At 54.0% G+C, this 57,671-nt stretch carries 54 protein-coding genes and 3 tRNA genes (1 of these 57 running past the window's edge); 37 read left to right on the forward strand and 20 right to left on the reverse strand.

Annotated elements, in window-relative coordinates; genetic code table 11:
- On the forward strand, positions 1–225 hold a 225-nt coding region (locus tag JHD74_RS12255; RefSeq protein WP_199062793.1), incomplete at its 5' end, for a hypothetical protein.
- 225 nt (positions 226–450) lie between these two features.
- Here the strand turns inward: JHD74_RS12255 and JHD74_RS12260 are convergent.
- Together JHD74_RS12260 and JHD74_RS12265 are read right to left on the reverse strand one after the other, a co-directional pair.
- Positions 451–1,554, reverse strand: coding sequence for a hypothetical protein (locus JHD74_RS12260; RefSeq protein WP_074031783.1), 1,104 nt, complete (start codon positions 1,552–1,554; stop codon positions 451–453).
- 400 nt (positions 1,555–1,954) lie between these two features.
- Complete coding sequence (locus JHD74_RS12265) at positions 1,955–2,881, reverse strand: LysR family transcriptional regulator (RefSeq protein WP_024531084.1); 927 nt, start codon at positions 2,879–2,881, stop codon at positions 1,955–1,957.
- 162 nt (positions 2,882–3,043) lie between these two features.
- Here JHD74_RS12265 and JHD74_RS12270 point away from each other — a divergent pair, with 162 nt between their 5' ends.
- The 12 genes from JHD74_RS12270 to JHD74_RS12325 all read left to right on the forward strand — a co-directional run bounded on the left by JHD74_RS12270 (position 3,044) and on the right by JHD74_RS12325 (position 16,554).
- Positions 3,044–4,135 carry a 4-oxalomesaconate tautomerase gene (locus tag JHD74_RS12270; protein WP_024531085.1) on the forward strand — a complete coding sequence of 364 codons (1,092 nt, stop codon included), beginning with the start codon at positions 3,044–3,046 and terminating at the stop codon, positions 4,133–4,135.
- 87 nt (positions 4,136–4,222) lie between these two features.
- A complete protein-coding gene (locus tag JHD74_RS12275; RefSeq protein WP_074031784.1) occupies positions 4,223–5,467 on the forward strand; it encodes an MFS transporter in 1,245 nt (414 codons plus the stop codon).
- An 81-nt stretch (positions 5,468–5,548) separates the two neighbouring features.
- The gene (locus JHD74_RS12280) at positions 5,549–6,409 is read left to right on the forward strand and encodes a fumarylacetoacetate hydrolase family protein (protein WP_074031785.1); all 861 of its coding nucleotides are present in this window, start codon (positions 5,549–5,551) and stop codon (positions 6,407–6,409) included.
- An 80-nt stretch (positions 6,410–6,489) separates the two neighbouring features.
- Positions 6,490–7,536 carry a [citrate (pro-3S)-lyase] ligase gene (gene citC / locus JHD74_RS12285; protein ID WP_199062794.1) on the forward strand — a complete coding sequence of 349 codons (1,047 nt, stop codon included), beginning with the start codon at positions 6,490–6,492 and terminating at the stop codon, positions 7,534–7,536.
- Positions 7,537–7,602: 66 nt separating this feature from the next.
- Positions 7,603–7,893: a citrate lyase acyl carrier protein gene (gene citD / locus JHD74_RS12290; protein WP_074031786.1), complete on the forward strand. Its 291-nt coding sequence runs from the start codon at positions 7,603–7,605 to the stop codon at positions 7,891–7,893.
- The gene (gene citE, locus JHD74_RS12295) at positions 7,893–8,768 is read left to right on the forward strand and encodes a citrate (pro-3S)-lyase subunit beta (protein ID WP_024531090.1); all 876 of its coding nucleotides are present in this window, start codon (positions 7,893–7,895) and stop codon (positions 8,766–8,768) included. Before citD ends, citE begins: the two co-directional genes overlap by 1 nt.
- Positions 8,769–8,797: 29 nt before the next feature.
- A complete protein-coding gene (gene citF / locus JHD74_RS12300; protein WP_074031829.1) occupies positions 8,798–10,321 on the forward strand; it encodes a citrate lyase subunit alpha in 1,524 nt (507 codons plus the stop codon).
- The gene (citX, locus tag JHD74_RS12305; protein ID WP_074031787.1) at positions 10,318–10,866 is read left to right on the forward strand and encodes a citrate lyase holo-[acyl-carrier protein] synthase; all 549 of its coding nucleotides are present in this window, start codon (positions 10,318–10,320) and stop codon (positions 10,864–10,866) included. Before citF ends, citX begins: the two co-directional genes overlap by 4 nt.
- Positions 10,838–11,710 (forward strand): triphosphoribosyl-dephospho-CoA synthase CitG, encoded by an 873-nt coding sequence (gene citG / locus JHD74_RS12310; RefSeq protein WP_074031788.1) that lies wholly within the window; start codon positions 10,838–10,840, stop codon positions 11,708–11,710. Before citX ends, citG begins: the two co-directional genes overlap by 29 nt.
- Positions 11,711–11,735: 25 nt before the next feature.
- Complete coding sequence (locus JHD74_RS12315; RefSeq protein ID WP_024531094.1) at positions 11,736–12,314, forward strand: alpha/beta hydrolase; 579 nt, start codon at positions 11,736–11,738, stop codon at positions 12,312–12,314.
- Positions 12,315–12,358: 44 nt separating this feature from the next.
- Positions 12,359–14,935 (forward strand): bifunctional aconitate hydratase 2/2-methylisocitrate dehydratase, encoded by a 2,577-nt coding sequence (gene acnB / locus JHD74_RS12320; RefSeq protein WP_199062795.1) that lies wholly within the window; start codon positions 12,359–12,361, stop codon positions 14,933–14,935.
- A gap of 185 nt (positions 14,936–15,120) precedes the next feature.
- Positions 15,121–16,554, forward strand: a complete 1,434-nt coding sequence (locus JHD74_RS12325; protein WP_024531096.1) for an anion permease — start codon at positions 15,121–15,123, stop codon at positions 16,552–16,554.
- Between the two features lie 83 nt (positions 16,555–16,637).
- Here the strand turns inward: JHD74_RS12325 and JHD74_RS12330 are convergent.
- The 6 genes from JHD74_RS12330 to aspA all read right to left on the reverse strand — a co-directional run bounded on the left by JHD74_RS12330 (position 16,638) and on the right by aspA (position 22,474).
- Positions 16,638–16,713: transfer RNA gene (locus tag JHD74_RS12330), tRNA-Phe, on the reverse strand.
- 143 nt (positions 16,714–16,856) lie between these two features.
- Positions 16,857–17,432 (reverse strand): transcriptional regulator, encoded by a 576-nt coding sequence (locus JHD74_RS12335; RefSeq protein WP_024530208.1) that lies wholly within the window; start codon positions 17,430–17,432, stop codon positions 16,857–16,859.
- 40 nt (positions 17,433–17,472) lie between these two features.
- Positions 17,473–19,188 carry a protein-disulfide reductase DsbD gene (locus JHD74_RS12340; RefSeq protein WP_199062796.1) on the reverse strand — a complete coding sequence of 572 codons (1,716 nt, stop codon included), beginning with the start codon at positions 19,186–19,188 and terminating at the stop codon, positions 17,473–17,475.
- Positions 19,164–19,487, reverse strand: a complete 324-nt coding sequence (gene cutA / locus JHD74_RS12345; protein WP_021807588.1) for a divalent cation tolerance protein CutA — start codon at positions 19,485–19,487, stop codon at positions 19,164–19,166. The genes JHD74_RS12340 and cutA overlap by 25 nt, the downstream gene beginning before the upstream one ends.
- A 126-nt stretch (positions 19,488–19,613) precedes the next feature.
- Entirely contained in the window at positions 19,614–20,915 is a 1,302-nt protein-coding gene (locus tag JHD74_RS12350) for an anaerobic C4-dicarboxylate transporter (protein WP_024484767.1), read from the reverse strand.
- A gap of 122 nt (positions 20,916–21,037) precedes the next feature.
- Positions 21,038–22,474 (reverse strand): aspartate ammonia-lyase, encoded by a 1,437-nt coding sequence (aspA, locus tag JHD74_RS12355; RefSeq protein ID WP_024530206.1) that lies wholly within the window; start codon positions 22,472–22,474, stop codon positions 21,038–21,040.
- A gap of 351 nt (positions 22,475–22,825) precedes the next feature.
- On the opposite strand from aspA, the gene JHD74_RS12360 reads away from it, so the two are divergent.
- The 4 genes from JHD74_RS12360 to JHD74_RS12375 all read left to right on the forward strand — a co-directional run bounded on the left by JHD74_RS12360 (position 22,826) and on the right by JHD74_RS12375 (position 26,150).
- Entirely contained in the window at positions 22,826–23,317 is a 492-nt protein-coding gene (locus JHD74_RS12360; RefSeq protein ID WP_074032280.1) for an FxsA family protein, read from the forward strand.
- A gap of 196 nt (positions 23,318–23,513) precedes the next feature.
- The gene (locus JHD74_RS12365; protein ID WP_004952634.1) at positions 23,514–23,807 is read left to right on the forward strand and encodes a co-chaperone GroES; all 294 of its coding nucleotides are present in this window, start codon (positions 23,514–23,516) and stop codon (positions 23,805–23,807) included.
- Between the two features lie 48 nt (positions 23,808–23,855).
- Positions 23,856–25,502, forward strand: coding sequence for a chaperonin GroEL (gene groL / locus JHD74_RS12370; protein ID WP_024484769.1), 1,647 nt, complete (start codon positions 23,856–23,858; stop codon positions 25,500–25,502).
- Between the two features lie 303 nt (positions 25,503–25,805).
- A complete protein-coding gene (locus JHD74_RS12375) occupies positions 25,806–26,150 on the forward strand; it encodes a DUF4156 domain-containing protein (RefSeq protein ID WP_039996283.1) in 345 nt (114 codons plus the stop codon).
- A 74-nt stretch (positions 26,151–26,224) separates the two neighbouring features.
- On the opposite strand, the gene epmB is transcribed toward JHD74_RS12375, so the two are convergent.
- The gene (gene epmB, locus JHD74_RS12380) at positions 26,225–27,253 is read right to left on the reverse strand and encodes an EF-P beta-lysylation protein EpmB (RefSeq protein ID WP_199062797.1); all 1,029 of its coding nucleotides are present in this window, start codon (positions 27,251–27,253) and stop codon (positions 26,225–26,227) included.
- A 42-nt stretch (positions 27,254–27,295) separates the two neighbouring features.
- Here epmB and efp point away from each other — a divergent pair, with 42 nt between their 5' ends.
- The 4 genes from efp to sugE all read left to right on the forward strand — a co-directional run bounded on the left by efp (position 27,296) and on the right by sugE (position 28,804).
- Positions 27,296–27,862, forward strand: a complete 567-nt coding sequence (gene efp / locus JHD74_RS12385) for an elongation factor P (RefSeq protein ID WP_024484772.1) — start codon at positions 27,296–27,298, stop codon at positions 27,860–27,862.
- Between the two features lie 70 nt (positions 27,863–27,932).
- Positions 27,933–28,064 (forward strand): entericidin A/B family lipoprotein, encoded by a 132-nt coding sequence (locus tag JHD74_RS12390; RefSeq protein ID WP_021807578.1) that lies wholly within the window; start codon positions 27,933–27,935, stop codon positions 28,062–28,064.
- 120 nt (positions 28,065–28,184) lie between these two features.
- The gene (locus JHD74_RS12395) at positions 28,185–28,316 is read left to right on the forward strand and encodes an entericidin A/B family lipoprotein (RefSeq protein WP_024530202.1); all 132 of its coding nucleotides are present in this window, start codon (positions 28,185–28,187) and stop codon (positions 28,314–28,316) included.
- A gap of 170 nt (positions 28,317–28,486) precedes the next feature.
- Positions 28,487–28,804: a quaternary ammonium compound efflux SMR transporter SugE gene (gene sugE, locus JHD74_RS12400; protein WP_021182101.1), complete on the forward strand. Its 318-nt coding sequence runs from the start codon at positions 28,487–28,489 to the stop codon at positions 28,802–28,804.
- On the opposite strand, the gene blc is transcribed toward sugE, so the two are convergent.
- From blc to frdA, 5 genes are all read right to left on the reverse strand, one after another.
- Positions 28,798–29,331, reverse strand: a complete 534-nt coding sequence (gene blc / locus JHD74_RS12405; protein WP_074032281.1) for an outer membrane lipoprotein Blc — start codon at positions 29,329–29,331, stop codon at positions 28,798–28,800. The genes sugE and blc overlap by 7 nt on opposite strands.
- A 94-nt stretch (positions 29,332–29,425) precedes the next feature.
- On the reverse strand, positions 29,426–29,785 hold the full coding sequence (frdD, locus tag JHD74_RS12410) for a fumarate reductase subunit FrdD (RefSeq protein ID WP_021182103.1): 360 nt from the start codon (positions 29,783–29,785) through the stop codon (positions 29,426–29,428).
- Between the two features lie 12 nt (positions 29,786–29,797).
- Positions 29,798–30,190 carry a fumarate reductase subunit FrdC gene (gene frdC, locus JHD74_RS12415; protein ID WP_021182104.1) on the reverse strand — a complete coding sequence of 131 codons (393 nt, stop codon included), beginning with the start codon at positions 30,188–30,190 and terminating at the stop codon, positions 29,798–29,800.
- Positions 30,191–30,206: 16 nt separating this feature from the next.
- Positions 30,207–30,941, reverse strand: a complete 735-nt coding sequence (locus JHD74_RS12420; protein WP_024484774.1) for a succinate dehydrogenase/fumarate reductase iron-sulfur subunit — start codon at positions 30,939–30,941, stop codon at positions 30,207–30,209.
- Positions 30,934–32,736: a fumarate reductase (quinol) flavoprotein subunit gene (gene frdA / locus JHD74_RS12425; protein WP_024530199.1), complete on the reverse strand. Its 1,803-nt coding sequence runs from the start codon at positions 32,734–32,736 to the stop codon at positions 30,934–30,936. Before frdA ends, JHD74_RS12420 begins: the two co-directional genes overlap by 8 nt.
- Before the next feature lie 403 nt (positions 32,737–33,139).
- Between frdA and epmA the strand changes: the two genes are divergently transcribed.
- Positions 33,140–34,117, forward strand: a complete 978-nt coding sequence (gene epmA, locus JHD74_RS12430; RefSeq protein ID WP_021807574.1) for an elongation factor P--(R)-beta-lysine ligase — start codon at positions 33,140–33,142, stop codon at positions 34,115–34,117.
- Positions 34,118–34,167: 50 nt separating this feature from the next.
- Here the strand turns inward: epmA and mscM are convergent, their stop codons facing one another.
- The 3 genes from mscM to rsgA all read right to left on the reverse strand — a co-directional run bounded on the left by mscM (position 34,168) and on the right by rsgA (position 39,533).
- Positions 34,168–37,521, reverse strand: a complete 3,354-nt coding sequence (gene mscM / locus JHD74_RS12435) for a miniconductance mechanosensitive channel MscM (protein ID WP_199062798.1) — start codon at positions 37,519–37,521, stop codon at positions 34,168–34,170.
- 4 nt (positions 37,522–37,525) lie between these two features.
- Entirely contained in the window at positions 37,526–38,419 is an 894-nt protein-coding gene (gene asd / locus JHD74_RS12440; RefSeq protein WP_199062799.1) for an archaetidylserine decarboxylase, read from the reverse strand.
- Between the two features lie 64 nt (positions 38,420–38,483).
- On the reverse strand, positions 38,484–39,533 hold the full coding sequence (rsgA, locus tag JHD74_RS12445) for a small ribosomal subunit biogenesis GTPase RsgA (protein WP_024530196.1): 1,050 nt from the start codon (positions 39,531–39,533) through the stop codon (positions 38,484–38,486).
- Between the two features lie 163 nt (positions 39,534–39,696).
- On the opposite strand from rsgA, the gene orn reads away from it, so the two are divergent.
- The gene (gene orn / locus JHD74_RS12450) at positions 39,697–40,242 is read left to right on the forward strand and encodes an oligoribonuclease (protein WP_024530195.1); all 546 of its coding nucleotides are present in this window, start codon (positions 39,697–39,699) and stop codon (positions 40,240–40,242) included.
- Between the two features lie 64 nt (positions 40,243–40,306).
- On the opposite strand, the gene JHD74_RS12455 is transcribed toward orn, so the two are convergent.
- Both JHD74_RS12455 and JHD74_RS12460 read right to left on the reverse strand, forming a co-directional pair.
- A complete protein-coding gene (locus JHD74_RS12455) occupies positions 40,307–41,833 on the reverse strand; it encodes a DHA2 family efflux MFS transporter permease subunit (RefSeq protein WP_024530194.1) in 1,527 nt (508 codons plus the stop codon).
- Positions 41,830–42,996 (reverse strand): efflux RND transporter periplasmic adaptor subunit, encoded by a 1,167-nt coding sequence (locus JHD74_RS12460; RefSeq protein ID WP_199062800.1) that lies wholly within the window; start codon positions 42,994–42,996, stop codon positions 41,830–41,832. Before JHD74_RS12460 ends, JHD74_RS12455 begins: the two co-directional genes overlap by 4 nt.
- A gap of 103 nt (positions 42,997–43,099) precedes the next feature.
- Here JHD74_RS12460 and JHD74_RS12465 point away from each other — a divergent pair, with 103 nt between their 5' ends.
- The 3 genes from JHD74_RS12465 (at position 43,100) to JHD74_RS12475 (ending at position 44,358) form a co-directional block, all read left to right on the forward strand.
- Complete coding sequence (locus JHD74_RS12465; RefSeq protein WP_074032079.1) at positions 43,100–43,918, forward strand: helix-turn-helix domain-containing protein; 819 nt, start codon at positions 43,100–43,102, stop codon at positions 43,916–43,918.
- Positions 43,919–44,151: 233 nt separating this feature from the next.
- Positions 44,152–44,227, forward strand: a tRNA-Gly gene (locus tag JHD74_RS12470).
- A gap of 55 nt (positions 44,228–44,282) precedes the next feature.
- Positions 44,283–44,358 (forward strand) — tRNA-Gly (locus tag JHD74_RS12475).
- Positions 44,359–44,646: 288 nt separating this feature from the next.
- On the opposite strand, the gene queG is transcribed toward JHD74_RS12475, so the two are convergent.
- Positions 44,647–45,786 carry a tRNA epoxyqueuosine(34) reductase QueG gene (queG, locus tag JHD74_RS12480; protein WP_024530191.1) on the reverse strand — a complete coding sequence of 380 codons (1,140 nt, stop codon included), beginning with the start codon at positions 45,784–45,786 and terminating at the stop codon, positions 44,647–44,649.
- Between queG and nnr the strand changes: the two genes are divergently transcribed.
- From nnr to JHD74_RS12535, 11 genes are all read left to right on the forward strand, one after another.
- Positions 45,785–47,299 carry a bifunctional ADP-dependent NAD(P)H-hydrate dehydratase/NAD(P)H-hydrate epimerase gene (gene nnr / locus JHD74_RS12485; protein ID WP_074032080.1) on the forward strand — a complete coding sequence of 505 codons (1,515 nt, stop codon included), beginning with the start codon at positions 45,785–45,787 and terminating at the stop codon, positions 47,297–47,299. The two genes, queG and nnr, sit on opposite strands and share 2 nt — an antisense overlap.
- Before the next feature lie 10 nt (positions 47,300–47,309).
- Positions 47,310–47,780: a tRNA (adenosine(37)-N6)-threonylcarbamoyltransferase complex ATPase subunit type 1 TsaE gene (gene tsaE / locus JHD74_RS12490; RefSeq protein ID WP_021178997.1), complete on the forward strand. Its 471-nt coding sequence runs from the start codon at positions 47,310–47,312 to the stop codon at positions 47,778–47,780.
- Positions 47,781–47,787: 7 nt separating this feature from the next.
- Positions 47,788–49,518 (forward strand): N-acetylmuramoyl-L-alanine amidase AmiB, encoded by a 1,731-nt coding sequence (gene amiB, locus JHD74_RS12495; protein WP_199062801.1) that lies wholly within the window; start codon positions 47,788–47,790, stop codon positions 49,516–49,518.
- Positions 49,519–49,546: 28 nt separating this feature from the next.
- The gene (mutL, locus tag JHD74_RS12500; protein WP_199062802.1) at positions 49,547–51,409 is read left to right on the forward strand and encodes a DNA mismatch repair endonuclease MutL; all 1,863 of its coding nucleotides are present in this window, start codon (positions 49,547–49,549) and stop codon (positions 51,407–51,409) included.
- Positions 51,402–52,343, forward strand: a complete 942-nt coding sequence (gene miaA / locus JHD74_RS12505; RefSeq protein WP_199062803.1) for a tRNA (adenosine(37)-N6)-dimethylallyltransferase MiaA — start codon at positions 51,402–51,404, stop codon at positions 52,341–52,343. Before mutL ends, miaA begins: the two co-directional genes overlap by 8 nt.
- Positions 52,344–52,456: 113 nt before the next feature.
- A complete protein-coding gene (gene hfq / locus JHD74_RS12510) occupies positions 52,457–52,768 on the forward strand; it encodes an RNA chaperone Hfq (RefSeq protein WP_021179001.1) in 312 nt (103 codons plus the stop codon).
- Positions 52,769–52,866: 98 nt separating this feature from the next.
- On the forward strand, positions 52,867–54,147 hold the full coding sequence (gene hflX, locus JHD74_RS12515) for a ribosome rescue GTPase HflX (protein ID WP_024483336.1): 1,281 nt from the start codon (positions 52,867–52,869) through the stop codon (positions 54,145–54,147).
- 92 nt (positions 54,148–54,239) lie between these two features.
- On the forward strand, positions 54,240–55,508 hold the full coding sequence (gene hflK, locus JHD74_RS12520; RefSeq protein WP_199062804.1) for an FtsH protease activity modulator HflK: 1,269 nt from the start codon (positions 54,240–54,242) through the stop codon (positions 55,506–55,508).
- 3 nt (positions 55,509–55,511) lie between these two features.
- Positions 55,512–56,522, forward strand: a complete 1,011-nt coding sequence (gene hflC, locus JHD74_RS12525) for a protease modulator HflC (RefSeq protein WP_024530186.1) — start codon at positions 55,512–55,514, stop codon at positions 56,520–56,522.
- A gap of 106 nt (positions 56,523–56,628) precedes the next feature.
- Complete coding sequence (locus JHD74_RS12530; protein ID WP_074032085.1) at positions 56,629–56,829, forward strand: DUF2065 domain-containing protein; 201 nt, start codon at positions 56,629–56,631, stop codon at positions 56,827–56,829.
- A gap of 97 nt (positions 56,830–56,926) precedes the next feature.
- Positions 56,927–57,671: the 5' portion of an adenylosuccinate synthase gene (locus JHD74_RS12535; RefSeq protein ID WP_065684083.1), read on the forward strand. It continues 554 nt past the right edge of the window; only the first 745 of its 1,299 coding nucleotides appear in the window; the start codon lies at positions 56,927–56,929; its stop codon lies off the right edge, out of view.

The following is a 57,671-nucleotide window of genomic DNA, read 5'->3' on the forward strand; positions in this document are numbered from 1 at the left end:
CCCCCCCCCCCCCCCCCCCCCCCCCCCCCCCCCCCCCCCCCCCCCCCCCCCCCCCCCCCCCCCCCCCCCCCCCCCCCCCCCCCCCCCCCCCCCCCCCCCCCCCCCCCCCCCCCCCCCCCCCCCCTTACTGATCCGGCGACCACCGAGATCTACACCCAGTTGGCATCGTCGGCAGCGTCAGATGTGTATAAGAGACAGAGGCGGTTCTCGATGTCTCTTATGTAAAAGATCTTATCACAGTTATACCTATAAAAGAAAAACTGCCTGATGCCCTATATGTTCTGATTCATAAACAACAACATGGGTTGACCCCGCTGGCTAAACAACTGATGGATGAAGTCAAAGCGGCATGTTTAAAACTTCTCTCTGAGGAGAATTGATACTACGGAAGATTGTTCCCAAGAAGATGCGACCTAATTTGATCGCACCTTCCTTAACCAGACAGAGTCCTTATAGTGGGAAACGTAATATGGCGTTAAGATCGGCACCGGAAGGTAAATCGTCGCTGCGTACTGCTAAAACTCTTGCACCGGTCGCCATCGCTCTTTTGGCAATCTCATCAATTAAATCGTAGGTGTCATCCTCATCGTGGTCACTGAAAGTGATTAATCCCTGCTCATCAATGGTGCCTTTCAGCTTGCAGTCGAGGTTAATCAGTAACAAATCAATGGCGCCGAATGTGGCTGCTCTTGCCGCATCTGAAAGATCCTGAGTGCCCCGGCGTTCTCCTAAGCGCGTTTCAAAGCGCGAGGCTAACGCGTTCAATTGCTCCTGATAATAGTTATCCATTAACGGCCGCACCAACGTTACCAATTCAGATGTACCAAGGTGCTCTGCATTTTTGAACAGCGTTTCATCTGCCAGGTTAGCCAACGAGTTTGTTGAACGGTAGATTGAGGCCAGCGGCTCGGTACTGACAAGGAGCAGCGGAGAATCATGTCTGGCAAACAGTGGACGTAACGCCTGGTCAATTTTGCGAGTATATTGCGCGAGTCGCACTTTATGATGTGTCGCTCCATGATGGTGGTCATTCAATGCTGCATCCCCCATAGCATCCTTCATGGAGGTGGGCATCTCTGGCACTGTCATCTCTTCTGCGGGAGCATCAGCAAAAAACTCGATCAGGCGCGTCTGGTTTTCAGAGAGTGCAAGGATGTAGGCCGAATGTGGGAAGGTTAACGCACGCAGTAGTGGTTTAAGGTAGAAACGTTTGCCCACCTCTAGTCGATTGGATAGCTCATTTGCCAGCCGGTAAGTTCGGATACTGTCTGGTGTTGCAAGCACCGCCAGGCTGCGTGCATGCAGGTCCCAAAATGACTCATCTTCCAACACAGAACAAAGCTGTTCTTCCAACAGGGCAACACGGCGTTTATCCAGGCCGCTGTCTGCAACCTGCAACAGCGCCTCCTTGATGAAGTTACCAAGTTGAATTTTACTGGCCTCTAAGTGCTGACGTAGAGGCGAGGTTTCAAGATAAATCGAGATACAAGCATCCGCATGAATATCAGCTAAATAGGCATATTCTTCACGGCTAGGGATATCAACATAAAGCATGTGCACCTCGCAGAATGACAATATTATTTAGGTGGTACGGCTTCCTTGGGGGCTTTCCGCTAACATTTTGGTGAGAGCCTTAAGCAGACAAACAGCCCGTACCTTAACAATAGTTGCTTCCTTGATGACCGGGGGACAATCAGGTGTTTTTTTATGCTGTTTTAATGAGGTACGCGTAAAGCGGATCACTTGATGTCATTTCTGTCACAACTCAGAAAAGTAGTTGGGAGGAACGAGGAAAAGCATGTTGCCGTCGTCTGCGAGCTTACAGGGCTTGTATTACGGTTTGGCTGCACGGATTTTTTTGCGTCAGTGAGATCCACTGACAGGCCTCCTGGGGCTGAGGTTCCGAGGCTGACGCAGTCGGCAGGGCACTAATGAGGTCCAACCAAACATAGAGTCACAGGTTAAATTTCCCGACCCAAGGGCTATTCCGGTCGTTTGACCACAGTTGTAACAGCATTTCCTTGAATCGTTCTGCTGCCGGGCTAAGTGAGGCCTCACGGCGTTGAATCAAACCGAGTGTTCTTCTCACCACCGGTTCAATCAAGGGGCGGCTCACCAAGGTAGGGTGGTCATCTTTGGGCATGGCCAGGCTGGGAAGTGCTGCAATCCCCAAGCCCGCCTCAACCAGCCCCAACGAGGTAGAAAGATGGCGAACTTCGTAAAACCAATTCGGATCCCACTTGGTATTCTCCAGGGCTTTCTCAATGAGAAGGCGATTACCGCTTGAGCGTCTCACACCAATAAGTGGATACCCATCCAATTCCTCCCACATCACCAATGGCTTTTGAGCCAAAGGATGGTCTCGTCGACAAGCCAGCACAAAGGGCTCATTAACTAACGGCATAAATTCAACGTTGGGATGTGTGACATTGATCATGTTAATGCCGAAGTCAGCATCGCCATTTAGCACCGCTTCTAGGCAATTATTTGTACCGTGCTCAAGGATCCGCACACGAATATTTGGATAAGAGGCATTGTAGTCACGAATAACGGTGGGCAGGAAATAGAATGCTGCAGTAGGCAGACAAGATAACGTGACTTTCCCAACCTGGTGCGAGGCCATCTCTTTAATATTCAACACTGAATTTTCAAATAAATTTAGCAAATTCCGTGCATTAGGTAAAAAGCTCTTTCCGACAGCGGTCAGACTGACCCGGCGAGTCGAACGTTCAAACAGCGGCGTACCCAGGCTCTCTTCCAGCTTTTTAATTCTGCGCGTCAGCGCGGGTTGAGTGACGTTCAGCACCTCAGCTGCCTTGGTAAAGCAACAAAATTCTGCAACTTTTACAAAAGCTTGGATCCCTTGTAGCTCATGCTGCATAGCGTAATCCTAAATGAAGAAAGAGGCCTGTTTAACCACAATGATAGCATCGGTATTAATGTCAAAATCGAATCAATCTCCCGATTTTCGGCATTAGAGTAATTGATCACCTTATGGGAATCTTGTGTCATCAAAAGTTGTTCACTGCCGAGATGATTAATTATGTTGCAGATCCCTTGTGTGCTCATGCGTGGAGGGACCTCTAAAGGTCCCGTATTATTGGCCAGTGATTTACCTCAGGAACGTGAAGCAAGAGATGAAATACTCTTGTCCTTGATGGGGGCCGGTCATGAACTTGAAATCGATGGTATCGGTGGTGGAAGCCCGCAAACCAGTAAGGTGGCGATAGTGAGCCCATCGACCAGCGCTGATGCTGATATCGATTATCTGTTTGCACAGGTGATGGTAAAAGAGCGGCATGTGGATACCACGCCAAACTGCGGCAATATGCTGTGTGCCGTTGGGCCTTTTGCTATTGAAAAGGGGTTGGTGGTTGCTACCGATCCCGTGACCCGGGTGCGAATTCGTAATCTCAATACCGGCACCCTGATCGATGCTGATATTCAGACCCCTGATAAGATTGTGACCTACGAAGGCGATACCACGATCGATGGCGTACCAGGTAGTGCGGCACCGGTTGGGCTGACTTTCTTGAATTCTGCTGGCTCCAAAACGGGTAAATTACTCCCGACAGGTAAGGTCATCGATGTTATTGAGGGTATCGGTGTGACTTGCATTGATATGGCTATGCCCATGGTATTAATCAACGCCTGCGATTTAGGTAAGCGTGGTGACGAATCGCCACAGGCTTTAGACGCGGATAAAAATTTTCTTCAGATGCTCGAAAGCATCAGATTAAAAGCCGGTTTGGCCATGGGGTTAGGCGATGTCAGTAAAAAGGTGATACCTAAGCCGGTATTAGTAAGCGAGGCCAGCGCGGGGGGTACCTTAAAAGTCCGTTATTTTATGCCCCATAATTGTCATAAATCATTAGCCATTACGGGATCAGTAGGCATTGCTACCGCTTGCCTAATGCCAGGGAGTATAGCCAATCAATTCGTTGACCAACCGGCGGGTGACTTTCTCGAACACGTCGTCATTGAGCACCCCAGCGGAAAAATTGATATCTCTTTAGTTAAAACAGGTAGTGAAATGGAAAGTGTTCGCGCCTCAGTGATAAGGACTGCCCGGAAATTATTTGTTGGCAATGTGTGTGTGGCTGAAGGGGATTTAGAAACGGAAGGCGTTTATTGATTTCGTATTACCTCAATGATTAGACATGTTTTATTTAACTGTGACTTATCTCTCTGTACCTACACTCAATATAACTATGAGGTCATAATGACTGTGTCCAAATCGGCTGATCTGCCAGGAAAAGGCAGTGGTGTTAGTGCCAGAAATTATTATCGCGTAATATTGGCCCTGGCTATCTCAGGGTTGGCTGAACTAGCCTCTTTATTTTTTATACAACCTCTGCTTCCTCGTTTAGCCATTGAGTATGACGTTGCCGTTAGCCATGTCAGTATTATTCTTTCCGCGGAGACCGCGTTACTGGCGATAGGCTTGCTATTTACCGGCACGCTCTCAGACCGATTTGGACGGAAACGGTTAATTATAGTATCGCTGTTTACCGGGGGCGTACTCACTCTCCTATGTCCCCTCGTTGAATCCTGGGCGTTGTTGGTGATGCTACGCGGTGTTATTGGGCTGGCGCTCAGCGGTATAGCGGCAGCGGCGACCGCTTATATCAGTGAGGAGGTCGCTCCGGTCGTGGCTGGGGTGGTCACCGGATACTTTGTATTTGGTAACTCGATAGGCGGTATGTCAGGACGTGTTTTGGCCAGCCAACTCATTGACTATGTCTCCATCGACATCATCTTCTACGGCTTTGCCGTGCTTTTGATGATGGTCTCGCTGATGGTATATTTTGTCTTGCCGGAGTCCCAAAAATTCCAGGCATCAAAAAATATTAATTTTACCCGTGTTCTGAAAGAAGGCGCACAGCACTTTAAAAATAAAAAATTGGCGCTAATGTTTGTCGTCAGTTTTATTATTTTCGGTGTGTTTACCTCTTTGTATAACTATCTTGCCTTCTTCTTGGCTAAAGAACCGTTTAATGTATCACATGCGCAAGCTGGATTGATTTCATTCAGTTTTGCTTTGAGTTTCTTCACCGCACCACAGGCAGGGCGTTTATCAGCGAAGTTCGGTGGAATGAAAGTATTGGCTGGCCTTTTCGTGATGATGATTGTCGGGATGTTGCTGACGTTGACACAAAATACCGCCGTATTCATTGTTGGCGCAGTCATTTTTACCGGATGCTTCTTCGGTTGTCACTCTATCGGCTTAAGCTGGGTGAGTAAAAATGCGACCCATTCTCGCGGGCAAGCAACGGGGTTATACTTGTTCTTCTACTATATGGGCGGCTCGGTAATCGGTTATTGCAATGGACAGGTTTTTGCCACATTCGGCTGGCCTGGGATGACCGGGTTCATTATCGCCTTGCTAGGGGTTGGGATTGTGGTGGCCAATTATTTAGGTGCGGTAGGTAACATCCTACTCGTCCCCGCCAAGAGTAATAAGTAGCCCCATATTTAAGCAGTGAATTACTATTGCCGGCAATGAGCATTTTTATTGCTGGCCCAGGAAAATCCAATAGGCCCTTTTATGAAACTCGCAAGCTATAGCCACGGTGGTCAAAAAAGTTACGGTATTTATACTCCCAACGGCATTATCGATCTGGGGGATAGAATTGGTGCGCGCTACCCCACTTTGAAATCATTATTGGAAGGTGATGCTCTTGCATTGGCTCGTGAATTTATCCGTTGCCAGCCTGATGTTTCGCTCGATGATCTTACCTTCCTACCGGTAATTGAACAGCCAGGTAAAATCCTTTGTGTCGGTATGAATTATGCGGAGAAGCGTAAAGAGTTTAATGAACAGAACCCTGCGCCCACGTTATTCGTCCGCTTTGCCGACTCTCAAACCGGCCACGATACCGATGTTATCAAACCTTGGTTAACCAAGGAGTTTGATTACGAAGGTGAGTTGGCTGTCATTATTGGTAAATCAGGTGAGAACATTGGACGTGAGCAGGCTTTTGAGTATGTCGCGGGTTACAGCTGTTATATGGACGGCTCGGTACGTGACTGGCAGCACAGTTGGTATACCGCCGGTAAGAACTGGCGTAAAACCGGCTCTTTTGGGCCTTTTCTCACCACGGTCGATGAAATTCCCGATCCCCATGCTTTATCTATCCGTACCTATCTGAATGGCCACTTGGTGCAAGACGACCATACCAGCAGCATGATCTACAAAGTCGCTGAATTAATTGAGTACATCAGTACTTTCACCTTCCTCCGTCCAGGTGACGTCATCATCACTGGTTCGCCGGGTGGGGTTGGGAAAAAACGTAATCCTCCACTGTTTATGAAACCGGGGGATTGTATCGAAGTAGAGATTGAAAACATTGGTCATTTACGTAACTCAATTGTTGAAGCCAGTTCACGATGCAACATTCCTGCGTAATAAAACGGGCTCCAGAACATCAGCAGAGATGTCAAAAAGGTGGGAGTGACGTTATGGACGGCAGTCTGGGAGTGCCCTTGATGGATATCATTGACTCTGTTGAATTTGAAGTGATTTCAGTTACTGATGATGTCGTTTGGATCGGAGAGATACACTCGTTTTTACAGCATTGCCATCTCGGGGTAGATCGGGACATTGAGCTGTTTGTCATTGCCCGCAAGGGCAAAAACATCATCGCCTGTGCCGGTTTGGCGGGTAACACCATCAAGTGTGTGGCCGTGGATATTGCCTGGCGTGGGGAAAAGCTCAGCGTACGGATTGTCGAAGAGGTGGCTAAGCTGGCAGCACAGCGTGGCAACCTACACCTTTTCTTGTATACCCGCCCTGAAAATAAGGTTTTCTTCCGCGGATGCGGTTTTTTCCCGATAGCCGAGGTTCCAGGTATCAGCGTGTTGCTGGAAAACACGCCAGTGGGTATAGCCCGGTATCGCGCCTCGCTCCAGCCGTTCAGGCAACCGGGCAAGCGTATCGGCTGTATCGTGATGAATGCCAACCCCTTCACTCTTGGCCACCGCTATTTGGTAGAACAGGCACTGCAAGCCTGTGATTGGTTGCATATCTTTGTCGTAAGTGAGGATGTTTCACTGTTCCCGTTCGCGCAACGGTTGGAAATGGTACGCCAAGGCGTGGCCGACCTCAGTGGTCTCACGGTCCACCCCGGCACTTGTTACCTGATTTCACGGGCAACATTCCCCAGTTATTTCCTCAAAGAACAGAAGGTGGTTAACGAAACCTATTCAGCGATGGATCTGCTTGTTTTCCGCTGCTATATCGCGCCTGCGTTAGGGATCACTCACCGTTTTGTCGGCACGGAACCCCATTGCGTAGTCACAGCACAATATAACGATGCTATGCATTACTGGCTGGAAGACTCAGACAACACAGCCTCACGGGCAGTAAGCGTGGTGGAGATCGACCGTAAAACCACCATGAATGGCCGGGCGATTTCTGCTTCCGATGTACGCCAGCTATTACGCCAACACCAGGCAGAGGCTATTGAGGACATTGTGCCCAAGACCACGTTGCCCTATCTGCAACCCTATTGCTTACCGGTCTGTACATCATGAAATGCGTTCATCAACCGTCAATAAGGTTATCCATTTTACAAATGACTCGAGGCAGGAATTCATACCATGAAAATAACTAAGGCGGCTCTGGCCGGCACCTTTGAGTCCAGCGATTTGTTGGTCAAGGTGAGTCCGTCAGAGGGAGGGTTGGACATCGTCATTAACAGTGAAGTGTTCAAGCAGTTTGGTGAGCAGATAGCGGCAGTCGTGCACCAAACCCTGAAGGCGCTAGATGTCACGGATGGGCTGGTGATCATTGATGACAAAGGTGCACTGGATTGTGTTATCCGAGCCAGGGTTCAGTGTGCGGTGTTACGCGGTACACAGGAAGAGACGCTCAACTGGGAGGTGCTGTGATGAAAAAGCTGCGGCGAAGCATGTTATTTCTCCCCGGTTCAAATGCGGCCATGTTGTCGACTGCATTTGTGTATAAACCGGATTCAATCATGTTTGACCTGGAAGATGCGGTGTCTCTGCGGGAAAAAGACAGCGCCCGCATTTTGGTCTTTCATGCACTGCAACTCCCGATGTATCGCGACATTGAAACGGTGGTACGCATCAATCCGCTAAATACGCCATTTGGTTTGAAAGATTTGCAGGCAGCGGTTCGCGGCGGTGCTGATGTAATTCGTCTGCCAAAAACCGACAGCCCGGATGATATTTACCAACTGGAAAATGAAGTTGCCCGCATTGAAGAGTCCTGCGGTCGCCCTGTGGGATCAACCCGTTTGATGGCGGCGATTGAATCGGCGGTTGGCGTAATCAATGCGGTGGCAATTGCCCGCTCTTCTCCACGTCTGATGGGGATTGCTTTGGCCGCGTTTGATTATGTGATGGATATGCAAACTGAACGGGGTGATGGAACCGAGCTGTTCTATGCGCGTAACGCGGTGCTGCATGCGGCACGGGCGGCAGGAATTGATGCATTTGATGTGGTGTATTCCGATATCAATGATGAAGCGGGTTTCCTACGTGAGGTGGACCTGATCCGCCGAATGGGCTTTAACGGCAAATCTCTGATTAATCCCCGCCAGATAGAGTTGTTGCACAACGCCTACGCGCCGACACAGGAAGATGTGGATTACGCAGTGCGGGTGATTGCCGCTGCAGAAGAAGGTGAGCGTGCAGGTCTTGGAGTCATCTCACTGAATGGGAAAATGATTGATGCCCCGATCATTAATCATGCCCGCATCGTACTCGATCGCGCCCATGCATCAGGTGTGCGCCAATGATGAATAAACGGAACCAACGGGAAAAGTCGATGATTAATGTAATTGATTCATTGCGCCAGCACTGTGCCGATGAGCATCACTGGACGCTATTCAGTGGTGCTAACGCCCATACTCCTTACCTGGCCGATGCCCGTCAAAAGCATGAGCGCAAACTGTGTACCAGCCTGGAAGACGCCATTACCCGCAGTGTTTTGCGAGACGGTATGACCATCTCCTTTCATCATGGATTTCGTGAGGGTGATAAAGTCATCAATACCGTGGTGGACGCTCTGGCCAGGCAGGGGCTGAAAAACATTACCTTGGCTTCCAGCTCTCTGATGACCTGCAATGCGCCGCTGATCGAACATATTCGCAACGGCGTTATCAGCAAAATTTATACCTCGGGCATGCGTGGCCCACTGGCAGAGGCGATCTCTAACGGGCTGATGAAGGAACCGGTGCAGATCCATTCTCATGGCGGGCGGGTGAAGCTGATCGAAAGTGGTGAAATCACCATTGATGTGGCCTTCCTCGGTGTGCCTTGCAGCGATGAGTATGGCAATGCCAACGGGACTGCAGGCCAGTCACGCTGTGGCTCACTGGGTTATGCGATGGTGGATGCACAGTATGCTCGCCACGTGGTGCTGCTGACCGAGGAAATCGTCCCATTCCCCAACCTGCCAGCCAGTATTCTGCAGACTCAGGTAGATAGCATAGTGCAGGTCACAGAGGTGGGTGACCCGGCGAAAATCAGCGTAGGGGCGGCGCGTGTGACCAGTAACCCACGCGAGCTGATGATTGCCCGAACAGCTGCCGATGTGATCGAGCATTCAGGCTATTTCAACAACGGTTTTTCGGTACAAACCGGCTCTGGTGCTGCATCAACGGCCTGCACCCGTTTTCTTGAAGCCCGCATGTTACGCCAAAACATTGTGGCGAGTTTTGCGTTGGGGGGGATCACCGGCAGCCTCGTCGATCTGCACGAGAAAGGCTTGATTGAAACCCTGCTGGATACGCAAAGCTTTGACAGTAGCGCAGCCTCCTCACTGGCAAAAAATCCGCGACATGTGGAAATTTCGACCAGCGTTTACGCCAACCCGGCGGCCAAAGCGGCCTGTTGTGACCAGTTGGATATCGTCATCCTCAGCGCGTTGGAGATTGACCTCGATTTCAACGTTAACGTGATAACCGGATCGGACGGTGTCATGCGCGGGGCTTCGGGGGGGCATTGTGATGTGGCTGCCGCCGCTAATCTGACCATCGTGGTCGCCCCCTTGATCCGCAGCCGTATTCCTACGGTGGTACGCCATGTGACGACCTGCGTCACCCCTGGCGAAAGCATTGATGTGTTGGTCACCGACCATGGTATTGCGGTGAATCCTGCACGTCCTGAGGTATACCAACGCCTGTTGGCCGCGGGTCTGCCGCTCATGAGCATTGAAACACTGCATCAGCGAACATTGGAAATTTGCGGTGAACCGAAACCCATCGAGTTTGAGGATCGCATTGTCGGAGTGATCCGTTACCGCGACGGTAGCGTTATAGACGTTGTCCGCCAGGTGAAACAGCCGTGAGTAGCGCACCTGCTGTTGCGGTCACCCCGGTGACGCTGGAGGCATTGCTGGCCGCCCGGGATCGACGGGCCGAGCGGCAAAGACTCTGGTTGGAGCGCTGGCAAGAGACCCTGGTTTCACTGACGTTGGTCTGGCCTGGCGAGGTTAAAGATAGCCCACAAGCTCGTCAGGTCATGCAGGTGGCACTAATGACGTTTGGGCAGTTGGTTCAGGGAGCCGGGTGGGGGATCAGTCAGCATCAGGTTTTCTGGTTGCCTGAAGGCGCGGAGGCTTTCTGGGCGGTAACGGCGCCAGCAGTGGCGGTAAAACGTGCCACGGTTGCGTTGGAAAACCATCACCCTCTAGGGCGGTTATGGGATATGGATGTTTTTAGCCCACAGGAGGGGTTATTGAGCCGCAGTCGTTTCGGGCAACCCGCTCGTACCTGTCTGGTTTGCGATGAACCTGCACATGCTTGTGCCCGTTCTGGCAAACACCCGCTATCGCGGTTGTTACAGAGTATAGAGGACAAGATTGATGACTACGTCAACAGCTTATCAGTGTGAGCCCATTACTGCTGGCACCATTGCGCAATGGGCCGTCGAAGCTTTACGACGTGAAGTGGAACTGACTCCCAAACCGGGATTGGTGGACCGGGAAAGTAATGGCGCTCACCGTGACATGGATTTGCCGTTGTTTCGCCGCAGCATCGCGGCGATAGCTCCCTGGTTCAGTCGTTTCGTCACGGTGGGTGAACTGTCGGCCAACGAGAAAGGCTACGTGGCCTTAAGTAAGGTGAGGCCGGTGGGGCTGGCGTGTGAGCAGGATATGTTCCGGGCTACTGGCGGAGTGAATACTCACAAGGGGGGCATTTTCTCGCTGGGTTTGTTGTGTACGGCGGCGGGGCGCCTGGCGGGGCAGCAGCAGGCGATTACCAGCACCACACTTTGCCAGGCAGTGTCGTCCCTGAGCGCTCATCTGGTGGAGCAGGAGCTGGTTCAGGGGTGTCGGGTTGCCACGGTTGGCGAGCGGTTGTATCAGCAATACGGCATGAAGGGGGCTAGGGGGGAAGCCGCCAGCGGGTTCATGACGGTACGGCAATACGCATTACCTGCGTGGCAGCAGGCTTGCAAAGCCGGCTACGCGGAAGAGCAGGTGTTATGGCATGTGCTGCTGACGCTGATGGCGCATAACTGCGATACCAATCTGGTGTCGCGTGGCGGGCTTGCTGGTTTGCGTTTTGTACAACGCCAGGCCCGGCAACTGTTAGAGATGCAGGACGCAGGGCTCGCCGAGCGTCGCAGGGCGTTGATTATGCTGGATCAACGGATGACCGCGGATAACCTCAGCCCCGGTGGCAGTGCCGATCTGCTGGCTGTGACCTGGCTATTGGCTCAGTACCCATGCTGACGGGTTTTAACAAGGATCGAGTCTGATGCACATGACAGAAGTGGACAGCGCCCTGGCCGAGGTGGCGGCACACCTGACCATGATACTGGTCCCTGGGGTGCGCGACAGCGGTGAGGAGCATTGGCAAAGCTACTGGTCCCGGCGTTTTCCATCGTGGCGCAGGATCCGCCAGCGGGACTGGTTTCAGGCAGATTTGGACAGTTGGGGATTAGCTATCCGGCGGGAGCTATTGGCCTGTAAGCAACCCGCTATTTTGATCGGACACAGCTTTGGTGCCTTGGCGTCATGTTATGTCGTCCAGAGTGGGATTTCGGGAGTGGCCGGAGTGGTATTGGTGGCACCGGCCGAGCCGCTACGTTTTGAATTAGAAGAGCGCATCAATAACCAGCCTTTGGCGGTACCGAGCCTGGCATTTGCCAGCCATAACGACCCGTTAATGCGTTTTACCCGCGCAGAATATTGGGCACGGGTATGGGGTAGTGAGCTGGTTGATGTCGGTGAGGCAGGGCATATCAATGCGGAATCCGGGTTTGGTGCCTGGGACTACGGCCTGACACGGGTGGGGCAGTTTGCTAAGCAAGTGATCAATAAATTCAATGAGTAAAATATTTTTAACATGAATTTTTAATGGGTTTTCAGGAGAAAGCAATGTTAGCCGACTATAAGCAACATAGCGCTGAGCGCGCCGAAAAAGGCATCCCACCCAAACCGTTAACGGCCGAACAAGTGGCCCAACTGGTTAAATTGCTGCAATCAGCGGTACCGGACGAAGGGGATTTCTTACTGCAATTATTAGCTCACCACGTGCCCTCCGGGGTGGACGATGCCGCAAAAATCAAGGCGGAATTTCTTGACCATATTGCGCAGCAAAAAGCTGACTCCCCGATGATAACCCGAGAAGAAGCGGTGCGCCTCTTAGGTACGATGCAGGGGGGATATAACGTACAGCCATTGATAGACTTGCTTGATGATGAGGTATTAGCCCCTTTGGCTGCCAAAGCGCTGGCTGCGACGTTACTGGTTTTCGACAAATTTGCCGAGGTTGAAAGCAAGGCCCGGCAAGGTAATGTACTGGCTCAGCAGGTTCTTCGTTCTTGGGCCGACGCGCAATGGTTTACCTCTCGCCCAGCGGTAGCAGAAAAAATCACCTTAACGGTGATGAGGGTGACGGGAGAAACTAATACTGACGATTTGTCTCCTGCGCCAGAAGCTTGGTCACGCCCTGATATTCCACTGCATGCGCTGGCGATGCTGAGTGTTCCCCGTGAGGGCATCACGCCCGATCTGCCAGGCATCATCGGGCCTGTCAGCCAGTTAGCGGCGTTAAGCCAGGTCGGTCATCCTTTAGCCTATGTGGGGGATGTTGTCGGCACCGGTTCATCGCGTAAATCGGCAACCAATTCGATCTTATGGTATATCGGCCAGGATATTCCTTTTGTACCCGGCAAACGCTGTGGCGGCATAGTGCTGGCGGGGAAAATTGCGCCGATCTTCTTCAATACGCTGGAGGACTCGGGGGCACTGCCGATTGAAGTAGACATCACCTCGCTGGAAATGGGCGATGTGATCGACCTTTATCCAGCCCAAGGCGAGATCCGTCGCCATGGCAGTGAAGATGTCGTGAGCCGGTTTGTGTTAAAAAGCCCGGTACTTTTGGATGAAGTCAGGGCGGGGGGACGCATTCCGCTGATTATTGGCCGTGATCTCACTGCTAAAGCGCGTACTTCATTGGGATTGCCGCCTAGTGACGTATTTCGGCAGGCTGCTGTTCCGGCAGAAAAGCACACCGGCTACACCTTGGCACAAAAAATAGTGGGTAAAGCCTGTGGCACCGTAGGGGTGCGCCCGGGGCAGTATTGTGAGCCAAAAATGAGCACGGTAGGCTCGCAGGATACTACCGGTGGCATGACGAGGGATGAGTTGAAAGATCTTGCCTGCCTGAGGTTTTCTGCCGATCTGGTGATGCAATCGTTTTGCCATACGTCGGCCTATCCCAAGCTAGTCGATGTTAATCTGCAACAGACATTACCTGACTTTATGACCCAACGAGGTGGGGTTTCACTGCGCCCCGGTGACGGCATCATCCATTCATGGTTAAACCGTATGCTAGTGCCGGACACTGTGGGGACTGGGGCTGACTCCCATACCCGATTCCCGATAGGCATTTCATTTCCTGCAGGTTCGGGGCTGGTGGCTTTTGCGGCGGCAACCGGGATTATGCCATTGGATATGCCCGAATCGGTCTTGATCCGTTTTCATGGTGAGAGGCAACCGGGGATCACACTGCGCGATTTAGTGCACGCCATTCCGTATTTCGCCATCAGAGAGGGCCTGCTGACGATTGCCAAGCAGGATAAAAAGAATGTGTTCTCAGGCCGTATCCTCGAAATTGAGGGATTGACGGGGCTGAAGGTTGAACAGGCATTTGAACTGGCCGACGCCTCGGCTGAACGTTCCGCGGCGGCGTGTACGGTTAAACTCGGGCAACCTGAAGTTGAAGAGTATCTAAGATCCAACGTGGTGTTACTCAATTGGATGATGACACAGGGTTATCAGGATCAGCCGACTCTCCGGCAACGAATCAAGGAGATGGAGGCCTGGCTGGCCAACCCTCAGTTATTGAGTGCAGACTCTGATGCCGAGTATGCCGCTGTTATCAATATCGATTTGTCTGAAATAACACAGCCGATCCTGTGTGTGCCAAACGATCCTGATGATGTTCATTTACTTTCTGAAGTGGCAGGCGAAAAAATTGACGAGGTGTTTATTGGCTCATGCATGACCAATATCGGTCACTTTCGTGCCGCCGGTAAGCTGTTGGCGCAGCACAAAGGTGAGGTTGCGACACGTTTCTGGCTAGCTCCGCCAACAAAAATGGATGCGGTACAATTGAGCAATGAAGGCTACTTCAGTCATTTTATCAAGTCAGGAGCCAGGATCGAGCCCTCAGGATGTTCACTTTGTATGGGGAATCAGGCCAGGGTTAAACCGGGAAGCCGTGTCGTTTCAACCTCAACCCGCAATTTCCCCAATCGGTTAGGTGTGGATGCCAAGGTTTATCTAGCCTCTGCTGAATTAAGTGCGATAACGGCCATGACGGGGCAACTTCCTGAGGTGGACGAATATCTTGGCTACATGGCGAATATAAGTGATACCGCTCAGGATACTTATCGCTATTTGTCATTTAACACCATGCCTTTTTATCTGGGGGGGAATGCCAGTTAAATTAATCGGTACGCGTTGCATTCTTGATTAAAAGGTCGTGCCTCTCAGGCTTTTATCGGGCAATGCCTGAGGGGCATTTGCGTCAATATTATCAAATATTATCTTAATCCGTTTGAGAGGAAATAGGGTGGTGAGTTCTATAGCCAATTATTTAAGCGATTAATATGATATCTAGGTGAATGATTATGATAAAAACCAATGTATGGAAAATGGGGGTGATCTTGGTAATCCCTCTGCTGGCATTTGCTATTCCCGCACCCGAAGGCCTTTCTCCGATGGCCTGGCAGCTTTTGGGGATTTATTTGGCAGCGATTATCGGATTGGTGATTAAGCCCTACCCCGAACCGGTGGTGTTATTGACTGCGGTTGCCGCATCCGCTGTGGTGATTGAAACGCTGGGTGACGGCAAACTCAAATTTAGTGCAGCGTTAAGTGGCTATGCATCAGGGACCACCTGGCTGGTTTTTGCCGCATTTACCCTAAGCGCTGCTTTCGTCACCACAGGGCTTGGAAAGCGTATTGCCTATAAACTGATTGGGCGGATAGGCAGTACCACGCTGGGGCTCGGCTATGTCACGGTATTGCTTGATTTGATCCTTGCCCCGGCGACGCCGTCAAACACCGCCCGAGCTGGTGGCATAATTTTTCCTATCATCAATAGTATCGCGGTGGCCTTAGGCTCCGATCCCGAGAAGAGTCCGTGTAAGGCCGGGCGTTTTCTTATGATCAATATCTATATGGTAACGAAAACCACCAGTTATATGTTCTTAACGGGCTTTGCTGGCAATGCGTTGGCATTGAGCCTGATGTCCGACATTTTTCATATCAAGATAAGTTGGCTGGGTTGGGCGTTGGCCGGAGGGATACCGGGGTTAATTATGCTGGCGGTTATTCCCTACATCACTTATAAGATCTCACCCCCAGAGTTGAAATGTATCGACAATAAAACCCTTTCTGCTGAAGGCTTGGCTACCTTAGGCCCTATGACGAAGAGGGAAAAAGGGTTGATGATTATATTTCTGTTGGCATTGCTAGGCTGGATATTCTCCGGTGAGTTAGGGATTGATGCGGCGACCGTTGCGATTATTGTGATGGTGCTTGCCTTGCTTTCTGGCGTGGTCAGTTGGGATGATATTCTAAAAAACAAAGGTGGATGGAGCACGCTGATTTGGTATGGCGGGATTATTGGTCTGAGCAGTACCTTATCCAAGACCGGTTTTTTCACCTGGTTAGCCGATTGGTTTTCTCATCACTTTACCTTTAGCGGTTCAGGTAATTATGTGGTGATTATACTGCTGTTGATCAGCATTTTTATCCGCTATCTGTTTGCTTCCGGCGGTGCTTATGTCGCCGCGATGGTACCGGTTTTTGCCACTGTCGGCATGGTGGCTGGGGCGCCGCCGATGATCCTGGCTTTAGCCATATTATTCTCCAACTCCTATGGCGGATGCATTACCCACTATGGTGGAGCCGCTGGGCCTATCGTTTTTTCTGCTGGCTATAATGATATCAAATCATGGTGGATCACCGGGACTGTGATTGCCTTACTCACGTTCGTTGTTCACGTGATGATTGGAATGCCGTGGTGGCAGTTTTTAATCAGTCAGGGTTTTTTGTAGAGGAAAACGTTTAGCGGGCTTATAGCGGGGGGAGTTTTAACCCAAAAGCAAAAAACCCGCCATAGGCGGGTTCTTCTAAATGATGGTGCCCGGACTCGGAATCGAACCAAGGACACGGGGATTTTCAATCCCCTGCTCTACCGACTGAGCTATCCGGGCAACGGGGCGCATTAAACCGTATTGGCCGTGCGGCGTCAACGGATTTGTGACGAAAAACGTGAAAACAGCGCCGATTGCTGGCTTTTCAGGCAAAGGCCGCGTAATTCTACCTCTGTTGCCACCAGGTCACAGCGTTGCGCGCTTTAGCTTAACGCACCGAACTTACGGCACTGGGCAATATGCAAGATATCTTCGGCCAGCCGTTTGGCTACGGCGACATCCTGCAACTGGCGTTTTATCAGTAACTTGCTCAAGCAACCCTCCTGCACCAACTCCATTTGTTGCGCTACCGAGTCGGCGTCGTCGGCATCCATCTCACGCAACAGATCGCGGGTGAAGTCCAGTGAGGTGAGCTTCTGCTGCTCGGCCAGTTGATGGATCGGATGGTCGCTCTCAGGGAAGAAGCTACAGGCGGCAATAAACAGGCAGCCAGGGTAACGTTCATTCTGTACGTGCTCTGCCAGCACGTCATAACGCGCCAGCAGCTTTTGCTGCGGGCTCAACGTCTCATCAAGCTGCAACTGGCGGCGCCAGGTATCAATTTGTTGGCCGTGGTAGCGCAGGCAGTCATACAGCAGTGCCTCACGGTCTGGCCAGAACGGTTTGAAATCACTGTATGGCACACCCAGTTTTTCTGCCAGCATTTCCAAGGTGGTGGTCGCCAGGCCCTGTTTTTCCAACAGCTCCAAGGCTGTATTTAAAACCTGTTCACGTTGCACTAGTGCTCCCTCCAAAAAATGTTCTGAAACTCAGTGTCGTTTACCGAGTGGTTTTCTGCAAATGTGCGTCGAAGGCTTCTGCGTTCATAAAGCCCGTCACGCGAGCTGCGGGTAACTCTTTGCCATCTCGGTCAAAGAACAAAATGGTCGGCAAGCCAAGCACCTGCAAGTGCCTGAGCAAGGCAGCCTGCTCGGCATTGTTGGCCGTTACGTCGGCCTGCAGCAACACCGTATCGGCCAATTGGGCCTGCACCGCCGGATCGCTGAAGGTGTACTTCTCAAACTCTTTGCAGGCGACACACCAGTCCGCATACAGATCCAGCATTACCGGCTTGCCCTGCGCCTGTTGCAGCGCCTGGTTAAGCTGCTCAACGTTACTGATACGGGTGAAGTTCAGATGTGGCTGGGCCGCCTGCTCAGAGGCGGCGTTGCCGAATGCCCAGTCTTGCAATGGGCGCGCCGAAATCACCAGCGCCGCCAGTAGCAGCACCTGGATGGCTCGCGTCCAGCCACGGGATGATTTCAGGCTCAGGACGAATGCCCAGCCGAAGAATGCCAGGCCGAGCAGGCTCCACAGGCGCAGCCCCCAGACGTCGCCGATCACCCGCTCAAGCAGGAACACCGGCAGCGCCAGGATCACAAAGCCAAAGGCTTCTTTGACGTACTGCATCCACGGGCCGCTGCGTGGCAGCAGGCGGTTGCCGAAGAGCGTCACGATCACCAGCGGGATACCCATCCCCAAGGCATACAGATAGAGCGTGCCACCACCGGCCCACATATTACCGCTTTGGGCGATGTACAACAGGATGGCGCTGAGTGGGGCGGTGGTGCATGGCGAGCAGATCAGGCCTGCCAGAGCGCCCATCACAAACACGCCCACCAGCGAGCCACCCTGCTGGGTGTTGCTCCAGTTGGCCAGCCGCGTTTGCAGTGAAGAGGGGAGCTGCAAGGAGTAGCAGCCGAACATGGACAGAGCCAGGGCGACAAACAGCACCGACAGACCGATCAGCACGTAAGGGTGTTGCAGCGCGGCCTGGAACTGCAACCCGGCGGCGGCAACCACCAGGCCGAGCAGGGTATAGGTCAGCGCCATGCCTTGCACATATACCACGGCCAGCACCAGAATGCGCCCGCTGCTGTGTGGCCGCTCACGGCCCAGAATAATGCCGGAAATCAGCGGATACATCGGCAACACGCAAGGGGTAAACGCAATACCGATACCAATCAACAAGGCCCACAGAGGGGAGAAGGGCAGATTGGCCGGTGCTGTTTCTGCTGGTGCTACGGTTACCGCTGCTGCGGGCTCTGCGGCAAGCGCCACTGCGCTCAGTGGGATCACGCGGGTTTCCGGTGGATAGCAGAAACCGGCCTCAGCACACCCTTGATAGGTGACGCTCAGGCTGGCATTGTCACCCGCCTGCAACAAGGGAATGCTCAGGGCCAATGGCTCCTTGAATATCGCCACTTCACCAAAGAATTCATCTTTATGCTTCAGCCCGGCGGGCAGCTCGAACTGGCCTAGCGTTGCCTGCTGTGGCACCAGCTTGATTTGCTGACGGTACAGGTAATAACCAGGGCGGATTTGCCAGCTTAGCGTCAGTTGGGGGCCCTGTTGTTTAAAATCAAAGGCAAATGCCTGATCGACGGGGACGAACTGGTTGCCCGCGTTTTGGCCGAACAGTGAAGCCTGAGCCGCAGCGGGCAGGAAGAACAGGCTGCACAGCAGCAATATCAGTTTAATGAGGCGTTGATCCATGACAGGTAATCTTTATCTCCAGCCATCACCGGCAGTACCAACAGTTCGGGTGTCTGGTACGGGTGATGTTGTTTCAGGTAGGTGAGTAGCGCTTGTTGATGCTGGCGATCGCTTTTAAACAGCATCTGCACTTCGTATTCCTGTTGCAGTTTCCCTTCCCAGTAATACAGCGATGTTGCCCCAGGCAGCAGCGTGGCGCAGGCCGCCAGTTTCTCCCCCAGGACGCGTGCCGCCAGCTCTTGCGCTGTGGCTTCATCGGGTGCGGTACAGAGTATGACGATAGCTTCGCAATCAGACATCTTCGGCCCTCTCAACCAGGTTTGGTAACAGGGCACTATACCCTGAAGCGGTGTTGGCTAGAAGGTTAGATTATCAGCAGCAGGGGAATGAGGCGGAGAAAGCGGGGCCGAAGCCCCGCTTGAGGATCACAGAATAACGCTGCCAATCAGGAAGCCGAAGATGACGGCAAACGCCACACCCAAGGTGCCAGGGATCAGGAACGGATGGTTAAACACGAAACGCCCGATGCGTGTCGTTCCGGTATCGTCCATCTGTACTGCCGCCACCAGGGTAGGGTAGGTTGGCAGAATGAACAGGCCAGAAACGGCAGCAAAGGAAGCGATCGCCGTCAGCGGGGTGACGTTCAGGGCCAGCGCCATCGGCATCAACGCCTTGGCAGTGGCGGCCTGAGAGTACAGCAGCGCCGAACAGAAGAAGAAGATCACCGCCAGCAACCAAGGATGGGATTGGATCACGGTACCTGCAGTCTCTTTAATCCAGTCAAGGTTGGCCTGCACAAAGGTGTCACCCAACCAGGCTACGCCCAGGATACAGATACAGGCGCTCATCCCGGCCTTAAAGGTGCTGGAGTTCAAAATCAGGTCGGTTTCGATGCGACACAGGATGGTGGTCAGGGTGGCCACGCTCAGCATGATGATCAGGATAGCATTGGTGGTGTTCATCAGCGGCGTCGTCACCAGACCCATGCTTGGGCTGTTGATGATGGCATAAGCCACTACGCTCAGTACGCCAGCCAGGAACAGCAGCACGGAGGTTTTTGCACGCGGTTTGATCACGATGACGTTCTCACCACGCAGGGCAACCAGACCTTCTTCGAAGCGCTTTTGATACACAGGATCGTCAGACAGCTTGGAGTCAAACAACCAAGTGACCAGCAGCGACATCAGTATCACAGCCAGGAAGGTGGAAGGGATCACCACCATCAGCAAGTGTAGGTAACTCACGCCGTGGCCTTCCATAACGGAAGACATATACACCACCGCTGCCGAGATAGGCGAAGCGGTTATGGCAATCTGTGCGGAAACTACGGCAGTAGACAGTGGGCGGCAAGGTTTGATGCCTTGCTCTTTAGCCACTTCTGCAATTACCGGCAGGGCCGAGAGGGAGATATTACCGGTACCGGCGAAGATGGTCAGGAAATAGGTGACGATTGGGGCCAGAATAGTGATGTATTTTGGATTTTTGCGCAGCAGTTTCTCGGTTTGCTGCACCAGATAGTCCATCCCGCCAGCGACCTGCATGGCGGCGATAGCGGCGATAACCGCCATAATGATTGAAATAACGTCGAAGGGAATGCTGCCTGGCTTAACGCCGATCATCGCCAGTACCAATACCCCAAGACCGCCTGCAAAGCCTATTCCGATACCGCCCAGTCTGGCCCCCAAAAAGATGGCCAGTAGAACGATCACCAATTCTACTACTAGCATAGTGTTTACCCCTTAAAATGGATTTTTATGAAAACCAAAGGTTGCAACTTTGTATTCTTAGAAAGAAAAAAGGCACGCTATCCAGAGGATTAGCGTGCCTTTCAGGCTACCGGATGAGTCTATTATTGTTCATTTTCATCTGTATAGCGTTTCGCCTTATAGGCCGGGTGCATCAGGTTCTCTACGGAGAAGATGTCATCCAGCTCAGCTTCGGTCAGTAAACCGCGTTCCAGCACGACTTCACGTACGCTCTTGCCGGTTTCAGCACAGATCTTGCCGACAATGTCACCGTTGTGGTGGCCAATGAACGGGTTCAGATAGGTGACGATACCGATAGAGTTAAATACGTAGTACTCGCACACTTCTTTGTTGGCGGTAATACCGTTAATGCATTTTTCCAGCAGGTTATAGCAGGCGTTGGTCAGAATGTGAATCGATTCAAACATCGCCTGGCCAATCACCGGCTCCATCACGTTCAACTGCAGCTGGCCTGCTTCGGCGGCCATGGTAACGCAAGTGTCGTTGCCGATCACCTTAAAGCAAACCTGGTTAACCACTTCTGGGATCACCGGGTTCACTTTGGCTGGCATGATTGAAGAACCGGCCTGCAGTTCAGGCAGGTTGATTTCGTTCAGGCCAGCGCGTGGGCCGGAAGACAGCAGACGCAGGTCGTTACAGATCTTGGACAGTTTGACCGCCAGGCGCTTGTGCGCACTGTGCACCATTACGTAGGCACCACAGTCGGAGGTGGCTTCGATCAGGTCTTCGGCAGGTACCACCGGCAGGCCACTGACTTCCGCCAGTTTTTTAACCGCCAGGTGTTGATAACCTTCCGGGGTATTCAGCGCGGTACCGATCGCCGTTGCGCCCAGGTTCACTTCCAGCAGCAACTCTGCGGTACGGTGCAGGTTACGGGTTTCTTCATTCAGCAACACGCTGAAGGCATGGAATTCCTGGCCCAGGGTCATTGGCACTGCGTCCTGCAACTGGGTACGACCCATTTTCAGGATGCTTTCGAACTCTTTGGCTTTACGGTCAAACCCTTCACGCAGTTGGTTGATAGCATCGATCAGTTTCTGGTTGGAGGCGTAAACCGCGATGCGGAACCCGGTTGGGTAAGCGTCGTTGGTAGACTGACACTTGTTGAGGTGATCGTTAGGGTTCAGGTATTGGTATTCACCCTTCTGGTGGCCCATCAGCTCCAAGCCGATGTTTGCCAGTACTTCGTTGGTGTTCATGTTCAGCGAGGTGCCAGCACCCCCCTGGAACACATCCACCGGGAATTGATCCATGCATTTGCCTTTATCCAGTACTTCATCACATGCCTGGATGATGACGTCGGCAATTTTACGTGGGATGGTTTGCAGCTCTTTGTTTGCCATGGCGGCGGCTTTTTTTACCATCACCATGCCGCGCACAAACTCAGGAACGTCGCTGATTTTACTGTTGCTGATATAGAAGTTTTCAATCGCACGCAGAGTATGAACACCGTAGTAGGCTTCTGCTGGGACTTCACGTGTTCCTAATAGGTCTTCTTCGATACGAATGTTGTTTGACATGAGAACCTTCTCTATGTTGCTGCCGAATATAATTATGTGCAGGATAACAAAATAATGTTGCCGAGCGGGTCAACTGCGGAAGTATTGACCGCAGCTATTGTCGCTGCCCAGATCATATGCTGGTTGGTAATAAATGAATGAACGTAGATCACTATCTGGTGCTTCAGCAAATGACAGCTTTTGATTTCTGTGAAGAGCTTCACGTTTGCAACATAGAGAATAAAAAAGATCGCCCGGTTGAAATGGCGGCCGGAAGCCCCCATTGTAGGAAGGTTGGCCGATTAGCGGCCCCATTTATCACGTATGCGCCATCGGGCGGGTACGCCGACTCTACCTAGAGGAGAGAACCAGGTGCGCTGGTTACCGTTATTGCTGATATTTCTACTGGCTTACATAGAGATATCCTTGTTTATTAAAGTTGCCGCCGTGTTCGGCGTGGCAATGACGCTGCTGCTGGTGGTGTTTACCTCCTGCGTCGGCGTTTCCCTGGTGCGTAATCAGGGCATGAAGACCTTTGTGCAGATGCAACAGAAGCTGGCGGCGGGCGAAAGCCCGGCAGCGGAGATGGTGAAAAGCGTTTCTCTGGTGCTGGCGGGGTTCCTGCTGGTGATACCGGGCTTCTTCACCGATTTCCTTGGCCTGTTGCTGCTGTTACCTCCGGTGCAGAAATCGCTGACGCTGAAGCTGATGCCGCATCTTGCCGTTTATCGCCCAGGCGGTTGGGGCCAGAATGGTGGAGCCGCCAACGGCAATACCTTCGACGGTGAATTCCAGCGCAAGCAAGACGACCGCTACACCTTGGATCATCAACCCGACGAGCACGACAAGCGTGACGATCGCTGATAATTCCCCCAAACGCGGCCAATCGGCCGCGTTTTTGCTGATGGCGTTCACTGCAGGCCATCAAATCGAAAATTTTTTTGCTGCTGCCCCTTGAAGGGGGATGGAACGCCCCCATTTCAAATCCCACGGAGCCGGTATCAATAATCCGGCGGACAACCCTAAATCTGATAGAAACCTTCTTACAGGAGAGCGTTCAATGAGTATTCGTCCATTGCATGACCGCGTTATCGTCAAGCGCAAAGAAGTTGAATCAAAATCTGCTGGCGGCATCGTTCTGACTGGCTCTGCAGCGGGTAAATCTACTCGTGGTGAAGTGGTAGCCGTTGGTAAAGGACGTGTTCTGGAAAGCGGCAACATCCAGCCGCTGGATGTGAAAGTAGGCGACATCGTGATTTTCAACGACGGTTACGGCGTGAAAGCAGAGAAGATCGACAATGAAGAAGTGTTGATCATGTCCGAAAGCGACATTCTGGCAATTGTTGAAGCGTAATAACGCTTTATAAATCTTCTGAACTGAACGAGTTGAAGGGAAATACCAATGGCAGCTAAAGACGTAAAATTCGGCAATGACGCTCGCGTGAAGATGCTCCGCGGTGTGAATGTTCTCGCTGATGCAGTAAAAGTGACTCTGGGCCCGAAAGGCCGCAACGTAGTGCTGGATAAATCCTTCGGCGCTCCTACCATCACCAAAGATGGCGTATCTGTTGCTCGTGAAATCGAACTGGAAGACAAGTTCGAGAACATGGGTGCACAAATGGTGAAAGAAGTTGCCTCTAAAGCGAACGACGCTGCGGGCGACGGTACCACCACTGCAACCGTACTGGCTCAATCCATCATCACCGAAGGCCTGAAAGCTGTGGCTGCCGGCATGAACCCGATGGACCTGAAGCGCGGTATCGACAAAGCGGTTATCGCTGCGGTTGAAGAACTGAAAAAACTTTCTGTACCTTGCTCTGACTCCAAAGCTATCGCTCAGGTTGGCACCATCTCTGCAAACTCCGACGAAACCGTGGGTAAACTGATTGCAGAAGCGATGGAGAAAGTGGGTAAAGAAGGCGTGATCACCGTTGAAGAAGGCACCGGTCTGCAAGACGAGCTGGACGTGGTTGAAGGTATGCAGTTCGATCGCGGCTACCTGTCTCCATACTTCATCAACAAGCCAGAAACCGGTTCTATCGAGCTGGAAAGCCCGTTCATCCTGCTGGCTGACAAGAAAATCTCCAACATCCGTGAAATGCTGCCAGTGCTGGAAGCCGTTGCGAAAGCGGGCAAACCACTGCTGATCATTGCTGAAGATGTTGAAGGCGAAGCATTGGCGACCCTGGTGGTTAACACCATGCGTGGCATCGTGAAAGTGGCTGCAGTTAAAGCACCTGGCTTCGGCGACCGTCGTAAAGCCATGCTGCAAGACATCGCTACCCTGACTGCCGGTACCGTGATCTCTGAAGAGATCGGTCTGGAGCTGGAAAAAGCTACCCTGGAAGATCTGGGTCAGGCAAAACGTATCGTGATCAACAAAGACACCACCATCATCATCGATGGTGTGGGCGACGAAACCACCATTCAGGGTCGCGTTTCCCAGATCCGTCAGCAGATCGAAGAAGCGACCTCTGACTACGATCGTGAAAAACTGCAAGAGCGTGTTGCTAAACTGGCTGGCGGCGTTGCCGTTATCAAAGTTGGCGCCGCAACTGAAGTTGAAATGAAAGAGAAGAAAGCCCGCGTTGAAGATGCCCTGCACGCTACCCGTGCTGCGGTAGAAGAAGGCGTGGTTGCTGGCGGTGGCGTAGCGCTGATCCGTGTAGCAGACAAAATTTCTGGCCTGAAAGGCGATAACGAAGACCAGAACGTGGGTATCAAAGTTGCCCTGCGTGCGATGGAATCTCCACTGCGTCAGATCGTGATCAACGCCGGTGAAGAAGCTTCTGTGATTGCCAACAAGGTGAAAGCAGGCGAAGGCAGCTTCGGCTACAACGCTTACACCGAAGAATACGGCGACATGATCGCGATGGGTATCCTGGATCCAACTAAAGTGACCCGTTCTGCTCTGCAGTACGCGGCCTCTGTAGCTGGCCTGATGATCACCACCGAGTGCATGATCACTGACTTGCCGAAAGAAGACAAGTTAGACATGGGTGGCGCTGGTGGTATGGGCGGCATGGGTGGTATGGGCGGAATGATGTAATTCCCCTCACCTCTGTGAGCTAACCACAAAACCCGGCTTTGGCCGGGTTTTTTTATTCCTTTCTTCTGTGCGGGGGCTGATTGTTGCGCCCATTTTTTCATCGTCAGCCGCTACCGATGCGTCAGTGCTGAATTTGATGATATTTTTGCAGACCGTATCTATTAAGCGTGTAAACTGATAGTTCATCAGCTGTCGCTCAAGACGTTGACCAGGCACCAGTGGCCGGTGGCAACGGATGCTTAAGAGATGGCAACGCTTTCTGATAAGCTTTTGCGTAATTCTCAACATCATATGGGGAACAAGATGCGGATTAAAGCCTTACTGGGTCTATCGGCAGCGGTGCTGCTGGCAGGGTGCAGCAGCACCAATGAACTGACCGCCGCAGGTCAACAGGTCAAATTTACCGACACCAAGCCTGCCGCAGAATGTCAGTTGGTAGGCGAAGTCACCGGCACTCAAAGCAACTGGCTGTCGGGGAGTGGTGGTGAGGGCAGCTCCATGCGTGGCGCGGCCAATGATCTGCGCAACAAGGCAGCGGCAATGGGTGGCAACGTGATTTACGGTGCGACTAGCCCAAGCCAGAACCTGCTTTCAAGTTTTGCGCCGCTGGACAGCAAAATGATCGGCCAGGTGTATAAGTGCCCGTAACGCTGGCATAAGCACCCGTATAAAACAAAAGAGGAATGCCAAGGCATTCCTCTTTTTGCATTCATGTCGGCCACTCAGCTTTGCGTGAGGCGCAGATCCAACGGCGTTTTGCTGGGTTCGCCGCCGACTTCACGGGTCAGGCGTGGTACCAGATAGCCGGAAACCTTGCTCAGCAAACTTTTCACGATCGCACGAGCCTCGTCATCGCTGACCATAAAGTGGGCCGCACCCTGCACCTTATCCAACACGTGGAGGTAATAGGGCAGGATCCCCGCATCAAACAGGGCGTTACTCAGCGTTGCCAGCGTATCCGCATTATCATTGATCCCTCGTAGCAGCACGCTTTGGTTCAGCAGCGTCACTCCGGCGCTACGCAACTGTGCCATACTGGCGCGCAGCGGTGGGTCAATCTCGTTGGCATGATTGATATGGGTAACCATCAGCACCTGCAGGCGCGATGCCGAGAAGCGTTGGCATAGCGTAGCGGTGATGCGGGCGGGGATCACCACTGGCAAGCGGGTATGAATACGCAGGCGTTTGAGGTGTGGGAGGGCCTCCAGTTCCCCGATAAGCCAATCCAGTTCATGGTCTTTGGCCATCAGCGGATCGCCTCCGGAGAAAATAATTTCATCCAGTTCCGGGTGTTGACGGATATACTCCAACGCTTGAAGCCAGTTTGCCTTGTTGCCCTGGTTCTCCTGATAGGGGAAATGACGGCGGAAACAGTAGCGGCAGTTAACCGCACAGCCGCCTTTTACCAACAGCAGGGCACGGTTGCGATACTTGTGCAGCAACCCCGGCACCACGCTGCGCTGTTCATCCAGCGGATCGGTCGTGAAGCCTGGGGCATCGATGAATTCTGCGCTGGCGGTGAGTACCTGGCGCAGCAGTGGGTCATTGGCATCACCAGGTTGCATACGCGCGGCAAAGGCTCGCGGTACGCGTAACGCAAACAGTCGGCGTGCATCGCGCCCCTGTGGCAGTTCCGGGTGCGTATTTAGTGACAAAAGCTGCAGTAATTCATCGGGGTCGGTAATAACATCGGCGAGTTGATGCAACCAATCTTCTCTATGCGCCGTGTTTTGGGTTATAATGTGTGCCATTTTTTTGGCTAAGCTACCAGTTTAAATTTTCAGAGGGCCATCATGGCGACTTATTCTAGCAACGATTTCCGTCCGGGTCTTAAAATCATGTTCGAAGGCGAACCTTACGCTGTCGAATCCAGCGAGTTCGTCAAACCAGGTAAAGGTCAGGCTTTTGCGCGTGTAAAAATGCGCCGTCTGCTGACCGGCACCCGCGTTGAAAAAACCTTTAAGTCTACCGACTCTTGTGAAGGCGCGGACGTGGTAGATACCAACATGAACTACCTGTACAACGACGGTGAGTTCTACCACTTCATGCACCCTGAGACTTTTGAACAGCATCAGGTTGAAGAGAAAACCGTTTCTGACGTGGCTAAGTGGCTGCAGGACAATGCGGAATGTATCGTCACCCTGTGGGATGGCCGTCCTATCGCTGTGCTGCCACCGAACTTTATCGAAGCAGAGATCACTGATACCGATCCAGGCCTGAAAGGCGATACCGCAGGTACCGGCGGCAAGCCAGCAACCCTGAGCACCGGCGCAGTGGTTAAAGTGCCATTGTTCGTGCAGATTGGCGAAGTGATCAAGGTTGACACCCGCTCTGGCGAATATGTCTCCCGCGTTAAATAAGTTTCAACAAAGAGGAACCCCCCGTGGTTCCTCTTTGTTATCCCTTCCCGTCACACGTTGGCAGATCCACATGATGAAGAAAACGCTGTTAGCCGTGGTCTCTTTGTTGTTGTTGATGTCCCTCAGCGGCTGTAATACCTTCCGTGGTTTTGGTGAAGACGTTCAACACCTCGGCGGCGCGATTTCCCGCAGCGCTAGCTGATATCAATTAGCGCCATTAATCGGATGATACAGAAAAGTCCGTTTATTCCTGCAACCCCCCTGATTTTTACTACGCTTAGAGAGCCATACTTTTTCACTAATAACGAATAAGGGTAATCTTATGCTGAAGAAAAGTATTATCGCCATTTTCTCTTTGTTGATCCTGTCATCGCTGGTGGGCTGCAATACCACTGCTGGCGTGGGCAAAGATGTTGAGGCCGGTGGCAAGGCGATCCAGCGTAGCGCACAGTAAATTCCTTTGGGTTCAACGGTATTCCACGGCAGCGCTTGATTTTCCCTTCCGTGGAATACCCATTTAATTCTCTTGTTTGCTATAATCCACGTCTTCAATCAGCCAAGTGGGACGACCCGCCTGCGCTTCTGTTGTCTGGGGACGACCCCACCCGTTCTGGAGCCAGTTCCATGGCATGGATCATTTTACTTTTTGCCGGCCTGTTAGAGGTCGTCTGGGCTATTGGCCTGAAATATACCCACGGTTTTACCCGTTTGACCCCCAGCCTGATTACCGTCGCCGCGATGGTGGTGAGCATGGTGTTGCTGGCGCACGCCATGAAAACGTTGCCTGCGGGCACGGCTTACGCCGTGTGGACCGGAATTGGGGCGGTGGGTGCAGCGGTAATGGGCATGGTGCTGCTCGGTGAGTCGACCAACATCATGCGCATTCTCAGCCTGTGCCTGATCGTGGCCGGGATCCTGGGGCTAAAATTCAGCAGTCAATGAGTGGGCTGCTGATTGACCCAGATTAACGCTTCGGTATCAAAGCCGTAGCCCTTGGCAATTTGCACCAGTCTGTCGCGCGTGGCGGCGTCCAACGTCGGCGTGCGCGACAATATCCACAGATAGTCGCGGTTTGGGCCACAAACCAGCGCATAACGGTACTCCGGATCGAGTTCGATGACGTTATAGCCGCCATAGAAAGGGCCGAAGAATGAGACTTTCAGCGAGGCCGTCTGCGGCGAGCCGATAAAGTACGCCTTGCCTTCGCTCTCCTGCCACTGCTGTTTTTTGCTATCGAAACCCCGGTTAATCACCTTCAGACCGCCGTCTGTGCGCGGGCTATAATTGGCTGTAACCTGCTCCAGGCCTCTTTCAAAGCGATGATCCAGACGCGCGATTTCATACCAGGTACCCAGATAGCGTTTGCTATCGAAGTTATCTACGACCTTGACGTCCTTCGGGGGTGTCACGCTGCAGGCAACGGAAACGAGGGCGGATAATATGACGCAAAGTTTTGACCAAAAACGCATGAGTGACTCCTGTTTACCGGTATCAGATAGACAGTGTAGTCGACAGGGGGGGATAGCGGAATAGGCGGCCAACGGGAGTTGGCCGCCAGAGGTTTTACAGCGTGACGACCCCGATCAGGGTAACGACGCTCAGGATAGCTGCCAAGCCGTAGAATACCCATTTGCCAGCAGGCACGTGGATTTTCAGATCGTGCATGGCATGGTGGATACGGTGAAGCCCGCACCACAATGGCAAAATAATCATCAGCAGCAGGAACAAGCGGCCGATCCAGCTTTGGCAAAACGCCAGGACGCGCTCATAACCTAAAGCTTCGCCGGGGAACAGGCCGAGTGGCAGCAGGATGCCGACCAGCAGCACGATAGCCGGAGCAACGATCGCTCCCCACATACCGCCAGCACCAAATAATCCCCAGAAAACCGGCTCGTCAGAGCGCTTAGGTGATTGATTTATCATGTTTCCTCCGGATTACAGTAACGCTACGGCGAGAATGATCACGGTGACGACGATCGTCACTGCCCACAGCGCCTTAACGATTGGCTCCGGCCCCATTTTCTCGCTGTTGACGACGATATTGGCGGCTTTCGGTGCCAGATCGAACCAGGTTTTGGTATGCAGCGCGGCGGCCAGCAGGGCGATGATGTTAATCAGCAACACCAGCGGGTTTTGCAGGAAGCCGACAAACCCGGCCCAGCTTTCAGGGCCGCCCTTCAGGGCAAAGACGCCGTAGATCAGCACGATGCTGAACCACACCGCCAGCACGGAAGTGCCTTCACGTAGCATGTAGAAACGATAGAAACCCAGTTTTTGCCACCAGGTTGGCGTCATGGTACGCACATAGGGCTTACGTTGTGTTGTCATTGCTGTCTCCCCTCCCTTATTGCGGTTTCAGCATTGCGATCATGAAGTCTTTGGCACTCTCTACCTTGCCCTGCTGGATCGCAGCGGCCGGGTCGACGTGTTTTGGACAGACTTCAGAGCAGTAGCCAACAAACGTACAGGACCAGACACCGTTCTGGCCGTTAAGCAGCGGCATACGCTGTTTCTTGCCGTGGTCGCGGTTATCCAGGTTGTAACGGTGCGCCAGCGTAATCGCCGCCGGGCCGATGAACTCCTGATTCAGGCCGAACTGTGGGCAAGCGGCATAGCACAGGCCACAGTTGATGCAGCCGGAGAACTGGTGATACTTCGCCATTTGCGCCGGGGTCTGCACGTTCGGGCCATCTTCCGGTTTGCGATCGTTGCCGATGATATAAGGCTTAATCGCTTCCAGACTCTCGATAAAGTGGGTCATATCCACCACCAGATCGCGCTCGATCGGGAAGTTGCCCAACGCCTCAACCTTCATGCCATCGGTATATTCACGCAGGAAGGTTTTACAGGCCAGCTTAGGCACGCGGTTGACCATCATGCCGCAAGAGCCACAGATGGCCATACGGCACGACCAGCGGTAGGACAGGTCTGGCGCCAGGTTATCTTTGATATAACCCAGTGCGTCCAGCAGCGAAGTCTGCTCATCGTAAGGCACGCTGAAGGTCTCGAAATGCGGCTCGGCGTCGCGTTCCGGGTTATAGCGCATGACCTCGATTTTCAGGGTTTTCAGCTCAGCCATTCGCCTGCTCCTTATCCTTTCTCTCTTTGTCCTGCGCTTCGGCTGCGGCGCCATAAACACGCTTGGCCGGTGGCAGTTTGGTAATTTTCACGTCGCTGTACTCCAGGCGTGGTACACCGTTCGGGTTATGGAACGCCAGCGTATGTTTCAGGAAGTTCACGTCGTCACGCTCGGTGCAACCTTCGTCGAGACGCTGGTGTGCGCCGCGCGATTCTTTACGGTTGAAGGCCGAGTGCGCCATACATTCGGCAACGTCCAGGCCATAGCCCAGCTCGATGGTGTACAGCAGATCGGTGTTGAACACGCTGGAGTTGTCGGTAATTTTGACGCGCTTGAAGCGCTCTTTCAGCTCCGCCAGCTTATCGATGGTTTTCTGCATCAGCTCCGGCGTACGGTAGATACCACAGCCTTCTTCCATCGACAGACCCATTTCATCGCGGATCTTCGACCAGTTCTCGCTACCTTCCTGCTTCATCAGGTTGCTGAGGCGGGTTTCCACGTCGCGGCCTTGTGCTTCCAAAGCGCTGCCGTTGGCCGGGCCACTTTCCAGCGCGCGGCGGGCTGCGTGTTCACCTGCCACACGCCCAAACACCACCAGCTCAGCCAGCGAGTTGGAACCCAGGCGGTTCGCGCCGTGCAGGCCAACCGAGGAACATTCGCCGACGGCGAACAGGCCTTTGATGCGGGTTTCACAGTTCTGATCGGTTTCGATACCGCCCATGGTGTAGTGCGCGGTTGGGCGGACCGGGATTGGATCTTTAACGGGATCGACCCCCACGTAAGCTTTCGACAGTTCACAGATGAACGGCAGACGCTCCAGTAGTTTCTTCTCGCCCAGGTGGCGCAGATCCAGATAGACCACGTCGCCGCGTGGGGTGGCGATGGTGCGGCCAGCACGCCATTCATGCCAGAAAGCCTGCGACACTTTGTCACGTGGGCCCAGTTCCATATATTTGTTTCTTGGCTCGCCCAGCGGGGTTTCCGGGCCCATGCCGTAGTCTTGCAGATAACGGTAGCCGTCTTTGTTAACCAGAATACCGCCTTCACCGCGGCAGCCTTCGGTCATCAGGATGCCTGAGCCTGGCAGGCCGGTTGGGTGATATTGCACGAACTCCATGTCGCGCAGTGGCACGCCGTGGTGGAACGCCATCCCCATACCGTCACCGGTGACGATGCCGCCGTTGGTGTTATAGCGATAAACACGGCCTGCACCGCCGGTGGCCATGATGACCGCGTTGGCACGGATCTGCACGCGGGTGCCTTCCATCATGTTCATGGCAACCACGCCGCGCGCCTGGCCATCATCTACCAGTACGTCCAGCACGAAGTGCTCATCGAACCGTTGGATTTGCGGGTACTTCAGCGAAGTCTGGAACAAGGTGTGCAGCATGTGGAAGCCGGTTTTATCGGCGGCAAACCAGGTACGTTCAATCTTCATGCCGCCAAAGCGGCGCACGTTGATCGAACCGTCTGGCTTACGGCTCCATGGGCAGCCCCATTGCTCCAGCTGAGCCATTTCACGTGGGCAGCTGTGAACAAAGTGATCGACCACATCCTGCTCACACAGCCAGTCGCCACCGGCTACGGTGTCCTGGAAGTGATAGTCGTAGCTGTCGTGATCCTGAGTGACTGCGGCGGAGCCCCCCTCGGCGGCTACCGTGTGGCTACGCATCGGATAGACTTTAGATATCAGCGCGATTTTCAGTTGGGGATTGGCTTCCGCGGCGGCTATAGCGGCCCGTAAACCAGCTCCCCCGGCACCAATGATGGCTAGGTCGGCGTTAAAGGTTTGCACTGCACTCCTCCAATGTTCTCGTTAAAACGACAATTTAATTAATCTATGCTTAATATTTATAAAGGTGCTTCGGGTGCTAAGCTAAATTCAGTGACTTTTTAAACTAAACACTAAGGATAGATAACTGCTACCGAATATAGGGTTATCACTATACCTAAAGTTAAGTAGTAGAAATTTGATGTGATCGATTGTTTTGCCTTTTAACCGTTACGCAAGAGGCATTCCTGCAAAAATAAGGTGTTGCCTCGCCTTTGTCTTTGATTAGCGTGATTGTCGGTGGTTTATATGGCTTATATGTTTTTTATGATTTTAATGTAGACCAGCGCACACAATAGCCAAGAATTTGTTTGCATGAGAGGATGCGAGTAGACTGCACCCCCTGTTTGATTTCGGAGTAATTACCATGAGCGAAACGGCAAGCTGGCAGCCAAGTGCACCCATCGCCAATTTGTTGAAACGCGCAGCGATACTGGCTGAGATCCGGCGTTTCTTTGCCGATCGTGGCGTATTGGAGGTTGAGACCCCGGCGATGAGCCAGGCGACAGTCACCGACATCCACCTGGTCCCGTTCCAGACGCGCTTCGTCGGCCCAGGCGCGGCAGATGGCCTGACGCTGTACATGATGACCAGCCCGGAATACCACATGAAGCGTCTGCTGGCGGCAGGGAGTGGCCCGATCTATCAGCTGGGACGCAGCTTCCGTAATGAAGAAGCGGGGCGGCATCACAACCCTGAATTCACCATGCTGGAATGGTATCGCCCGCACTATGATATGTATCGCCTGATGAACGAGGTGGACGATCTGCTGCAACAGGTACTGGACTGCGACAGTGCCGAAACCCTGTCCTATCAGCAGGCGTTTCTGCGCCATCTGGATCTCGATCCGCTGTCGGCGGAGAAGGCGCAGCTGCGCGAGGCTGCGGCCAAGCTCGATCTGAGCAACATTGCCGATACGGAAGAAGATCGCGATACCTTGCTGCAACTGCTGTTTACCGTGGGTGTCGAACCCCATATCGGCCGTGATAAACCGGCATTCGTTTACCACTTCCCGGCATCACAGGCCTCGTTGGCAGAGATCAGCACCGAAGATCACCGTGTCGCAGAGCGGTTTGAGGTTTATTTCAAAGGCCTTGAGTTGGCGAATGGTTTTCGCGAGTTGACCGACGGCGATGAGCAGCGCCAGCGCTTTACCCAGGACAATCGCAAACGCGTGGCGCGTGGCTTGCCGGAGCACCCGATTGATAACAACCTGCTGGATGCTTTGAAGCATGGCATGCCGGAGTGTGCTGGCGTGGCATTGGGCGTCGATCGTTTGGTGATGCTGGCGTTGGGAGCCGAAAGCCTGAGCGAAGTGATCGCGTTTCCGGTCAGCCGGGCATAACGTTTTCGCCTCCATGAAAAAGGGTTCGGCTTGCCGAACCCTTTTTGCTTTTATAGCCCGCCTGACTCGCGGCGTGTATTGCGCGGTGGGGTTGAAGGCGGCGTGCGGCCATTACTGGTCATGCGCGACAGCGTCTCGGTGCGAACCTGGAACGGTGGGTATGGCAGCGTGATGCCGTGTTCACGGTAACCCGCCAGGATCAACTGGTGGATCTCATGGCGTAACGGCATGCGGTGGCCCATTTCGGCAGCATAGATACGCAGTTCGAAGATCTGAATACCCTGTTGCAGATCGACCAGATAGGCTTCCGGTGTGGGGTTATCCAGCACCAGTGAGCAACGTTCGGCCGAGTCGATCAGGATCTTGGTCACTTCTTCCGTATTCGCCTCTGCCGGTGCCGGGACGGTCAGCACCACACGGGTCAGCGTGTCCGACAGCGACCAGTTGATAAACTGTTCGGTGATAAAGGCCTTGTTAGGCACGATAATCTCTTTGCGATCCCAGTCTGAAATGGTAGTGGCACGAGTATTGATCTTGGTGACGGTGCCCGTCAGGTTACGGATCGTCACCGTATCGCCGATGCGGATCGGTTTTTCAAACAGAATGATCAGGCCTGAAATAAAGTTGGAGAAGATCTCCTGCATACCAAAGCCCAAGCCCACGCTGAGCGCGGTGACCACCCATTGCAGTTTCGACCACTCGATACCGATCCAGGAAAAGCTGAGGATCGCCCCGAACAGCAGTAACAGGTATTTGGTGATGGTGGTAATGGCGTAGCCGGTGCCGGGCGTCAGATCCAGGTGCTGCAACACCGCCAACTCGAGCAACGCTGGCAGGTTACGCACTAGCTGCATGGTGACGATCAGTACCAGAATGGCGATCAGCAGTGCCCCCAAGGTGATTGGCTGAGCGATATCAATGCCATTCACCGTGGAGTTGACATCCCAGAGCTTGATATTTTCCAGGAAGCCGAAGGCCGAGTGGATCTCTGACCACAGGACGATCACCGAGACCAGTGCCACCATCGTCAGGATCGAACGCACCAACCTCAGCGACTGGGCGCTGATGGCATCCAGATCGATTTCCGTCTCATCCACCTCAATCGCACCTTCGATGCTGTTCGGGGTATGTGAGGATTCTTCTTCGCCTTTGGCACGTTGCGCCAGGATATCGGCACGGCGCTGTTTGGCACGGTCAAAGGCGATGCGGCGGCGTTGGATCAGCATCCAGCGGCGGATAATGTGGTAAATCACCAACAGCAGGAACCAGATGGCAACCGAGGTCTCCAGGCGTGCCAGCAGTTTCTGTGCGGTGGTCAGATAGCCGACGGCGGAAGCCAGCGCAGCAATCAGCGGTGCAGAAAGCAACAGCCCCCACAACGCGGTGTTGATCAGGTTTTCGCCGGAGCCTTTGTTATCCAGATACAGTGGAATACCGGCCCGCTTCAAGCTGTTGGTGACCAGCGCCAGCGCCAGACAGAGCAGAATGAAGCACAGGCGGCCAAGGGTATTGGCGAATTCGCGATCGTTGAGATTGTCGAAGGTGATCAGCGCCATAATCAACGGCACGATCAGCCAGATCGACATCTGGTAATAACGCATGGCGCGGGAAACCTGTTTCACCGGCCAGCGAAAATGCACGATGAACAACCCTTGCGGATGGGCGAAGGCGGCGCTGATCATACAGATCCACAGCACTGGCAGCGTGGCGGTGACGCCCTCACCGATGGCGACAGCAACCGGATACGGCCAGGCATTTTGCAAGCCGAAGCCCAGCGCTGCCCACAATACCGGCAGCGGTAAGGCCACCAGGATCGACCAAAATACGGTACGCAACGTCAGCAGGAATTCATCTTGCGTGACCTTGCCTACTCTGCTGCTGGCCCGTGCCAGAAACGCATGGTAATGCTTACGCGAACTGATGCTGAAAATCACCAACAGCACCGCGCCAAACAGCGGGATCAAGGTTTCCCGGCTAGTGACCATCATCACGAAGGCGCCACTGAGCTGCGTCAGGGTATCCAGTGACAATACACGGGTCAGATCCTGTGCCACATTGAGCGGATACGACAGGGTGATAGGGCTGATGTCTGGCACCCAGAACAGGTAACGGTGCGCTGCATCCTGAATTTCGTTCAGCGCATCAACCAACTGGGTGTTGGCCACCTTCAGCTTGGTCAGCTCAAGGATCTGGGTATCGCAGCCGGACAGCAGCGAATTCAACAGATCACGCTGGGTGCGTAGCTGGGCATCGACGATACGCTGCTGGGCGCTGGTCAGCGGGCTACCGTCATCTTGTTTAAACTCTTTGGCTCGCTGTGGCAGGCTTTCCAGTTGGTTTTCAAAATTCAGGCGTTGAACGCGCAAATCGGCCATGGCGCTGTCCAACTGCCGGGGTTTTGGCATTTCTGGCAAGATGGCGACCTGGGCGCGCAGGGTTTCCCCCAGCGCAGTAGAGGCGCTCAACCATTGGGACTGCTCAATGATGGTGCTCAACGCCTGGCGTACCTGCAGCGTTTGTGCGGCGGCCTGGCGCTGTTGGGAAGAGATCAGATCCATCTGTTGCGCCTGATCGTTCAGCGCAGCAGAAAGTTCACGGTTGATTTGCAACTGCTTGCGCAGGCTGGCGGGTAAATCGCCATTCTGCTCGGCCAATTGCTCGGTTTTTTCCAGCGCCCGTTCCGCTTCTCGCTGGCGTTGGCTGTTGAGGTTGTTACGTAGCGCCTGTAACTGGACATCAATTTTTTCATGCCGCGTTTTGTAGACATCGGCACGCATCCGCGCCAGTTCCTGGCGGTTATTGGCCGAGAGTTGAGCCAGGTCCAGCTCATCCACTTTCGCTTTACGTGCCGCTGCCTCTGCCTGTAACAGGGCAAGCTGCGCCAGTGCCAATGGCGTGGTTTGGTTATTGCCTTGAGCCTGTAGGCGGCGCTGAACTTCCGTTAACGCTCGCCGGGCTTCGGTTTGTTGCTGTGGCAGTTGGCTGAGAGAGTCGCCGATCTCGCGTGTCCGGTCCTGCTCCTGTTGCAACAGGCGGGCCTGTTCCAGCAGTTGACTGCTGGTTTGCAGAATTAACTGTTCCAGATCGCTGGCGGGCAGGTTTTCGCCGTTGGGCAGGATTTTGGTTTCTTCGAGGGTGAGCTGGCGGCGCAGCTCCTGCGTCATCTTCGGGAAATCGTCAATAACCCGCTGATACTGCTGTGAATTTTCCTGCGACTCTTTGCGTTCGGTGAGCCAGTTGATGGCGCTTTGCAGCGCCTCAACCACTTCCGCCTGATTAGGCGCGTTTTTATTGCCCTCGGCCAGCTTCAGTTCTTGCCGTAACTGGGATTCGTTGGGGATCGCGGCGGCGAGAACCGGCTGGATCAGTAGCAGGCTGAGCAATAAAGCGATAATCAGGCGCACAGCATTAATTCCCTTCGAAGGTGGCGTCTGGTGCAGCTGTGGCTTCAGCAAAAGCCTGGCCCATCCGGGTTACGGTGCCGTTGTTCAGGTGCGGAGCGAACTGCACGCTGCCAGGTGTGAACAGGTTGATGACCGTGGAACCGAGTTTGAAGCGGCCCATCTCTTCACCTTTAACCAGTTGGATCGCGCCTTCCATGCCTTCGGCTGGATAGGTCCAGCGGCGGATGATGCCTTCGCGGGGTGGCGTGACGGTACCGGCCCAGACGGTTTCGATGCTGCCCACAATAGTCGCCCCGACCAGGATCTGCACCATCGGCCCAAAGGCGGTATCGAATACGCAGATCACGCGCTCATTGCGCGCAAACAGATTCGGCACGTTGGCGGCGGTCAGCGGGTTAACCGAGAACAAATCGCCCGGCACGTAGATCATTTCGCGCAGTACGCCGTCACATGGCATATGGACACGGTGATAGTCGCTTGGCGCCAGATAGGTGGTGGCGAACAGGCCGTTACGGAAAGGCTCCGCTAACAGGTAGTTGCCAGCCAACAGGGCTTCCAGCGTGTAATTATGGCCTTTGGCCTGGAAAATTTGATCGTCGCGGATCGCCCCGAGCTGGCTGATGGCACCATCTGCTGGCAGTGTCAGCACGTGAGGCTCCGCTACGATCGGGCGTGCGCCATCACGTAATGGGCGAACGAAGAATTCATTGAACGTGGCATAGGAGGCTAAATCCGGGTTCTGTGCTTCCTGCATCTGTACGCGGTAATAGCGGGCAAACGCTTTTACCACCAGCTTCGTCAGCCAACCGGCTTTTTTATCTGCGCCCCAGCCCGCCAGGCGGGTTAACGCCAGCTTTGGCAGCCAATACTGTAATTTAATCTTGATGCTATCCAGCACATTAACCTCTTGAAAGGGGGTATAAGGGCGGGGATGGCGATTAGCGCAACCCCCGCACTGTGGATCAGTTATCTGCGTCCGAGAAGTTTTTGCGGGTTTTAACCTGCGCCATGCTTTCCAGGATGCGGTGATAGTTGTCGAAACGCTCTTTGGCTATGGCACCACTTTCCATCGCGGCGCGAATGGCGCAGCCCGGATCGGTATCGTGGCGGCAGTCGCGGAATTTACAACCGCCTAAATAGTCGCGGAATTCGACATAGGCCTGGGTGACCTGCTCTGGCTCCAGATGCCACAGACCAAATTCACGCACGCCAGGGGAGTCGATAACATCACCGCCATGTTGGAAGTGATACAACCGCGCCGCCGTGGTGGTATGTTGCCCCAGGCCGGAGACGTCGGAAACCTGATTTACCAGAATTTGCTTTTCCGTCTGCGGCAGCAGAGCGTTCAACAGGCTGGATTTGCCCACGCCGGACTGCCCGGCAAAGATGCTGATACGGTCGACCAGTGCCTGTTCAAAGGCTTCCATCCCTTCGCGGGTCTGGCTGGACACTTCGAGAACGCGATAGCCAATATGGCGATAGATGTCCATCATTCCGTCGACCACCTTACGCGCTTCGGCGTCCAGCAGGTCGATCTTGTTGAGCACGATCAGCGGCTCGACTTGCAGCGTTTCGCAGGCGACCAGGTAGCGATCGATCATGTTGAGTGAAAGTTCGGGCAAAATGGCCGACACGATGACGATCTGATCGATATTGGCGGCGATGGGTTTAACGCCGTCGTAGAAATCAGGGCGGTTCAGCACCGAGGTTCGTTCATGCACCGCTTCTACGATGCCTTTGACCCCCGCATGAGTGCCTACGCCAGGGCGCCAGACCACGCGATCGCCGGTAACCAGCGAACGTAGGGTGCGGCGAATGTTGCAGCGATGCTGGACGCCGTCTGCGGCTTCCACGTCTGCATGCATGCCAAAGCGGCTGATGACGATCCCGTCCTGCGGTTCGCCCAATTGGGAATCATCCAGCTCCGGCTTGTTGTCAGTACGCTTCAGGCGACGCTGATGGTTGGCCTGTACGCGGCGTTCTTGACCTTTGGACAGTTTGTTCTTACTCACTGAGCCTCACTTGAATCGGCATTTATCGCTCGGGGCGAGCAAAAAGGCTATGATACACGCTATTTTATATTAAATAACCGTTCTTGGCCGCCACGCACGCTGGCATTAGCCGCGGGCTTGCCCGTGGTTTGTTTATCTTTCGGCTTTATACGCAGGAAAAATCATGACAGGAAACGAAAACAACCTGATTTGGATCGATCTGGAGATGACCGGGTTGGACCCTGAACGCGATCGTATTATCGAGATCGCGACGTTGGTGACCGATGCCAATTTGAATATCCTTGCCGAAGGACCGGTGATCGCAGTGCATCAATCAGATGAGCAACTGGCGCTGATGGATGACTGGAATGTGCGCACGCATACTGGCAGTGGGCTGGTGGAGCGTGTGAAAGCCAGCCAGCATGACGATCGTGCCGCCGAACTGGCCACTATTGCTTTCCTGCAAGCGTGGGTGCCAGCAGGTAAATCACCAATCTGTGGCAACAGCGTTGGCCAGGATCGCCGTTTCCTGTTCCGCTATATGCCGCTGCTGGAAGCCTACTTCCACTATCGCTATCTGGATGTCAGCACTTTGAAAGAGCTGGCGCGCCGCTGGAAACCGGAGATCCTGCCAGGTTTCAAGAAGCAGGGCACCCATCAGGCGTTGGATGATATCCGCGAATCCGTTGCGGAACTGGCGTACTACCGCGAGCATTTTATTCAGCTGTAGTCGGCATCAATTTCATAAAAGGGGGCGGAGGATTAATCCACGCCCCCTTTTCTATTGCGTGGATCTAGGGTTTGGCTTTAGGGACGAAGGGGGGTTTGGCAAACCAGACCAGCACGATGGCTAGCAGAAACACGCCAGCCAGCGCATAAGAAATATCATTGAAGGCGATCTGTGCGGCCTGTTCGGAGACCAGGTTATTCAGCCGTTCATAGCCTGACTGCGCCTGGCCCAGCCCTAAAGTTGTGACCGCCTGACGAGTCTCTTGATCGTAAACGGTCAGGGATTCGCCTAATTGGGCGTGATGGGAAACCGCACGGCGATCCCACATCAAGGTCGTAATGGAGACCGCCAGGCTGGCCCCTAACGTACGCATAAAGGTGGCAAGCCCTGAGCCAGCCGCGATCTCGTTCGGTTTGAGGTCGGAGAGCAAGATGGCGTTGATCGGCATGATAAACAGTGCCAGCCCTAACCCCTGCAACAGTTGGATCAGTGCGATATGCTGGAAATCAATCTCAATGACAAAGCCTGAACGTAGGAAAGAGGCTGTGGCCAGCAGTAAGAAAGCCCCGCACACCAGCCAGCGCATGTTGAAACGCGACGCATATTTGCCCATAAAGGGCATCAGCAGCAGCGGCAAAATCCCCATGGGGGCTACGGCCAACCCTGCCCAGATAGGGGGGTAGCCCAAGGTTCGCTGTAGCCAAAGTGGCATGATGACGTTAGTGGCGTAAAAAGCGGAATAGGCACCGATCAGTGCAAGCGTACCCACCCGGAAATTGCGATGACGGAATAGCTGCAGATTGACGATCGGCTGTGAGTCGGTCAGTTCCCAGATAACAAAAAACAGCAAGCTGACTACGGCGACGATAGCCAGCACGACGATCTGGGATGAATTGAACCAATCCTCTTCGTTGCCTTTATCCAGCAAGATCTGCAGTGCGCCCACCCCCAGGATCAACGCGACTAGCCCAACGCGATCCACCTTGGCACGCATGGTGCTCTCGGGGCGGCCATGCATTTGGCTGGCAACCAGAGTACAGGCAAAAATGCCGACCGGAATATTGATCAGGAAGGTCCAGCGCCATGAATAAAAATCGGTGATCCACCCACCGAGCAAGGGGCCCGCAACCGGAGCGACTACGGTGACCATGGCGATCATGGACAGGGCATAACCTCGTTTTTCTGGCGGGTAAATCGACAACATCAGCGCTTGGGTTGTCGGGATCAGTGGCCCCGCCACGGCCCCTTGAAACACGCGGCAGAGAATTAACATTTCCATATTGATGGCCATTCCGCACGCTAATGAGGCGGCAGTGAACAATCCCATTGACCAGAGAAACAGCCGCAACTGGCCAATGCGACGCACCAGAAAACCCGTGAGTGGCAAGGCAATCGCGTTGCTGGCGGCAAAACTGGTAATCACCCAGGCGCTTTGGCTACTGCTGGCTCCCAGATTACCGGCGATGGTCGGCAAGGAGACATTGGCGATAGTGCCATCAAGCACATACATAAAGACCGCCAAAGCCAGGCCAAAGGTGGTCCAGTTGACGCTGGGGGGACGGAAACCCTGGGCGGGGGTCGTGGAGCTCATAAATGCCCCCCATTAGCCTTAACGATCCGTTCGATCAAGGCGTCTGACTGACTCAGTTGATCGCGGTAGACATCGGTCGCCAACAAGGGCTCTGGCGATCGTTGGGCTAATAACGCACCGTTACGATCATGCAGATCCACATTGACCTGCATGGACAACCCAATGCGTAGCGGATGGCTAATGAGCTGCTCGGGCTGAGTTAGGGAGATCCGTACCGGTACACGCTGAACGATTTTGATCCAGTTCCCCGTGGCATTCTGTGCTGGCAGCAGCGCGAATGCGGCACCGGTGCCAATACCCAAATTCTGTACCTGGCCGTTATAGCGTATGGTTTTGCCATAGACATCGGCATAGATCTCTACCGGTTGTTCGATGCGAATATCACGCAGTTGAGCCTCAGTGAAATTAGCCTCGATCCAGACTTTATCCAGTGGCACGACGGCCATCAGCGCTTCGCCTGGCTGTACTCTCTGGCCCAACTGCACCTTACGTTTGGCGACATACCCCGTGACTGGGGCGACGATGGTGGTGCGTGAGCGATCGAGGAAAGCGATACGCAATGCCGCTATTGCTGCCAGCACTTCGGGGTGTGAAGTCAGGCTGGTGTTATCAACTAATGAGAGATTTTGCTGGTACTGTTGCTCGATAGCGTCGAGCGCGCTCTGTGCTTCCAGAAAGGCGTTGTTGGCATGGGCTAATTCCTCTTTAGATATGGCACCAGAAAGGGTAAGGGCACGGCGTCGTTGGTAATCGGCGCGAGCTTTGTCCCGCGTGGCTTGGCGGACAGCGATTTCGGCCTTGGCACCGGTGACCGCGCTATACAAACCACGTACTTTTCGCACCACGTTAGCCAGGTGGGCCTCGGCATTGTCCAGTGCCAGTTGGCTGTCACCAGGATCAAGCTTAATCAGCGTATCGCCAGCGAACACCAATTCGCCATCATCGACGTTGATGGAGACCACGGTGCCATGAAACTGTGGCGTGATCTGTACGACATCCCCCTGAACATAGGCGTTATCGGTGCTGGCATACCAGCGACCATACGCACCATACCATCCTCCCCAGAGGATAGCGGTAAGCAGACAGGCTGCCCCCAGTAAATACAGTAGCCAAGGGCGTTTACTGCTCGCAGGGGTGGGGGGAGTGGTCTTAACATCGTTCATTAGGGGGCCTCTGGTTGGTCAAAGAGCGGAGAAAGTATGAATAATGGACAACTGTCGAAAAGTTGGATAACGTTATTTATGCTAAAAATAATGAGAAACAATCATGACGGTAGCATTGCTTGCCAATCATCCATCCGACCTCAGTGAACGTGCCGATGGCCCTTCACTGATCGCTATGTGGGGTGAAGACGATCCGGGTCTTGAGTTTCGTCTGGGGACGCGTGAATACGATTGGCACCAGCATTTGCGGGGGCAGCTGTTCTGCGTGGAGAACGGCTTGTTGCATGTTCGCACCAGGCAAGGCTCCTGGCTGTTACCACCGAATCGTGCCGGCTGGATACCTTCACACGAGCCGCACAAAGTCAGCATCAGCGGCGTCATGAGCGGCTGGACGGTGCTGATTACGCCTGATGCGAGCAAAGACTTGCCCGATCAACCCTGTGTGATTGGCATCAGTGAGTTGATGAATGCGTTAGTACGCCGCGCGGTGTCTTGGTCGTTTGAAGAGACTTTGCAAGTTGAACAGGAGCGAATGATTGCGGTGCTGTTGGATGAAATCCGGCGTTCGCCTCATCAGCCGCTGCATTTGAGAATGCCTACCGACCGGCGCTTATTGCGGATCACCAATGCGATCCTTGCCGCGCCTGATGACACCAGGACCTTGCAAGCCTGGGCGGCTTGGGGAGGGCTTTCGCCTAGCACCCTGTCGCGTTTGTTTATGGCCGAGACGGGCAACAGCTTTGCACAATGGCGTCAACAGGCAAGGTTGTCCCACGCGTTGGAAATGCTGGCTAATGGTATGGCTGTGAGCAGTATTGCTGATGCTCTGGGGTATGCGACCCCCAGCAACTTTATCGCGATGTTCAGACGGTGTTTTGGCGATTCACCCGCCCATTATTTTTCCAAGCGAAAGTCGCTGTGATTCGATCTATTGGTCGTTCACCGTGATGAGGGACCAAATCCTGACCTTGGTTGCCCGCAAAGCAGGTTTTTACCTATCCCGGCATGAAAATTCACCATTTCGGTGCTTAAAGCAGCAATCAGACAAAATTCGCGTTTTTTTGCTTTCAGGGGCTTGCGGCGAAAAGGATTTCTCGTATAATGCGCACCCCGTACCGATGAAGAATTTCGTTCCATTCACCATCGTTACGCCGGGCGGGAATAGCTCAGTTGGTAGAGCACGACCTTGCCAAGGTCGGGGTCGCGAGTTCGAGTCTCGTTTCCCGCTCCAAAAATTTCAAAGGCCATGTTGTTCATTGTTGGCCGAATGCTTCAAGCATATCAATGCGGGAATAGCTCAGTTGGTAGAGCACGACCTTGCCAAGGTCGGGGTCGCGAGTTCGAGTCTCGTTTCCCGCTCCAATTTTATCTCCAGTTTACATTCAATCCTACGCCGCTTCCGGTGTGACTTTCGCTCGGTTATACATACTCAGAAAATATGTTGTGAACAGAGTTATCCACAGTTTCTGTACATAATACCTTCTGTGCAAAATTGCAACGTTGCACAAATGAAATTTATATCTCATTGATAATCATAAATATTTATTTCTTATAAAACGTTATCTCGATCACTTGCTCTTTTTGTGACGCTTGAAAGACAACGCATTTTTATTTTTATGCACAAATCCACAGGGAGAGTCTGAGGGTTTTCTAAGCATCCCTCGGTAATCCTTTCTCGACCGCCCGAATTAAACGTTTTTTCTGCGTAGTCTGCACCTCAACCGCCAGGGCTTCACGGCGTGCAAGCTGTTGAGCCAGTGCCCAATTGATGTGTTCGTCCAGCATCGGATCCTGACCTTGCCGAGTCTGCAAGCTGATAACGATCTGATCCAGATAAGGGGCGTTGCCGAGTGCTACCGCGATATTGCGTAACCAGCGCAAATGGCCGATACGTCGGATGGCAGAGCCTTCGGTGATACGGAGAAACTTCTCCTCATTCCAGCCAAACAGCTCGATCAGTTGCGGAGCATGCAGCGCAGCGCGGGGGCTGAAATCGTCTTCATCCGTCAACTGCGAGAAGCGGTTCCAAGGGCAAATGAGCTGGCAATCGTCGCAGCCGTAGATTCTATTGCCCATCAGAGGGCGGAATTCTTCTGGAATAGCGCCTTCCAGCTCGATGGTCAGGTAGGAGATGCAGCGCCGGGCATCGACGGTGTAAGGGGCAACTATCGCACCGGTAGGGCAAGTGGTGATGCAGGCGACACAGCGGCCACACTGCTCTTCCTGCGGCTTATCCACCGGCAGGGGCAAATCGATTAACAACTCGCCCAGGAAAAACCAGGAGCCAGCGTCGCGGTTGAGGATCAGTGAGTGTTTACCAACCCAGCCGATGCCGGCTTTTGAGGCCAAGGCTCGCTCCATGATGGGGGCCGAATCCACAAAGGGCCGGAAATTCAGTTCACCGCAATAAGCCTGGATTTGATCGCCGAGTTTTTTTAGCCGTTGGCGTAGCAGCTTGTGATAATCACGCCCCAGCGCATAACGGCTAACGTAGCCCAACTGCGGGTTTTTTAACGTACTGGCGAACGCGGCTTTCGCGGGCAGATAGTTCATGCGCACGCTGATCACCCGCAGCGTGCCGGGTAATAATTCATGTGGCCGTGCACGCATCATGCCGTGGCGTGCCATCCACTCCATCTCGCCGTGGTATTGCTTATCCAGCCACGCCTGCAATCTGGGTTCTTCCGCGCTGAGATCGGTATCGCAGATCCCCACTTGCTGGAATCCTAGCGATTGCCCCCATTGCTTGATATGTTGGGCGAGTTGATCGAGATCGAGGGGGTGTGTCATGACGGGCCATAGTGAGAAACAATACTGTTCCAGTTTACCACACTCTGTTTGGTCTGCAGACTGGATCCGCCAGGCAGAACCTGCTGCTGCCGCAACGCTTGGCCTCTCTTTGTATTCGTTAATGCAGCGTGCCGGTGCGGCGGCTTATGAGCTGGCGTGCGACCGCTATCCGGCCAGCAGGCATTGGCTGGTGCTGTGTGGGCATGGCAATAACGGTGGCGATGGTTATGTGGTTGCTCGTCTGGCCCGTGCTGCGGGCATCAAGGTGACGCTCATTGCCTGCGAAGGCGTTCGTCCATTGCCACCAGAGGCCGCCACTGCCCGGCAAGCCTGGCTGGAAAGCGGCGGAGAAGTCCTGCCCGCGACCAGCCGTTGGCCAGAGGATGTTGATCTCATCATTGATGGATTGTTAGGCACCGGGTTGGGGGCGGCCCCCAGAGCGCCCTATGATGCGCTGATCGAGGCGGCCAACCGAGCCGATGCGCCAGTGGTGGCTTTGGATATCCCTTCAGGCCTGCTGGCTGAAAGCGGAGCCGTGCCGGGAGTCTCGATCCGTGCGGCACATACGCTGACTTTTATTGCACTCAAACCAGGGTTGCTGACCGGGCAGGCGCGTGATTGGGTGGGGCAACTGCATTACAGTACGCTAGGACTGGTGGATTGGTTGGCAACACAGTCTCCACAGATCGAGCGTATTACGGCTGGCGATTTGGCCAGGTGGCTGAAGCCTCGCCGTCCTTGTTCTCATAAAGGGGATCATGGTCGTTTACTGTTGGTCGGTGGCGATCACGGTTTTGGCGGAGCTATCCGCATGGCTGCGGAAGCCGCACTGCGTGCCGGGGCTGGACTGGTGCGAGTGCTTACTCACAGTGAGAACATTGGGCCGCTGCTGACCGCCCGGCCTGAGTTGATGGTGCAGCGCCTGAGTGACGATATTCTGCAACAGGCGCTGGACTGGGCTGATGTGGTCGTGATTGGCCCGGGGCTTGGCCAGGGCGATTGGGGCCGCAATGCGTTGCAACAGCTGCAAGCCAGTGATAAACCAACATTATGGGACGCTGATGCGCTTAACTTACTGGCATTACACCCCGAGAAGCGTCAGAATCGTATTATTACCCCGCATCCTGGTGAAGCCGCGCGATTATTGAGCTGCCGCACCGCTGATATTGAGAGTGATCGCTTACTTGCAACCCGCAGGTTGGTTGCACAATACGGCGGCGTTGTGGTGCTGAAAGGCGCAGGGACCTTGATCGCTGATGAGCATGGACAGATGGCGATCGCCGACGTTGGCAATCCTGGCATGGCATCCGGTGGCATGGGAGATGTGCTGTCGGGTATCATTGGCGGTTTGTTGGCGCAAAAGCTGCCGCTATATGATGCTGCCTGCGCGGGCTGCGTAGTGCACGGCGCAGCGGCGGATCATGTTGCGGCAAAACAAGGAACAAGGGGATTACTGGCCACCGATCTGCTGGCGGTGATCCCTCATTACGTTAACCCTGAGTTGGCAAAATAGACATTATCGAATGAAAGAACTCGTTTTACCGCTGCCGGATGAGGCAGCCACAGTCGCACTGGGGGCCGTCCTGGCCCAGGCGTGCGATCGTGCCAGCGTGATTTATCTTTATGGGGATTTGGGTGCCGGTAAAACCACCTTCAGCCGCGGCTTTTTGCAGGCGTTAGGCCATCAGGGCAATGTGAAAAGCCCAACCTATACGCTGGTGGAACCTTATGCGCTGCAACCGCTGGCGGTCTATCACTTTGATCTTTATCGCCTGGCTGACCCGGAAGAACTCGAATTTATGGGTATCCGCGACTATTTTGCCCAGGACTCGATTTGCCTGGTGGAGTGGCCGCAGCAGGGTACCGGCGTGCTGCCCGATCCCGATCTGGAACTGCATCTCAGTTACCAAGACGAAGGGCGTCAGGCGAAGCTCCAGGCGGTTTCCGCCTATGGCGAACAATTATTGGAAAGTATTCAGAGGCAACAAGGATGACGCAGCAATGATGTATGGGTTAAGAAGATTTGCTGTGATTGCCTTGCTCGCGTTGCTGGGGCCGTTTGGTGCCTGGGCGGCATCGTCCCTCTCCGACGTCAAAGTGACCAATGCTCAGCGTGAAGCCACGGTGTCAGTGAGCTTTACTGGCCCTCCCTCGTATAGCTTCTCAACCATACATGGTCCAGAACGGGTGGTCCTGGACGTGAATCAAACGGGCAAAGTGGGCGGCCTGCCGTTGAACTTCAGCGGCCAAAACCTGGTAAAAAGCATTCGTTCCAGTAAGCCGAAAGATGCACAAAGCGTACGCTTGGTGTTTGATTTAACCCAACGTGCCAAAACCCGTGTGGCGACGCGTCAAGAGGGCAACAGTTACATCGTCGTCTTCACCATCACCTCAGAAGCCAAAACGACGACAAACACTGTCCGTAAGGCACCGGTGCCTGTGCCGGTGGTGGCTGAGCCAGTGCGTAAAGCACCGGTTACGTCGAGTAACGCCAATCCATTTACTCCGAAGTCGGCTGCGGTATCAGGCACGGCAACCAGCATTACCCCACGTAGCAGCCGAGTGTCGGCCGGTTCTGGCGATCGGGTGGTGGTGGCGATCGACGCAGGCCACGGTGGGCAAGATCCTGGTGCTATCGGGCCAAACGGTCTGAAAGAGAAAAACGTCACTATTGCCATCGCGCATCGCCTACGTGCGTTGTTGGATGCCGATCCGATGTTTAAAGCGGTGATGACGCGTAACGGGGATTATTTTATTTCGGTGATGGGCCGTTCAGACGTGGCGCGCAAGCAGGGGGCCAACGTGTTGGTGTCTATCCACGCGGATGCCGCGCCGAATCGCAGTGCCAAAGGGGCTTCGGTTTGGGTATTGTCCAATCGCCGGGCTAACAGCGAGATGGCCGGTTGGTTGGAACAGCATGAGAAACAGTCCGAACTGCTGGGTGGCGCGGGCGATCTGTTGGCCAACAGCCAGGCCGACCCTTATCTGAGTCAGGCGGTGTTGGATCTGCAGTTCGGTCATTCGCAGCGCGTCGGTTATGACGTGGCCGTTAAGGTCTTGCAACAGTTACAGGTCGTAGGTTCATTGCACAAACGCCGTCCGGAACACGCCAGCCTGGGAGTGCTGCGTTCACCGGATATTCCATCGCTGCTGGTGGAAACCGGGTTTATCAGTAATAGCACGGAGGAGCGACTGCTGGGCAGTAGCGCATATCAGGATAAAATTGCACGGGCGATCCACAACGGCCTGCGCAGTTATTTCCTGGCGCATCCGCTACAAGCCGACCCAAAGGTGGAAAACCGCCCGCTGGACGTCGCAGCGGCGGTTAACTCCACGACAGACGATCTCAGACAGCCTGAGCCGGTGACCAGCCCGGCCAGAAGTAGCGCCAGCGTAGGAAAAACGCAGATCCATGTGGTGAAGCGGGCGGAAACGCTTTCCGGCATTGCCGATAGCTATGGCACCAGCGTGGCGGCGCTACGTGAGCTGAACAAGCTGAAAAAAGACGGCGTCTGGGTTGGTCAGCGTCTGAAGGTCCCCGCTGGGAAAACGGCGGCAGTACCGGTTCAGGCCAAGGCAAAAAGCACCAAACCGAGCAAACATAAGGTGACTCGCGGTGACACGCTGTCATCCATCGCCGCGCGATATGGCGTCAGCGTCAGCGAGCTTAAACGGGTTAACAAATTAAAGTCGGATGTTGCGCCGCTGGATCGGACGCTGATCATTCCGTAGGCTTGATGCCAACAACAGAGGGAGCCCCATGTCTATCCAGGTGTTACCGCCACAGCTAGCCAACCAGATTGCCGCCGGAGAAGTGGTCGAACGGCCTGCGTCGGTGGTCAAAGAGCTGGTAGAAAATAGCCTGGATGCTGGGGCAACGCGGATTGATATTGATATCGAACGCGGCGGGGCCAAACTGATCCGCATCCGTGATAACGGCTGCGGCATTGCCAAAGCCGACCTGGCCTTGGCCCTGGCGCGCCATGCCACCAGTAAGATCAGTACGCTTGACGATCTGGAGGCCATAGTCAGCCTGGGCTTTCGCGGCGAAGCGTTGGCCAGTATCAGCTCGGTGTCCCGTCTGATGTTGACCTCACGCACGGCGGAACAGAGCGAAGCCTGGCAAGCCTACGCGGAAGGGCGCGATCAGGCGGTCACCGTCAAACCGGCAGCTCATCCGGTGGGCAGCACGCTCGAAGTGCTCGATCTGTTTTACAACACCCCCGCACGGCGCAAGTTCATGCGCACCGAAAAAACCGAATTTGGCCATATCGACGAAGTGGTGCGGCGCATTGCGCTGGCGCGTTTCGATGTGGCGATCAACCTCAGCCATAACGGCAAGCTGATGCGTCAGTATCGCGCGGCAAAAGAAGAAAGCCAGCATGAGCGGCGTCTGGCCAGCATTTGTGGCCCCGCCTTCTTGCAGCATGCGTTGGCGATTTCCTGGCAGCATGGCGATCTCAGCATCCGCGGCTGGGTGGCGGATCCGCAAGGGGCGCGCCAGCTTGGCGAAATGCAGTATTGCTACGTCAACAGCCGGATGATGCGCGATCGGCTGATTAATCATGCCATTCGTCAGGCGTATCAGGATCAGTTGAAAGACGATCAGTTGCCTGCCTATGTGCTGTATCTGGAAGTGGATCCGCATCAGGTGGATGTCAACGTCCATCCGGCCAAGCATGAGGTGCGTTTTCATCAGGCTCGGCTGGTACATGACTTTATCTACCAGGCGGTTACTACGGTGTTGCAGCAGGCGGGTAATGTCGCGCTGCCATTGGCTGAAGAGTCCGCTGCGCAGGAGGCTCCCGTCTGGCAGCCGGAGAACCGCGTTGCCGCCGGTGGTAACCACTTCTCCCAGCCTGCGCCACAGCGTGAACGTCAGCCTGCTGAACCCTCCGCTGCCCGTGAGCGTGCCCCGCAGCCAGCCTATCAGGCCGGTGCGGGTTACCAAAAGCGTGAAGGCGAGCTGTATGGCAAGCTGTTGCAGGCTACGCCGCCAGCAGAAACGGTAAAACAGCCGCTGTTCCCGCCGGTTAACGCCGTGCAGGAAACGCCGCTCGCCGGTAGTCAGCACAGTTTTGGCCGCGTTCTGATGATTTGCCCGCCGAGCTATGCGCTGGTTGAACAGCGTCAGCAGTTGGCGTTACTGAACCTGACTATGGCCGAACGTTGGCTGCGTCAGGCGCAGCTTTGCCCGCCTGAAGAGGGATTACGGCCGCAGCCGCTGCTGATCCCGATTAAGCTGACGTTGAATAAAAATGAAGCGGCCGCCTGCGTGCAACATCAGGCGCTGCTGGTCAAAATGGGGTTGGAGCTGCAATCCGATCACGGCCGTGTGACTTTGCGCGCAGTACCTTTACCATTACGCCAACAAAATTTACAAAAGTTGATACCCGAGCTGTTAGGCTATCTGGCCGAACATCAGGAGATGTCGCCAACGGTGCTATCCATCTGGATCGCCAGCCAATTAGGCAGCGAACATGAAGTGTGGAACAGCTCGCAAGCGATACAATTGTTGACAGAAGTTGAACGACTTTGCCCGCAACTGGTCAAATCCCCTCCTGCCGCTCTTTTACAACCCGTTGATTTGCAGGCTGCATTGGCAGCGCTTAAGCATGACTGAAATTGAAATGACCCCTCGTCCCCCAGCCATTTTTATCATGGGGCCAACGGCCTCAGGCAAAACCGCCTTGGCGATGGCGCTGCGTGAGCGCTTGCCCGTCGAACTGATCAGTGTCGATTCCGCCCTGATTTATCGCGGTATGGATATCGGCACCGCCAAACCCTCGGCGGAAGAGTTGGCCCTGGCGCCACACCGGTTGATCGATATCCGCGATCCTGCGCAAGCGTACTCGGCAGCCGATTTTCGTGCCGATGCGCTGCGCGAAATGGCTGATATTACTGCCGCTGGGCGTATTCCGCTGTTGGTGGGGGGCACAATGCTTTACTTTAAGGCGTTACTCGAAGGTTTATCGCCGTTACCTTCTGCCGATCCCGCCGTGCGCGAGCAGATTGAGCAGCAGGCAGCGGAACACGGTTGGGAGGCTTTGCACCGCCAATTGCAGGCGATAGACCCGGTTTCCGCGTTACGTATTCATCCGAATGATCCACAGAGACTCTCCAGAGCACTGGAAGTTTTTTTGATTTCGGGTAAAACTTTAACTGAACTGACTAAAATTTCGGGTGAATCGTTGCCGTATCATGTTCACCAATTTGCGATCGCGCCAGTCAGCCGGGAGTTGTTGCATCAACGTATCGAGCTGCGGTTCAATCAGATGTTGGCGGCGGGTTTTGAGGCGGAAGCGCGTGCACTTTTTGCACGGGGTGATTTGCATACGGATTTGCCTTCCATTCGCTGTGTCGGTTATCGCCAGATGTGGTCATATTTTTCTGGCGAGATTAGTTACGATGAGATGGTTTTTCGAGGTATTTGCGCAACACGTCAGTTGGCCAAACGCCAGATGACCTGGTTACGGGGTTGGGAGTCGGTTCGGTGGTTGGACAGTGAAAAGCCGGGAGAGGCTTTAGACTCGGTAACACAGGTTGTTAGTGCATAGGTTGAGTGATTGTGTACAATTGATGAGTATTCAGCGCGCAAATTTTTTAGGTCGTTTATTTTGAGCCGACAGGTTCTTGGTTAAAAACAACAAACAAATAAGGAAAAGATAGAATGGCTAAGGGGCAATCTTTGCAAGATCCGTTCCTGAACGCATTGCGTCGTGAACGTGTTCCGGTTTCTATTTATTTGGTGAATGGTATTAAGCTGCAAGGCCAGATTGAGTCTTTTGACCAGTTTGTCATCCTGTTGAAGAACACGGTGAGCCAGATGGTTTATAAGCACGCTATCTCTACCGTTGTTCCATCGCGCCCGGTATCGCACCACAGCAACACCCCGAGCAGCGGCGGCACCAGCAATTATCACCATGGTAACAACCCGTCTGCGCCGCAACAGCCGCAGCAGGAAAGCGATGACGCTGAATAAAGCGCGTTGCGAGTCAACCATGACGGGGTGCATAAGCAGCGCAGTGCTGTTTATGTCCCCCAAACTCGCGGTTTTGTTCCGTTTGAGAGGTTGCACGCTTGTTTGACCGTTATGAAGCCGGTGAGCAGGCCGTCCTGGTTCATATCTATTTCTCGCAAGACAAAGATACAGAAGATCTCAGTGAGTTCGAATCGCTGGTGTCCTCTGCGGGCGTTGAGGCTTTGCAAGTGGTTACTGGTAGCCGCAAAGCACCTCACCCAAAATACTTTGTCGGTGAAGGAAAGGCCGAAGAAATTGCAGATGCGGTGAAAGCCAGCGGCGCGTCTGTTGTCCTGTTTGATCACGCCCTTTCCGCAGCGCAGGAGAGAAATCTCGAACGCCTGTGTGAATGTCGGGTGATCGATCGCACCGGGTTGATTCTCGACATCTTTGCCCAGCGTGCCCGTACCCATGAAGGTAAGCTGCAGGTAGAGTTGGCGCAATTGCGTCATATTGCCACTCGTCTGGTTCGTGGTTGGACTCACCTTGAACGTCAGAAAGGGGGGATTGGCCTGCGCGGGCCGGGGGAGACCCAGTTAGAGACTGACCGTCGCCTGCTACGCGATCGTATCAGCCTGATCCTGCGTCGCCTTGAGCGGGTAGAGAAGCAGCGCGATCAAGGGCGACGAGCACGTACCCGTGCCGATGTGCCAACCGTATCGCTGGTGGGTTATACCAACGCCGGCAAATCAACCCTGTTTAACCGAATTACGTCTGCCGGAGTGTATGTGGCGGACCAGCTATTTGCCACCCTGGATCCTACCCTGCGGCGCATTGACGTGGCGGACGTAGGCGATACCGTGTTGGCGGATACCGTAGGTTTTATCCGGCACTTGCCGCACGATCTTGTTGCCGCGTTCAAAGCGACACTGCAAGAGACGCGCCAGGCCTCTCTGTTGTTACATGTGATCGACGCTGCGGATACCCGGGTGGATGAAAACATTGAAGCGGTGAACTCCGTGTTGGCAGAGATTGAGTCGGATGAGATCCCTACACTGTTAGTGATGAACAAAATAGATATGCTGGATGACTTTGTCCCGCGTATCGATCGCAACGAGGAAAATTTACCGATCCGAGTGTGGCTGTCCGCCGCCAGCGGTGAAGGTATCCCGTTGCTATTTCAGGCGTTGACGGAGCGCTTATCGGGGGAAATCGCGCATTATGAGCTGCGCTTACCGCCACAGGCTGGCCGTCTTCGTAGCCGTTTCTACCAGCTTCAGGCGATCGAAAAAGAGTGGAATGAAGAGGACGGCAGTATCGGCGTGGTGGTGCGTATGCCGATCGTGGAGTGGCGTCGCCTCTGCAAGCAGGAACAGGAACTGATTAACTTTATCGTATGATCATATCCTGTTACATTTGTGTGCCCGCTCAATAGAAGAGTGGGCTAAGCATTAGCCTGAAGTACCCAATCACAGAATAATGGAGCTAAAACATGGCGTGGAATCAGCCCGGTAATAACGGACAGGACCGCGACCCGTGGGGGAGCAGCAATAATAATGGCGGCAACTCTGGCGGTAACAATAAAGGCGGTCGCGATCAAGGACCACCGGATTTAGACGATATCTTCCGCAAGCTGAGCAAGAAATTGAGCAGCCTGACCGGCGGTGGCAAAGGCTCCAACGGCAATAACAGCGGTGGAACGGGTTCAATCGGGCCGGGCTTCAGTGGCAAGATTGTCGGCATTGCTGCGGTTGCGGTGGTGGTGATCTGGGCCGCCAGCGGTTTCTATACCATCAAAGAAGCCGAACGTGGTGTGGTCACTCGCTTTGGTAAATTCAGCCATCTGGTGCAGCCAGGTCTGAACTGGAAACCGACGTTTATCGATCAGGTTCGCCCGGTTAACGTGGAGTCGGTCCGTGACCTGTCCGCGTCCGGTGTGATGCTGACTTCCGATGAGAACGTGGTGCGCGTCGAGATGAACGTGCAGTACCGCGTTTCCGATCCGGCAGCCTATCTGTTCAGCGTAACCGATGCCAACGACAGCCTGAGACAGGCGACAGACAGCGCATTGCGTGGTGTTATCGGTAAATACACCATGGACAAGATCCTGACCGAAGGCCGTACCATCGTCCGTAGCGACACTCAGCGTGTACTGGAAGAAACCATCCGTCCGTACAAAATGGGGATCACTCTGCTGGACGTCAACTTCCAGGCTGCACGTCCGCCGGAAGAGGTGAAAGCCGCGTTTGATGATGCGATCGCCGCACGTGAGAACGAGCAGCAATCCATTCGTGAAGCAGAAGCTTACGCCAACGAAGTTCAGCCGCGTGCCAACGGTGCTGCACAGCGCCTGCTGGAAAATGCGCGCGCCTACCAGGCCCAGACCGTTCTGGAAGCCCAGGGTGAGGTTGCTCGTTTCGCCAAGCTGTTGCCGGAGTACAAAGCCGCACCGGAAATTACCCGTGAGCGTCTGTACCTCGAAACCATGGAAAAAGTGTTGAGCCACACCCGTAAGGTGTTGGTGGCAGACAACAAAGGCAATAACAGTCTGATGGTGCTGCCACTGGATCAAATGCTGCGCGGTGCCGGTAAGCCGGTTACCGAAGGCAGCAAAGATGCCGGACAGAACCTTCTCGCCCCTGCGCCAGCCTCGACTCCTTCATCGGATGCGAGCACTAACAGTTCCAGCAGTGGTTCCATCATGGACCAACGTCGGGCTAATGCGCAGCGTGGCGACAACACACGCGTAGGGAGAGAATAATCAATGCGTAAGTCTTTCATAGTTATCCTCGCGGTGGTGTTGGTAGCCCTTTACGCCTCAATGTTTGTGGTTCAGGAAGGCGAGCGCGGCATCGTGCTGCGTTTCAGTAAAGTTCTGCGCGACAGCGAAAACAAACCGCTGGTTTATGCACCGGGTCTGCACTTCAAGATCCCGTTTATTGAAACCGTGAAAATGCTGGATGCCCGTATCCAGACCATGGACAACCAGGCCGATCGCTTCGTGACCAGCGAGAAGAAAGACCTGATCGTCGACTCCTACCTGAAATGGCGTATTAGTGATTTCAGCCGCTACTACCTGGCGACCGGTGGTGGTGATGTTTCTCAGGCGGAACTGCTGCTGAAACGCAAGTTTAACGACCGTCTGCGTTCCGAGATTGGCCGTTTGGACGTGCGTGACATCGTGACTGACTCCCGTGGCCGTCTGATGGCAGACGTGCGTGAGGCGCTGAACACCGGTACCGTGGGTGACGGCGAAGAAGCCGCCGCCAGCGAAGCCGATGACGCTATCGCATCTGCCGCAGCCCGTGTTGAGCGTGAAACCAATGGCAAACAGCCAGCGGTTAACCCTAACAGCATGGCAGCACTGGGTATTGAAGTGGTGGACGTCCGTATCAAGCAGATCAACCTGCCTGCGGAAGTGTCCGATGCGATCTTCCAGCGTATGCGTGCAGAGCGTGAGGCGGTAGCCCGTCGTCACCGTTCACAAGGTAAGGAAGAGGCTGAGAAGCTTAAAGCCACCGCCGACTACGAAGTGACCCGTACCATCGCGGAAGCCGAGCGTCAGGCGCGTATCACCCGCGGTGCGGGCGATGCGGAAGCAGCTAAACTGTTTGCCGATGCCTTCAGTCAGGATCCGGATTTCTACGCTTTCATCCGTAGCCTGCGTGCTTATGAAACCAGCTTCGGCCCAGGCAATCAGGACGTGTTGGTGCTGAGCCCGGACAGCGATTTCTTCCGCTACATGAAGTCGCCGGTTGCTACGCGCAACAGATAACGTCAGCATGATGGCGATCCCCGATAGCTTTCAGGCCATGGTTTGAAAGAATAGGGGTAGAACCAAGGCCCGTTTAAACGCGGGCCTTTCTTTTTTTGGGGGAAGGATGAATTCGACAATCTGGCTGGCGCTTGGGTTGGTTTTGGTGCTGGAAGGGCTGGGGCCGATGCTGTTCCCACAGGCTTGGCGTAAAATGGTCCAGACGATGTCGCAACTGCCCGATGCCACACTGCGGCGTTTTGGTGGGGGATTAGTGGTTGCAGGCTGTGTGATCTACTACATGTTGCGTGCACGCACGGGGGTTTAAAGTTTAGCCGAAAAAGTACGCAATCGTATGCTAAAAGTGCTGAAACTGAAGAATTAGGGTGGTAGAATCCATTTTTAAGCAACCTGGTGATTTTAAAATGGGTAAGAACGTCGTCGTACTGGGCACCCAATGGGGTGACGAAGGTAAGGGTAAGGTCGTAGACCTGCTGACTGAACGGGCTCAATATGTTGTGCGCTACCAAGGTGGCCATAACGCTGGCCACACTCTGGTTATCAACGGTGAAAAAACCGTTCTTCATTTAATTCCTTCAGGTATCCTGCGTGAAAACGTGACCAGCGTCATCGGCAACGGTGTCGTTCTGGCGCCAGACGCGTTGATGAAGGAAATGGGTGAACTCGAAGCGCGCGGCATCCCGGTACGCGAACGTCTGTTACTGTCTGAAGCCTGCCCGCTGATCCTGCCTTATCACGTCGCCCTGGATAATGCGCGTGAGAAAGCGCGTGGCGCCAAAGCCATCGGCACCACCGGTCGCGGTATCGGCCCGGCTTACGAAGACAAAGTTGCCCGTCGCGGTCTGCGCGTTGGTGACCTGTTCGATAAAGCCACCTTCGCCACCAAGCTGAAAGACATCATCGATTACCACAACTTCCAACTGGTTAACTACTACAAAGTAGAAGCCGTCGATTACCAGACCACCCTTGACTATGTGTTGTCGATTGCCGATATCCTGATCGGGATGGTAGTTGACGTCTCCGAACTGCTGGACGGCGCGCGCAAGCGTGGCGATCTGATCATGTTCGAAGGTGCACAGGGTACGTTGCTGGATATCGATCACGGTACTTATCCGTACGTGACTTCTTCCAACACCACCGCTGGTGGCG

Source organism: Serratia sp. ASV30 (assembly GCF_016428815.1).
GTDB classification, from domain to species: Bacteria; Pseudomonadota; Gammaproteobacteria; order Enterobacterales; family Enterobacteriaceae; genus Chania; species Chania fonticola_C.

Excerpts from the sequence above, each read along its gene's own strand:
- hflC (WP_024530186.1), top strand. The coding sequence starts at position 55,512 with ATGCGTAAGTCTTTCATAGTTATCCTCGCGGTGGTGTTGGTAGCCCTT.
- JHD74_RS12460 (WP_199062800.1), bottom strand. The coding sequence starts at position 42,996 with ATGAACGATGTTAAGACCACTCCCCCCACCCCTGCGAGCAGTAAACGC.
- mutL (WP_199062802.1), top strand. The coding sequence starts at position 49,547 with ATGTCTATCCAGGTGTTACCGCCACAGCTAGCCAACCAGATTGCCGCC.
- JHD74_RS12390 (WP_021807578.1), top strand. The coding sequence starts at position 27,933 with ATGATGAAGAAAACGCTGTTAGCCGTGGTCTCTTTGTTGTTGTTGATG.
- frdD (WP_021182103.1), bottom strand. The coding sequence starts at position 29,785 with ATGATAAATCAATCACCTAAGCGCTCTGACGAGCCGGTTTTCTGGGGA.
- citE (WP_024531090.1), top strand. The coding sequence starts at position 7,893 with ATGAAAAAGCTGCGGCGAAGCATGTTATTTCTCCCCGGTTCAAATGCG.
- frdC (WP_021182104.1), bottom strand. The coding sequence starts at position 30,190 with ATGACAACACAACGTAAGCCCTATGTGCGTACCATGACGCCAACCTGG.
- citD (WP_074031786.1), top strand. The coding sequence starts at position 7,603 with ATGAAAATAACTAAGGCGGCTCTGGCCGGCACCTTTGAGTCCAGCGAT.
- citG (WP_074031788.1), top strand. The coding sequence starts at position 10,838 with ATGACTACGTCAACAGCTTATCAGTGTGAGCCCATTACTGCTGGCACC.
- JHD74_RS12340 (WP_199062796.1), bottom strand. The coding sequence starts at position 19,188 with ATGGATCAACGCCTCATTAAACTGATATTGCTGCTGTGCAGCCTGTTC.
- hflK (WP_199062804.1), top strand. The coding sequence starts at position 54,240 with ATGGCGTGGAATCAGCCCGGTAATAACGGACAGGACCGCGACCCGTGG.
- JHD74_RS12465 (WP_074032079.1), top strand. The coding sequence starts at position 43,100 with ATGACGGTAGCATTGCTTGCCAATCATCCATCCGACCTCAGTGAACGT.
- JHD74_RS12280 (WP_074031785.1), top strand. The coding sequence starts at position 5,549 with ATGAAACTCGCAAGCTATAGCCACGGTGGTCAAAAAAGTTACGGTATT.
- queG (WP_024530191.1), bottom strand. The coding sequence starts at position 45,786 with ATGACACACCCCCTCGATCTCGATCAACTCGCCCAACATATCAAGCAA.
- JHD74_RS12375 (WP_039996283.1), top strand. The coding sequence starts at position 25,806 with ATGCGGATTAAAGCCTTACTGGGTCTATCGGCAGCGGTGCTGCTGGCA.
- JHD74_RS12275 (WP_074031784.1), top strand. The coding sequence starts at position 4,223 with ATGACTGTGTCCAAATCGGCTGATCTGCCAGGAAAAGGCAGTGGTGTT.
- JHD74_RS12395 (WP_024530202.1), top strand. The coding sequence starts at position 28,185 with ATGCTGAAGAAAAGTATTATCGCCATTTTCTCTTTGTTGATCCTGTCA.
- aspA (WP_024530206.1), bottom strand. The coding sequence starts at position 22,474 with ATGTCAAACAACATTCGTATCGAAGAAGACCTATTAGGAACACGTGAA.
- JHD74_RS12455 (WP_024530194.1), bottom strand. The coding sequence starts at position 41,833 with ATGAGCTCCACGACCCCCGCCCAGGGTTTCCGTCCCCCCAGCGTCAAC.
- sugE (WP_021182101.1), top strand. The coding sequence starts at position 28,487 with ATGGCATGGATCATTTTACTTTTTGCCGGCCTGTTAGAGGTCGTCTGG.
- epmB (WP_199062797.1), bottom strand. The coding sequence starts at position 27,253 with ATGGCACACATTATAACCCAAAACACGGCGCATAGAGAAGATTGGTTG.
- orn (WP_024530195.1), top strand. The coding sequence starts at position 39,697 with ATGACAGGAAACGAAAACAACCTGATTTGGATCGATCTGGAGATGACC.
- blc (WP_074032281.1), bottom strand. The coding sequence starts at position 29,331 with ATGCGTTTTTGGTCAAAACTTTGCGTCATATTATCCGCCCTCGTTTCC.
- groL (WP_024484769.1), top strand. The coding sequence starts at position 23,856 with ATGGCAGCTAAAGACGTAAAATTCGGCAATGACGCTCGCGTGAAGATG.
- JHD74_RS12315 (WP_024531094.1), top strand. The coding sequence starts at position 11,736 with ATGCACATGACAGAAGTGGACAGCGCCCTGGCCGAGGTGGCGGCACAC.
- citF (WP_074031829.1), top strand. The coding sequence starts at position 8,798 with ATGATTAATGTAATTGATTCATTGCGCCAGCACTGTGCCGATGAGCAT.
- JHD74_RS12350 (WP_024484767.1), bottom strand. The coding sequence starts at position 20,915 with ATGCTAGTAGTAGAATTGGTGATCGTTCTACTGGCCATCTTTTTGGGG.
- JHD74_RS12270 (WP_024531085.1), top strand. The coding sequence starts at position 3,044 with ATGTTGCAGATCCCTTGTGTGCTCATGCGTGGAGGGACCTCTAAAGGT.
- epmA (WP_021807574.1), top strand. The coding sequence starts at position 33,140 with ATGAGCGAAACGGCAAGCTGGCAGCCAAGTGCACCCATCGCCAATTTG.
- efp (WP_024484772.1), top strand. The coding sequence starts at position 27,296 with ATGGCGACTTATTCTAGCAACGATTTCCGTCCGGGTCTTAAAATCATG.
- tsaE (WP_021178997.1), top strand. The coding sequence starts at position 47,310 with ATGAAAGAACTCGTTTTACCGCTGCCGGATGAGGCAGCCACAGTCGCA.
- JHD74_RS12265 (WP_024531084.1), bottom strand. The coding sequence starts at position 2,881 with ATGCAGCATGAGCTACAAGGGATCCAAGCTTTTGTAAAAGTTGCAGAA.
- JHD74_RS12325 (WP_024531096.1), top strand. The coding sequence starts at position 15,121 with ATGATAAAAACCAATGTATGGAAAATGGGGGTGATCTTGGTAATCCCT.
- cutA (WP_021807588.1), bottom strand. The coding sequence starts at position 19,487 with ATGTCTGATTGCGAAGCTATCGTCATACTCTGTACCGCACCCGATGAA.
- hfq (WP_021179001.1), top strand. The coding sequence starts at position 52,457 with ATGGCTAAGGGGCAATCTTTGCAAGATCCGTTCCTGAACGCATTGCGT.
- acnB (WP_199062795.1), top strand. The coding sequence starts at position 12,359 with ATGTTAGCCGACTATAAGCAACATAGCGCTGAGCGCGCCGAAAAAGGC.
- nnr (WP_074032080.1), top strand. The coding sequence starts at position 45,785 with ATGACGGGCCATAGTGAGAAACAATACTGTTCCAGTTTACCACACTCT.
- JHD74_RS12420 (WP_024484774.1), bottom strand. The coding sequence starts at position 30,941 with ATGGCTGAGCTGAAAACCCTGAAAATCGAGGTCATGCGCTATAACCCG.
- miaA (WP_199062803.1), top strand. The coding sequence starts at position 51,402 with ATGACTGAAATTGAAATGACCCCTCGTCCCCCAGCCATTTTTATCATG.
- JHD74_RS12365 (WP_004952634.1), top strand. The coding sequence starts at position 23,514 with ATGAGTATTCGTCCATTGCATGACCGCGTTATCGTCAAGCGCAAAGAA.
- JHD74_RS12530 (WP_074032085.1), top strand. The coding sequence starts at position 56,629 with ATGAATTCGACAATCTGGCTGGCGCTTGGGTTGGTTTTGGTGCTGGAA.
- amiB (WP_199062801.1), top strand. The coding sequence starts at position 47,788 with ATGATGTATGGGTTAAGAAGATTTGCTGTGATTGCCTTGCTCGCGTTG.
- citC (WP_199062794.1), top strand. The coding sequence starts at position 6,490 with ATGGATATCATTGACTCTGTTGAATTTGAAGTGATTTCAGTTACTGAT.
- JHD74_RS12260 (WP_074031783.1), bottom strand. The coding sequence starts at position 1,554 with ATGCTTTATGTTGATATCCCTAGCCGTGAAGAATATGCCTATTTAGCT.